Consider the following 57671-nt stretch of genomic DNA (forward strand, 5'->3'; position numbering starts at 1 on the left):
TTGCTTTGGCTTTGAGGTTGCCGGCCAGCGGCCGGCACTACCGTTTCTGCGGGTGCAGGGCGCAGCCCTGCAAAAGAACCCCCCTACCTTACGGCCACTGCATCTCGCCCTTGGCCACCTTCGCACTCAACTCCAGCGACGCCACGCCCGCCAGCTGCGGATAGCGCGCCTGCATCGCCTTCACCAACGCAGCGCTGTCCTTGGCCTTGGCGGTTTCAACATCGAAGGCACGGATGTAATCCGCGGTGAAGCGCAACGCACTGGCATCCAGTGCTGCACCCTCCGCGTAATGGCCGGGCACCACCACCTTCGGCTTCAGCGCCTGCAGCTGCTGCAGCGTGCGCAGCCAATCGGCATGCGACTGCGGCGTCTGCGTATCGGCCATCCACACGTGCTCGCCGGCCACCACCGGAATGCCACCGACGATCGCGCGCAGCGACGGCACCCACAGCACGCTGCGGTCCGGCGTCGGGCCATCCAGGCCGATCAACGGCAGGCGCTGGCCTTCCAGCTGCAGTGCATCGCCTTCCAGCACCGCGGGCACCACGATGCGTGCGGGAGCATCAGCGCCCATCTTCGGCCCCCAGTACGCCAGCTTGCCGGCCTGGGACTCACGGATGTGCGCCACGGTCTGCGCGGTGGCGACGATGCGCGCCTGCGGGAACGCATCCTGCACGGTGGCCAGGCCGAAGTAATAGTCCGGATCGCCATGGCTGATGTAGATGGTGGTCAGCCGCTTGCCGCTGGCACGGATCTGCTCGACCAGCCGGCGTGCATCGCCGGCAGCAAACTGCGCGTTGACCAGGATCGCGTCGTTGCGCCCTTCGATCAGCACCGAGGACACCGAGAACATTGCCTGCGGTCCGGGATGGAAGGTCTGCAGGCGCAGCTGGGATTTGGCAGCGCTGGCGGGTGCAGGCGCGGCCGGTGCGGCCAGCAGTGGGGCGCTGGTGAAGCTGGCAGCCAGCGCGAGAGGAAGCAGCAGGGCAGCAGTACGCATGGGAGGTGTCCTTGGAGTGTCGAGCCGAGCGTTGGCTATGCCGGGCGTCCTTGCCCGGCCCCCTACGGGCCGTCGCAAGCGACGTTGGCAACGGCTCCTGCCGTTGCCTTCGGCTTTACAGGTGGGTAGCGCCGGGCCATGCCCGGCGGGCGGTCAGGCCGGCGAGTGCGTGATCAGTACGCCGCCGTGATGATCTGCCTGGGGTGCTTGTGCGCTTCCAGTTCGGCGACGAACGCGGCGCCGTAGTCGGCGTAGCTGATGCGGCTGTGGCCGCTGGCATCGGCGAGGAAGGCCTTGGGCTGCACGCGGTACTGCCCACGCTCTTCACCTGGGCCGATTTCGGCGGCCGGCGAGAAGAAGGTCCAGTCCAGGTCATCCACCGCCTGCAGGCGGTTGAACGCTTCACGGTGGGCAAGCGCGTAGGGCTTGTAGGCCTCCGGGAAGGTGGGGGTGTCGACCAGCTGCACGCCGGGGGCGACTTCCAGGCTGCCGGCACCGCCGACCACGACCAGGCGCGGCACGTTGGCCTTGCGGGCGGCGTTGGCCAGTTGTGCGGCAACCTCGCCGACGCGACCGATGTCGTCGCCCGGGCGCGGGCCGTAGGCGCTGGCCAGCACATCGTGGCCGGTGATGGCGGCGACCAGGGCGTCCTGGTCATCCAGCGAGGCGATGACCGGATGGGCACCGGCCAGCTCGGCCGGCAGGTCCTGCGCGCTGCGCACGATGACGGTCAGTTGATGGCCGTTGGCCAGCGCGTGGCGGGCGATCTGGCGGCCGATGTTGCCGGTGGCACCGACGAGGGCGATCTTCATGGCAGGACTCCGTGGGGTGGTGGCTGGGAATGGGGCCACTGTAGGCCGCTGCAGTCGCTCGAAAAACAGCGTATAACGCGCTTGTTTGTTGCATGGATCGAGCAGATGGACCGATTGACCGCCATGACCGTATTCGTCGAAGTTGCCGAGCGCGGCAGCCTGACCGCCGCCGCCGAGGTGCTGGACATGTCGCGGGCGATGGTCAGCCGCTACCTGGCCGAGGTGGAGGGCTGGCTGGGCGCGCGGCTGCTGCACCGGACCACGCGGCGGGTCAGCCTGACCGGGGCCGGTGAAGCCGCGCTGGCGCGTTTCCGGCAGATGCTGGCGATCGGCGAAGAACTGCAGGGTGAGCTGGCCAGCGACGATCCCGAGCCACACGGCACGCTGCGCATCACCGCCAGCGTGTCGTTCGGGCAGAGCCATCTGGCGCGTGCGGTGGCCGCCTTCGTGCAGCGCCATCCGGCCGCACGCATCGAACTGCTGCTGGTCGACCGCATGGTCAACCTGGTGGAGGAGCGCGTCGACCTGGCCGTGCGCATCGCGCGGCAGATCGATCCCAGCCTGATCGCACGTCGTTTGGCGATCTGCCGTTCGGTGCTGTGCGCGACGCCGGCCTACCTGCAGGCGCGTGGCACGCCGACCGCGCCCGAACACCTCGCCGTGCACAACTGCCTGACCCATCACTACGTCGGCAAAAGCCTGTGGCAGCTGCATCGCGAAGGGCGCTCGCTGTCGGTGGCGGTGGGCGGCAACATCAGTGCCAATGAAGCATCGCTGTTGCTGGAGGCGGTGCGCGCCAATGCCGGTATTGCCATGTTGCCGACCTACCAGGTCGCACCGTTGCTGCGCAGTGGTGAGCTGATCGAACTGCTGCCCGAGTACAGCCTGGACGAGCTGGGCATTCATGCCGTGTACGCCTCGCGCCGGCAACAGCCCGTTATCATGCGGCGATTCCTGGATTTCCTCGCCGAGTGCTTCGCCAGCCCGGCCTTCCAGGATCTGGACTGGCGCCCTTCGGGCAAGGAGAACACATGAACCATGGACAGGCGTTGATCGACCACAACCGTGCTGCCTGGGACCGCCAGGCCAGCGAGGTGCGCGAGTGGTCGCGACCGGTGGATGCCGAAACGATTGCCGCCGCACGCGAGGGACGCTGGCAGGTACACCTGACGCCGCGTGCGTTGCCGCTGGATTGGCTGGGCGATGTGCGTGGCAGGCGCATCCTGTGCCTGGCCTCGGCCGGTGGCCAACAGGCACCCGTGCTTGCCGCGGCAGGCGCTGAGGTGACCGTGTTCGATCTTTCCGACGGGCAGCTGGCGCAGGACCGCGCCGTCGCCGACCGCGACGGTCTGTCGCTGCGCACCGTGCAGGGTGACATGCGTGATCTGCAGGCCTTTGCCAGCGACAGCTTCGACGTGGTGTTCCATCCCATATCGAACCTGTACGTGCCCGACGTGCGTCCGGTGTGGGCCGAGTGCCGCCGGGTGCTGGCACGCGATGGCCTGCTGATGGCCAGCTTCTACAATCCGGTGGTGTTCGTTGCTGCGCGTGATGCACAGCTGAGCGAGCAGGGCCTGATCCGCCCGCAGTACTCGATTCCCTATTCCGACCTGGAAGACCTGGAGCCCGCCGCGCGCGAGGCCAAGCTGGCCCGTGGCGAAGCGCTGACATTCGGCCACAGCCTGGGGGATCTGATAGCAGGGCAGCTGGATGCCGGGTTCGTCATCGACCGCTTCATGGAAGACTGGCAGCCGCAGCCGCGCTTCCTGATCGACCGTTACCTGCCGACCTTCCTGGCCACCCGCGCACGCCGGATCGGCTGAAGACGCGGGCGTACAATGGACGGCCCCACGTTGCACGAGTGAGCCGTCCCTTGTCGTATCCCTATCCGCTGGTCGTGTTCGACCTCGATGGCACGCTGGTCGACAGCGCCGCCGATATCGCCGAAGCACTGAACCGCACGCTGGAAGACATCGGCCTGGCGCGCGTACCCGAAGCCACCGTGCTGGGCTGGATCGGCGACGGCGTGCGCCGGCTGGTCGAACAGGCCGTGCAGGCCGCCGGGCGTCAGATCGATCTGGCAGCGGTGATGCCGACCTTCATGGTCCATTACCGCGAATGCCTGCTGCGCAGCCCGCAGCTGTTCGCTGGCGTGGTGGACGCGCTGGCGCAGTTGCGCGCGTTGAACGTGCCGCTGGCCATCTGCACCAACAAGCCGGCCGCGCTGGTGCCGCCGTTGCTGCAGCACCTGGGCATCGCCGATGCCTTTGCGCTGGTGCTGGGCGGTGATTCGCTGCCGCAGCGCAAGCCCAGTGGTGAGCCGTTGCGGCATATCGCCGCGCACTTCGAACTGCCCGTCGATGCGTGCCTGATGGTTGGCGATTCGCTCACCGACTATCGTGCTGCCGAGGACGCCGGCATGCCGATCGCGCTGGTGCGCTACGGCTATCCGCGAGGACTGGACCTGGAAAACGCGCAGGCCGTCGCGGTAATCGACGACCTGCGTGAACTGCCGGGATTGGCTGCGGTATCGGCGACCTGACCCGCCGGTAGCGCCGGGCCATGCCCGGCGGCCCTTCGATCTGGCGCCCCGACGCCGGGCATGGCCCGGCGCTACCGCTTACCTGGGCTGGTAACGCACGCTCAGCTGATACTCGCGGCCTGGCTGGTTGAACCACGCCACGGTTTCGTACTCGCGGTCGAACACATTGGCCACCCGCGCCAGCACCGACCATGCCGGGGTCAGCGCGTATTCGGCGCGCAGATCCAGCGTGCCGTAGCCGCCGACCTTCACCGCGTTGGCGGCATCGTCGTAGCGCTTGCCCGCGCCCTGCACGGTCAGGCCGGTGCGGAAATCACCGAAACGGCGGTCGATGTCCAGGCGCGCGGTCTGCTGCGCACGGCGTGCCAGCCAGTTGTCGAACTGCGCGCTGCCGTTGGTGCGGTTGCGCGGGTCGGTGAAACTCAGCTGCGCGTTGATGTCGAAGCCGGCCACGGTGGCGCCGCCGGTCAATTCCGCACCGCGGATGCGTGCCTTTTCGACCTGCTGCATGCGGAAGGTGGCCGCGTCGTAGGTGATCAGGTCATCGATGCGGGTTTCGTACACGTCCAGGCCCCAGCGCCAGCCCTGGCCCTGCTGCGAGATGCCGAGGTTGGCACTCTTGGACTTTTCCGGGTCCAGCGTCGGCACGCCGCTCCACGGGTCGTACAGGTCGCTGAAGGTCGGTGCCTTGAACGCGGTGCCGTAGCTGGCGTTGACGCGCAGGCCGTGGCCCAGCTCCATCGCCCAGCCGAGGCTGCCGGTGGCATGGTTGCCGAACTGCTGGTTGTCATCATTGCGTGCGCTGGCCTGCAGCTGGTGACGGCCGAAGCGCGCCTGGTACTGCAGGAACACGCCGGTGTTGCGACGGCTGTCGACCAGGTAACCGGCGCTGCTGCCATCCAGGTTGTCCTCGCTCCAGTCCACGCCGGCGCTGAGCAGCTGGCCTTCGGCAATACCGATGTCGGCCTGCAGCGAAGCGCTGTCGCGGTGCGTCTGTGCGCTGCCGCGTGCACCGAAATCACCGAAGTTGTCGGACTCGTTGTCGCTGCGGCCGACGTTGGCGGTCAGCGTCAACTGCTCGGACGGGGTGTAGCGCACCTTGCCGGCCAGCACCTGCTGGCGGGTCTCGGAGTAGTTGTAGTAGCCGTCGTAGTGGTTCTTGCCGTCGGCACGCAGGGCGCTGCCTTCCACGGTCCACTGGTCGCTCAGGTTGTAACCACCGCGCAGGCTCTTGGACAGGTTGCGGTAGCCATCGCGGTCGGGTTCATCGGCAAAGCAGCCGGTGAACAGCGTGGCCGAACCGCGGCAGGCATCGATGCCATCCGAATGCTGGTAGGCGATGTCGGCGCCGAACCAGCCGCGTTCGGTGCCGCCACCGATGCCGCCGCTGGCTTCACGCAGGCCATTGCTGCCGCCGCCCAGCTGGAAGTGCGGAGCGAAATCACCCTGGTTGCGGCGGGTGAAGATCTGGATCACGCCGCCGATGGCGTCGGCACCGTACAGGCTGGACTGCGGGCCGCGCACGATTTCCACGCGCTCGATCTGTGCCAGCGGCAGATCCTGGTACATCGCCAGGCCGAGGTCGGCGCTGTTGATGCGCACGCCATCGACCAGCACCACGGTATGCGAGGAATTGGTGCCACGCAGGAACAGCGAGCTCTGCTTGCCCAGGCCACCGGCATTGGTCAGGTTGATGCCGGCGCGGCCCTGCAGCAGTTCCTGCAGGGAGGTGGCCTGGCTGGATTCGATCTGCGCGCGGTCGATCACCTGCGCAGGCGCAATGCTGTCCTGCAGGGCGATCGGAGTACGGGTAGCGGTGACCAGCACCTGGTCGAGGTCGGCGGCGCCATCATCGGCCAGGGCCAATGCAGGAAGTGCGGCCAGCACGGCCAGGGACAGCATTCGGGACTGCAGTTTCATCGGGGGACTCCAGGTGCCGCGCACGCCCGCGCAGCGAAGGGGAGGAGTCACAACAGGCAGGCACGCGCCGATGCCGCGGCCATCGCCACAGACATCCAGCGCCATGCCCACCGCATCGCGACCTGAGGCTTCCGGGCCGGTCTCCGGGCTCGCCGCCGGGTGGCCCGAGGCCACCGTCCAGGCGCCTTCCCATGCCTGCGGCACAGTGGCGGGTTGCCTGGAATTGACGTGCTTACCGTTGCGGGGGCAGCGCCGGCATGGCGTGTTGTCACGCGTCACCGGCTTCCCGTTTCAACCTGCCGGCAGGGCCGCAGGTCACCTGGAAGTGCGCGCAGTCTACGGCATCGCGGCCGGCCCGTAGCGTCGAACCCGCACGACTGAGCAGGCGCGGATGCACCTGCACGGTGCAGCAGACCTGCGCCAGCGCCTAGAATGCAGCTCGAATTATCGTGGTGCCGTTGCCGATGTCCGTCTGTTTTCCGCTGTTCCCGCGCCGCCCTGACTGGGCACGCGCATGATCCTCGACCTGGTCCGCCATGCCGGCAACGGTCGCGATGAGTTCCTCGATGGCCGCAGCGATCCGCCGCAGCTGGCCCGCCTGCCGCAGGAGCTGGTCGATGCCTATGCCGGGCAGTCGTGGGAACGGGTGATCAGTTCGCCGCGCCTGCGCTCGCTGCATACGGCGATGGCACTGGCCACACCGCGCGCGCTGGATGTTGAGGCCGACGAGGAGTGGGAAGAGCTGGATTTCGGCGACTGGGATGGCCAGTCATTGTTCGATCTGCCGGAAGAGGCGTTGGCCGCGTTCCACGCCGATCCGCACGCGTTTCCGCCGCCGCATGGCGAAAGCTGGGGCCACTTCGAACGGCGCATCGCACGCGCGCTGGATCGCCTGCTGGATGACGACGACCCGCCGCCGACGGTCGTGGTCAGCCACGGCGGCCCGCTGCGCATGGTGCTGTCGCTGGTGTGCGGCCTGCCGATGTCGCTGTGCTGGGCGCTGCGCATCGACCACGGCACGCGCCTGCGCGTGTGGGTCGAGCGCGGAGAAGTGGGGCTGGTGGGCGAGCTGCTGGAGCTGCAGCAACCCTGATCGGACGGTAGTGCCGGCCGCTGGCCGGCAACTGCACGATCTTCGCAACGTTCCTGAGGTTGCCGGCCAGCGGCCGGCACTACCAAACAGTCAATCCTCGTCGGCGCTTTCGGCCGTGCTTTCTTCGCCGTCGTCCTCGGCGTCGAAGCGCTGCTCATGCACCGGGCCCGAGGCCGGACCTGCCGCCTTCAGCGGATGCACGGCAATCCGCGCTTCGTAGTCCTGCACCAGCGCCGTACGCTGCGGCTCGCTCAATTCCTGCCAGTGGCAGTCCAGCAGCGCACCTTCCAGCGAATACAGCAGGTTGAGGCTGGGCTTGAAGCCGGCACGCTTGACCTTGACGAAGGCACCAACGGCACCGATCGCAACCAGGTCCTCACGGCTGCGCAGGCCCACCTGGCGCAGCCATGCCGCACTCTTCGGGCCGATGTTGCGCAGCTTGACCGCGCTCACGCCAACGCCCCGACGAACACCTCGGCGATGGCTTCCAGACCGGCCTGGTCCTCGGCATCGAAGCGGCCGACGACCGGGCTGTCGATATCGAACACGCCGATCAGCTCCCCACCGCGGAGCAACGGCACCACCAGTTCCGAGCGCGATGCGGCGTCGCAGGCGATATGGCCGGGGAAGGCGTCCACATCTTCGATCCGCTGGGTAACGCGCTGGCTGGCGGCCGCACCACACACGCCCTTGTCCAGCGGAATGCGTACGCAGGCCGGCAGGCCCTGGAACGGACCGACCACCAGTTCCTTGCCGTCGTACAGGTAGAAGCCCACCCAGTTCAGGTCGGGCAGGGCGTGGTAGACCAGTGCAGCGAGGTTGGCCGCATTGGCGATGCGGTCGGACTCGCCGTAGACCAGGCCACGGGCCTGTTCCAGCAGCTGGGCGTATTGTTCCGGCTTGCTGCCGGTGAGCGAGGCGTTGGCGAACATGGCCGCAGTCTAGCAAGCGTGCCGGGCCAGCGATAATGGGGCTCTGTTGCCCCGCTGGAGCCTGTGATGTCCCTGCCTGCCACGTTGCCGACGGCCCTGTTCGTCACCGGCACCGATACCGAGATCGGCAAGACCGCCGCCAGTACCGCGCTGCTGCACGCGCTGCGCCGGCGCGGCCTGCGCGCGGTGGGCATGAAGCCGGTGGCCAGCGGCAGCCATGACGCGGGGCAGGGGCTGCGCAACGACGACGCGCTGGCATTGCAGGCCGCCAGCCTGCCGGTGCCTGACTACGCCGATCTGAACCCCTACGCATTGCGCCAGCCGTTGGCGCCCGAACTGGCGGCCGCAGAAGATGGCGTTCGCATCGAACTGGCCCCGATCGTGGCGGCCTTCGAACGCCTGCGCGCACAGGCCGACGTGGTGGTGGTCGAAGGCGTGGGCGGCTGGCTGGCGCCGTTGTCGGCGCAGCTGGACCAGCTTGACCTGGTACGTGCGCTGCGGCTGCCGGTGGTGCTGGTGGTCGGCATGCGCCTGGGCTGCGTCAACCATGCGCGGTTGACCGCACACTCGCTGCAGGCCAGTGGCGTGGAGTGCCTGGGCTGGATCGGTAACCACATCGATCCGTCGATGCAGCGCCAGGATGAGAATTTCGCGACCTTGCAGCAGCGTCTGACGATGCCCTGCTGGGGCCGGCTGCCGCATCTGCCGGGCGCCGATGGTGAAGCGTTGAGCGCGTATCTGCACGACGACCACGGGTAGTGCCGGCCGCTGGCCGGCAACTGCACGCACTCACTACCTCGAGGTTGCCGGCCAGCGGCCGGCACTACCGTGTTGCCGCCACCAGCTCCCGTGCGATCGCACCCAACCGTTCCACCGCAGCGATGAAGCGCGCGTCCAGGGTCTGGCAGCACGACAACCGCAGGCAATGCCGGTAGCGCGCGCCACGCGAATACACCTGGCCCGGCATGAACACGATGTTCTCTGCCAATGCGCGCTCGAACAGCTCCCGGGTGTCTACGCCAGGCAGCTCCAGCCACAGCAGGAATCCTCCCTGCGGCTCGGTGGCGCAGGTGCCGGCCGGGAAATGTTCGGCCACCAGCTGCCGCAGGCGACCGACCTGTTCGCGGTACAACCGGCGCATGCGATGCAGGTGGTGCTCGTAGCTGCCCGCTTCCAGGTAGGCAGCCACCGCATCACCGAGCAGCTGCGGTTCGCCGCCGGTGGACTGGAATTTGAGCAGCGCGATGCGTTCGGCGAAGCGGCCGCCATCGAGCCAGCCGATGCGGTAGTCCGGTGCCAGCGTCTTCGAGAATCCACCGACCACCATCACCCAACCGTCGCGGTCGAACGCCTTCAGCAAGGGCGCCGGCGGCTCGCTGAACTGCAGTTCGGCATACACCGCGTCTTCGATCAGCGGCAGCTGGCGTGCGTTGACCAGTTCGGCCAGGCGCTGCTTGTCGGCGATCGGCATCGTGCAGCCCAGCGGGTTGTGCACGGTCGGCATCACCACCAGCGCCGCAAGAGGGGTGTGCTCCAGCAGTGCTTCCAGCGCATCCACGTCCAGGCCGCGCTGCGGATGGGTGGGCAGTTCGATCGGCTGCAGGCCCAGCGTGGTCAGCAGGGGATACAGGTTGAAGTACGAGGGCGCTTCGATGCCGACTGCATCGCCGGGCTGGGTGACCGCGCGCAGTGCCAGTTGCAGTGCTTCCATCGCACCATGGGTCAGCAGCAGGCGTTCGGGGTGGGTATGCAGGCCCATCCGCGGGCCACGCCGCACGATCTGCGCCAGCAGGCGTGGCGAACCATTGGGACGGGCGTAGGTCTCCACGGTCTGCTGGCCATGGCGAAGCACCTGCGCGGTGTGCCGGGCCAGCTGCGCACCCGGGTAGAACTGGCGCCCACGCGGGCCGGCAAAGGCGAGGTCGATCACGCCGGGGCGCCGCTGCGCTTCCAGCACCCGCGCCATCAGCACCTGCTGCAGCGGGGCGGTGGGCGCCGACGGCGCATCGCGCAGCGAGCGCTGCGGAACCGACAGTCGCGGCGCGACTTCGAAGCCGGCCTTGGGCCGCGGAATGACCAGACCGGCGTCTTCCAGCTGACGGTAGGCCGCGATCACCGTGTTCAGGCTGAGCTGGCGCTGCGATGCCATCTGCCGCAGCGACGGCAGCCGGCTGCCGACCGGCAGGCGCCCGCCGTGGATGGCTTCAGCCAGCTCGTCCGACAGCCGCTGGTAGCGGGGAGGAATCATCGTGGTGGCGTCTTCTGTATCCATCGACCCGGCCCGCATCTGGTTCTGTACCCATGATGCTGACGAGCCTAGCATGTCGTTGTCGGCCGGGCCTGATCGGGGCCGGGTCGACACTTCCCAAGCGCACGGCCCTGTGGCCGTGCGTCTTTTTCATGCCGTGGTGGCGGCCAGCGGGCGGCCCCACCATGGGGTGTCAGCGCATCGGCACCAACGCGGGATCGCGGCGATACAACGCCGGGAACTGCTTGCCCAGCGCGGTCAGCTTGGGCGCGTCGTAGTAGCGGATGTACGCGGCCTGCGGGTAGTTGCTCATGTAGTTCTGGTGGTAACTCTCAGCCGGGTAGAAGCGCAGGCCGCTGCTCACCTGGGTCACGATCGGCGCGCGGTAGCTCCCCGCCTGGCCGAGCTGGCCGATGTACGCACGGCTTGCTGCCTGCTGGCGCGCGTCTTCGGCGAAGATCGCCGAGCGGTACTGGCTGCCATGATCGGGCCCCTGGCGGTTGAGCTGGGTCGGGTCGTGCACCACCGAGAAGAACACCTGCATCAACTGTCCATAGCTGACCTGGCGCGGGTCGTAGTCCACCTTCACCGCTTCGGCGTGGCCGGTGCGGCCGCCGCTGACGCGTTCATAGCGGGCGTCGGCGGCACTGCCTCCGATGTAACCGGACACCGCGTTGCTCACCCCTTTGACGTGCTGGAACACGCCCTGCACGCCCCAGAAACAACCGCCGGCGAAGACCACGCTGGCGTGACTGGCGTCATCGCGGAACGCCGCATCACCGCTGGGCGCAGGCAGGGCCTGCAGCTGTGCGGTGGGCTCGGCCGGGGCGGCGATCGCGCTGTGGTTCACCAGCAGCACACCCGCGACCAGCGCGGTGGCGACCAGGCCGGCGACGCCGGCGGCAATGCCCTGTTCGAAGGAGAGTTTCATCGTGTGCTCCCGGTTCAACCGAAGGTGAAGGCGTAGGCCTGCACGCCTGCGTCGAGGAATTCGATCTCGAAACGATGCGGACCGATCGTGCCGCGCTGGCGGATCAGCTGGTACAGGCGGTGCTCGTTGACGGTGCCGGTGCCATCGGCGGCCACGTCGGCGCCGGCATCGGCCGCGGGCAGTGGCTTGCCATCGAGCAGCACGCGGAAGCGCACCGGCTTGCCGTCCTCGCCCGGTGCCAGCACCAGATGCAGGTCGCGGGCGTGGAACTGGAACGCGATGCGGCCGCCGGCCTGCTGCAGTTGTGCAGCCTCATCGTTGACCCGCCACTGTCCGGACAGGCCCCATTGGTTCAGCGCCAGGGTGCACGGCAGCGTGTAGCCGAATGCTGCGTCGGCGCGCTGCCCGCCCGGCGAGGCGAACTGCTCGGCTCGTGCGTGGCCCAGGTAGGTTTCCGGCGAGCGCAGGTTGCCCATGTCGGCCTGCGTGGCCACGCCCTGCAGGTCAGCCGCGGCCGGATCAGCAGGCGGCGGCAGCTCGGTCTGCCCGGCTTCCACCAGCAGGCGGCGGATCACCTGTTCGGAGTGCGCGTAGTTGCCCTCGCCGAACTGATGCCCGCGGATGTTGCCCTGCGCATCGACGAAGTAGTGCGCCGGCCAGTAGCGGTTGTTGAACGCGCGCCAGATCGCATACTGGTTGTCGAGTGCGACCGGGTACTCGACCTTCAGCTGCTGCACGGCCTTCATCACGTTGCGCGGGTCGCGCTCGAACGCGAATTCCGGGGTGTGCACGCCGATCACCACCAGGCCATGGTCGCGGTAGCGCTGCGCCCATTCGTGCACGAACGGCATCGCACGCAGGCAGTTGATGCAGGAATAGGTCCAGAAGTCGATCAGCACGACCTTGCCATGCAGCTGCTCGCGGCTCAGCGGCGGGCTGTTGAGCCACCCGGTGGCGCCGTCCAGCGTGGGTAGCGTTCCTTCCACCGGCAGCGGCGCGCCTGCCTGGCCGGCTGCCATCATCATCATCGGTGGTGCTGCCGGCTGCGTGCCGGGCACGGCATCGAGCAGGCCCTGTTCGATGCGTGCGGTACTGACCGCGGACAGGCGGGTCAGCAGGCCGGTGTCCCAGCCCAGGCCGATCGCCACAACCGCCAGCAGCGCGGCCACGCCGAGCACCCGGCGCACCACATTGCCCAGGCCGAGCCGGGCCTGCAGTGCGCGGAACACACGGCCGCCCACCCACACCGCCAGCGCCAGTGCGGTGACGGCGCCCAGCGCGTAGGCCAGCAACAGCGAACTGGTGCCGACACTGGCGCCGTTCAGGGCGGCACCGGTCAGCACCAGGCCGAGAATCGGACCGGCGCAGGGGGCCCACAGCAGGCCAGTGGCGATGCCGATCAGCAGCGAGGTCCAGGCGCCGCCACGGCCAGCCGCATCCGCGGCGTCGGCACGTGCGCTCAGGCGCGCGCCGATGCGCTGGAACGGCGCCAGCAGGTGGTCGGCCAGGGTCGGCCACAGCAGCGCGATGGCGAACACCGCCATCAGTACCAATGCCACCCAGCGGCCGACCTGGTTGGCCTGCGCCACCCACTGGCTGCCGACCGCCGCCAGACTGGCGACCACGGTGAAGGTCAGTGCCATGCCCAGCAGCAGCGGCAGGGTACTGCGCAGGAAAGGACGATCAGCGCGTGCGAACACGAACGGCAGCACCGGCAGGATGCACGGGCTGAGCAGGGTCAGCACGCCGCCGAGATAGGCAAGGAGCAACAGCAGCATCATCAGACTCCAGAAGCAGGGGAAGAACCGACCGGCACGCGCCAGCCGCCAGCGGCGTCCTGTTGCGCAGTCCCGGGCATGAACGCCATCGCGGCGCCGTTCATGCAGTAGCGCAGTCCGGTCGGCCGCGGGCCGTCGTTGAACACATGGCCGAGATGGCCGCCACAGCGGCGGCAATGTGCTTCCACCCGCAACATGCCGAAGGTGGTGTCACGGTCCTCGCCGATGGCGTTGTGCAGCGGCGCCCAGAAGCTGGGCCAGCCGGTGTGGCTTTCGAACTTGGTGGACGAAGAGAACAGCGGCAACGCACAGCCGGCACAGGCGAACGTGCCCTGCCGATGTTCCTTGTTCAGCGGGCTACTCCAGGGGCGCTCGGTGGCCTGCTGGCGCAGCACGGCGTACTGCGCCGGGCTCAGCAGCCGGCGCCACTCGGCATCGCTGCGGACCACCTCGAACTGTCGCGCAGGCCGTGCCTCGGCAGCGGCCGGGGCCGCGCGGCTGCACGCGCCCAGGCCCAGCAGGCCGGCGGCGGTGACAGCACCGCCCAAGCCCAGCAGATGGCGGCGGGTGAGGGACATGGTGGACTCCGGGAAGGGGCGACGGGGCCATGCTGCGCCCCCTCCGGTCAACGAATCCTCACGCAGGATTCAATTTTTCGTGAGGTATCCACGTCGCTCCCGCGCCACAATGCGGGCAGCCTCCCCACTGGCCCGAAGCTGCCGATGTCCGCCAAACGTGTCCTGATCGTTGAAGACGATGCCCACATCGCCGACCTGCTGCGCATGCACCTGGGTGATGAGGGCTATGAAGTCGCACACGCCGCCAGCGGCGATGCTGGCCTGCGCCTGATCGAACAGGAAGGTCCGTGGGATGCACTGGTACTGGACGTGATGCTGCCGGGCGTGGACGGCCTGCAGGTCTGCCAGCGTGCACGCGCGATGGCGCGCTACGTGCCGATCATCATCATCAGCGCACGCGGCAGCGAAACCCAGCGCATCGTCGGCCTGGAACTGGGCGCGGACGACTACCTGGCCAAGCCGTTCTCGATGCCGGAGCTGGTGGCGCGCGTGCGTGCGCTGCTGCGCCGCGCCGAAGCCATGGCACAGAACGCGCGCATCGATGCCGGGGCGATCGAACTCGGGGGGCTGCGGCTGGACCCGGTCGCGCGTACTGCCGCCGTCGATGGCAATGCACTGGAACTGACCCCGCGTGAGTTCGAACTGCTGCTGTTCTTTGCCCGCCACCCGGACCAGGTGTTTGCGCGGATGGAACTGCTCAACCAGGTCTGGGGCTACCAGCACGATGGTTACGAGCACACGGTCAACACCCACATCAACCGCCTGCGCAGCAAGATCGAGACCGACCCGGGCAACCCGCGGCGCCTGCTGACGGTGTGGGGGCGCGGTTACAAACTGGTCGACCCGGCCGGGGTGGCCACATGATCAAGCCGAACCTGTGGCAGAAACTGGCGCTGGTGATGTCGGCGCTGATGCTGACGTGCTGCATGGCGCTGCTGGCCTGGCAGATGCGCACCAATACCCGGCATGAGCAGGAAGTGGTGCAGCGCCTGTCGCTTGGGTTGGCCGAGCACATCGCCCAGCGCAGCGAGCTGATGGACACCAGCGGCATGCGCGATGCGGCGGTGCGCGCATTGTTCGGCCAGCTGATGGCGGTCAACCCCAGTGTCGAGGTGTACCTGCTGGATGAGCAGGGTCGCATCCTCGGCCACGATGCGCCCAGCGGTCACCTGATGCGCAGCCGGGTGGACGTGGCACCGCTGCGACGCCTGCTGTCCGGTGCGCCGCTGCCGATCCTCGGTGACGATCCCCGCAGTGCCGATGGCCGCAAGGTGTTCAGTGTCGCGCCGCTGGTGGTGCAGGGGCGGCAGGCGGGTTACGTGTACGTGGTACTGGTGGGCGAACACCGGCAGATGCTGGCCGACGATCTGGCCGCCGGCAGCCAATGGCACACCACGCTCTGGTCGGTGCTGTTGATCGGCGGGCTGGGCCTGCTTGCCGGCCTGGTGGCCTTCTACTGGGTGACCCGGCCCCTGCGCCAGGTCACCCGGCGCATACAGGCCTTCGACATCGACGCTCCGACGCCACTGCCCGCGCCGGTACCGCTGCGCGCGGGTGAGCGCGATGAACTGAAGATCCTCGAACATGCCCATTCGCAGATGGCACAGCGGCTGGGCGAGCAGTGGCAGCAGCTTCGCCAGCAGGACCTGCAGCGCCGCGAACTGGTGGCCAACATCTCGCACGACCTGCGCACGCCGTTGTCCTCGCTGCACGGTTACCTGGAAACGCTGGCGCTGAAAGAAGCCACGCTGTCGCCGCAGGAGCGTCGTCGCTATCTCGGTATCGCGCTGGCGCAGAGCGCCAAGGTCGGCCGTCTGGCCCGGGCGTTGTTTGAACTGGCGCGGCTGGAGCACGGTGAAGTGCGGCTGGAGTGGGAAGTGTTCGCGCTGCCGGAACTGCTGCAGGACGTACTGCAGAAGTTCGAGCTGGCCGCGCAGGCACGTGGGCAGCGCCTGCACGCTGATTTCCCGCCGGGCCTGCCGCTGGTGCGCGCCGACCTGGGTCTTGTGGAGCGCGTGCTGACCAATCTGCTGGACAACGCGCTGCGGCATGCGCCGGACGGGGGCCGCGTGCAGGTGCAGCTGTCGGCGCTGCCCGACAGTGTGCAGGTGGCGGTACAGGACGATGGCCCTGGGGTGGCGCCAGCACTGCGTGGGCAACTGTTCCAGGCGCCGGCGGCACTGGGCGCGCGGCGTGGCGAGAACGGGGGGCTCGGCCTGCTGATCGTGCAGCGCATCGTGCAGTTGCATGGCCGCCGTATCGAACTGCGCGACAGCGAACAGGGCGCGCTGTTCGTGTTCGCCTTGCCGCGTGCCGATGCCGAGGCGAACTAGACGTTGTCTGCCGGTGGCGGGACACCGCTTTCCATCGGCAGCAGCAGCCGGATGCAGGCACCGCCGAGCACCGAATCGGCCACTTCCACGTGGCCGCGATGCTTGTCCGCCACCACCTGCACCAGCGCCAGGCCCAGCCCGAAGCCCGGGCTGGCCAGGTCCAGCCGCACGTAGGGCTGCAGCACCTGGCTGCGCAGTTCGACGGCGATGCCGGGGCCGTCGTCCTCCACCTGCAGGCACAGCCATCCCTCGTTGAGCGTGCTGACGATGCGGATCTGTCGGCGCGCATAGCGCAGCGCGTTGCCCAGCAGGTTGCGCAGCGCCAGTTCCAGCATGTGCCGGTTGACGTTGACCAGCCCTGCCGGTGACAGGTCCTGCTGCACCGGTATCGTCAGTGGTGCGAACTGCTCGACCACACCGCGTACCAGCGCGGCCAGTTGCAGGCGCTGGCGGGTGACCTGATGGCAGCGGCCGAGCGCGGCGTACTCGACACCCGCATCGGTCAGGTGCTGCAACCGGTCGATGTCGATGCGCAGGCCGGACAGCGCATCGCGCTGGGCGTCGTCCAGTCCGGTGTCTTCCAGGTCAGCCAGGCCGAAGCGCATGCGTGCCAGCGGCGTGCGTACTTCGTGCGCCACCGCCTGGGCCAGCACGCGCTGGCTGTCCAGCAGCAGCTGCAGCTGTTCGGCCATGTGGTTGAACGCCTTGGCCAATGGCCGCACCAGCGCGGTACCGGCGCGTGGCGCCCGGCTGTCGAGCTGGCCATCGCGCATCCGTCGTGCGGTCTGCGCCAGCTGCGAGACATCGCGCCACAACCGGTAGACCATCACGTACATCGGCAATGCCACCGCCACCATCAGGATCAGCAGGATGATGGCCACGCCGGAGGCTTCGCTGTCCTGCCAGCCTTCTTCGGGCAGGGCCTGGTCCAGCGGCCCCAGGATCAGCGCACTGCTGCTGTTGCCGACGCGCTGCAGGCTGCGCATGCTGTCCAGCTCGATCTGCACGTGTCCGTTGAGCAAGCCCTTGCGCTGTTTCGCCGGCAGTATCGCGGCAGCTTCGGTCAGCGGCATCAGCTGCAGCGGATAGGCGAAATCGCTGTCCAACTGTTGCGCCAGGGCTGGCCACTGCGCCGGCGGCGTTTCGGCGAAGCGATGTTGCAGCATGGCGTGCGGGCCGCGCATTTCCGCCTGCAGGCTGGCCTCGGTGCGGTCTTCCAGCAGCGCATCCCAGGCCCACAGCCCGAGCACGATCAGCAGCAGATGGGCGGTGAGGAAACCGATGCCGTAGCGCAGGAAGTGGAAGGCATGGCCACGCATGGCCGACGACGGATGCTTCATCCCCATGCCGATCGGCTGAACAGGTAACCACGGCCGCGCACGGTCTTGATCCGCTCGGGCTGCTCCGGGTTGTCGCCGAGCTTGCGCCGCAGGCGCGAGATGCGTGCGTCGATCGACCGATCCAGGCCATCGAAGGCGATGCCGCGCAGGCCACGCAGCAGCGCATCGCGGTCGAGGATCTGGCCCGCGTTGCCGGCCAGCAGGAACAGCAGGTCGAACTCGGCGGTGGTCAGCTCCAGCAGGCGGCCCTGCAGGTGCACGTTGCGGGTGGACGGGTCGATGCTCAGTTCACCGAAACGCAGGGCGCCATCGCGTGGCTCGACCCGGCGGTGGCGGCGCAGGTGGGCGCGCAGCCGGGCCAGCAGCACCCGTGGTTCGATCGGCTTGCCGATGTAGTCGTCGGCGCCCAGCTCCAGCCCCAGCACCTGGTCGATGTTGTCGGTGCGGGCGCTCAGCACGCAGATGATCCCGTCATAGTGGGGCCGGATCTGCCGACACACTTCGAAACCATCCTGGCCCGGCAGGCCGATGTCGAGCAGGACCAGCGCCGGCTTCTCGCTGAGGATCCGGGCGATCGCGCGCTGGCCGCAGCGTTCGTGGGCGACCTGGTAACCGTGGCGCTTCAGGTAGTCGCTGACCATCGTGCCCAGCCGAGCGTCGTCTTCAACCAGTACGATATCCAGCATCTACAAGGCCTCCGGGGTGCTTCCGTACCGCCGTGGCACGAGCGCGGCGATGCTATCCCAGCTGCCGGGCCGCTCGGGTCCAGGGAGCGGGCGCCATTCAGCCGGGGTTGCTGGCGCGCGGGCCGGGCCTCAGGCCGGGCAACGACTTGGCCGCACGGTAGCAATCGGGTTGTTACAAAACGTTACGCAAGCCGCGCCTGCGGTGACGGTCGCTGACAGCGCTACGACTGACGTGGCGCTCGGCGGGGCCGAGCATGGCAGCTCTCCCCATCCGCGTGCCGTCCTCATGCCGTCCGCCTCCTGTCCCGCGCTTTTCCTTGAATGCCCTTGCCATGGAGGCCAGCGATGAGCGGCGTGGTCGGGGCCTGGCTGCCGCCTGCCGACGATGAGCAGCTGCTGCAGCAGCTGGCGCCGATGCTGCGGGCGCTGCAGCAGCGCGGCCGCGGTCGCATCGGGTACTGGACCGATGCCGACGCAGGGCTGGCCCTCGGTCATTGCCGTGCGCCGACCGACATGCCGTTGCAGCCGCTCAGCTCCAGCTGCGGGCGCTACGTGCTGTGCCTGGATGGCCGCATCTACAACCGCGCGACCCTGCAGTCGCAGCTGCGCGACCTGCCACGCAGCTGCACCGATGCACGCCTGTTGCTGCAGGCCGTCGTCGAGTGGGGCGTGCAGCGTGCGCTGTCGCGCATCGAAGGGGCATTTGCGTTCAGCGTCTGGGACCGCCACGCACATGAGCTCTGGCTGGCGCGTGACCCGGTCGGCGAACGGCCGTTGTATTACGGCTGGTACCAGGGCCAGTTCCTGTTCGCTTCGGAGTTGAAGGCGCTGCAGGCCTTTGCCGGATTCGCTCCCAGCATCGACCAGGATGCATTGAGCCTGCTGCTGCGCCATGACTATGTGCCGGCGCCGCACACCATCTATCGCGGCATCCACAAGCTGGTGGCCGGGGCGATGCTGCGCGTGGACCTCAACGATCATGCCGCCGGCGGATCAACGCAGGCCACGCAGGGCGGCCATCGCTACTGGTGCGCGCGCGATGCGATGCAATCCGCGCTGCAGCAGCCGTTGCAGCCGGCGCCCAGCCTGGAGCAGGCCACCGACCAGTTGGAGGTGGTGCTGCAGCAGGCGATCGCCACGCGCATGCATTCACCCGTGGCCTGCGGTGCATTCCTGTCCGGTGGCACCGATTCGTCGCTGGTGGTGGCGATGATGCAGGCGCAGTCGGCGTTGCCGGTGGAAGCATGGACGGTGGGTTTCGACGACCCCGGTCACGACGAGAGCGACTGGGCCTCGCAGGTGGCCCGGCACCTGGGCGTGCATCACCACCTGCACAGGATGGACAGCCGGCAGGGCCTGGAACTGCTGCAACGCTTGCCGCAGGTCTGGTGCGAACCGTTCGCCGATGCCTCGCAGCTGCCCACCCTGCTGGCCAGCGAGCTGCTCGGCGCGCGCAAGCCGGTGGCGCTGACCGGCGACGGCGGCGACGAGCTGTTCTTCGGCCACCCCAGCTATGGCCGCGCGCTGCGCAATGCGCGCCTGTGCGGTGGCCTGCCGGACTGGGTACGTGATCTTGCACGGCGTGGCAGCAGCCGCTTGAACGTCGAGCGTGGTCGGCTTGGCGGTTGGCGCGCACTGGTGGCCGAGGTGGCCGCCAACGACGTGGAGGGGCATTACCTGCAGCGCGTCACCCGCTGGCGGCAACCGACCCAGGTGGTACTGGGGGCGCGCGAGCCGGCGACGATCTTCCACCAGCAGGACACCGCACTGCCGGCGGAAGCGCGCATCCAGCTGCTGGATTTCCGCATGGACCTGGCCGAGGGGATCCTTGCCAAGGTCGACCGTGCCGGCATGGCGGCCGGCGTGGAGACGCGCTCGCCGTTGCTGGACATGGAGGTCATACGCCTGGCCTGGCGCCTGCCGCAGCACTTGAAGTACCACGACGGTGAGCACAAGCGGATCCTCAAGCATCTGCTGGCGCGCTACCTGCCCGCGCCGCTGGTCTATCGCCCCAAGCGCGGTTTCGGCCCACCGATGGCACGCTGGCTGGCCGGCCCGCTGCGCGACTGGGCGGAAGCGTTGCTCGACCCGCAGCTGCTGCGCAACCAGGGATGCTTCGATGCGGTACGCGTGCGCGCGATCTGGGAGGCGTTCCTGCGCGGCGAGCGCAAATGGCATACGCACCTGTGGAACGTGTTGATGTTCCAGGCGTGGTACCAGCACTGGCACGGCAATCGCGGGCGCTGAGCGTGCCTTCGTGGCGCGCGGTCGATCCATTCTGCGCAGCGCAGGGCGGAGGCCCTTGCGTGCGAATGTCCTCCGGCGCCGGCCTGCGGCCACCGCCTCCCCCTTTACTTCGCACGCAAGGGCCTCCGCCCTGCGTGGGGAGATCTTCGGTGGCCTCAGGAAAGCAGCGATCTGCGCATCTGGTGCCGTAAGCCGAGCCTCGTCGGGGCAGGTAGGGGTCTGGGCAAAGTAAAGGAGGAGGTGACGGCCAATGGCCGGCGCCGGGGGACATTTGCCCAGACCTCTACCTGCCCCGGCGGGGCCCTTCAGATCGCAGAGACCCGGACGAAGACGCGCTCGAGAATCCAGACGTCAGACAAAAAAAGACCCGGCAGAGGGAGGGATCTGCCGGGTCCGGATTGCATGGGGGGAGGGACCCATGCAATGAGCGTGGGCGTCGCGCCGGTGCCTGTTGCCTGCCAGTCGCATCCGCCGTGCATTTGTATTGATGCAATGCAGCATACGCCGATCATGCGGCAATGCAACAAAAATCACGAAGGCGCCATCTCTGGCGCCTTGAGGCCTTTCAGATCAATGGGTTGATCAGGCGGCAGGGCCGCGGTAACGGCAGCCCGAGGTGCAGGTTTCGTGCACGGTGATCTCGCTCAATGCCGGCAGGGTGGGCTTGAGCTCGTTCCAGATCCACACGGCCAGGTTTTCGCTGGTCGGGTTCTCCAGGCCGGGGATGTCATTGAGGTAATGGTGGTCCAGGCGGTCGTAGATCGGCTGGAAAGCCGCCTTCACGTCACCGAAATCCATGATCCAGCCGGTCTGCGCGCCCGGCTCGCCCTCGACTTTCAGCTCCACCCGGAAGGAGTGGCCGTGCAGGCGCGCGCACTTGTGCCCCGGCGGCACGTTGGGGAGGCGGTGCGCCGCCTCGAGCATGAAGACTTTGAAGATTTCCATGGCGCGATTGTACGCCGCGGGCGGCCGATCAGCCCGGCTTTGCGTTGCCTTCCCGTGAAGAAATTCTTTCCATCCGGATGAAGAGATGATAGTTTCTCTTATATCCGTATGAAGAGATGTTATTGGCCGCACCCCGGCCAGGCATGGATTACTGCGGAACTTCCTTCGTCCTTCCACTACCTCCCCCACATCGTCATGCCCCAGCACACCCTGCTCGTGGCGGCCCTGGCCGTCGCTCTGGCCGCGCCTTTGTCTGCAGCCGCCGAAACCCCCGCCGACGCCAGCGGCGAAGCCAGCACCCTGGCTGCCGTGCGCGTCACCGGTTCCAACATCAAACGCGCCGATACCGAAGCCTCCAACCCGGTGCAGGTGATCGGACGCCAGCAGCTGGAACAGACCGGCAAGGCCACCGTGGCCGATGTGCTGCGCTCGATCTCGGCCAACACCGGCAATGCCAGCAACGAGACCACCAACAACGGTTGGGCCTCGGGCTCGGCCGGCATCGGCCTGCGCGGTCTTTCGCAGAAGAACACGCTGGTGCTGCTCAACGGCCGCCGCCTGGCCAACTACGGCTTCCCGGCCGGCGGCCTGTCGGACACTTTCGTCGATCTCAACGCGCTGCCGCTGGTGGCGGTCGAACGCATCGAAGTGCTCAAGGACGGTGCATCGGCGGTGTATGGCAGCGATGCGGTGGCCGGCGTGGTCAACATCATCACCCGGCAGAATTTCGAAGGCGCCGAGATCGGCGGCAGCTTCGGCGGCGCCGACCAGGGCGGCCTGCACGAGCAGAACCTGAAGTTCGTCGGTGGCCTGGGCGACATCGACAAGGACGGCTACAACATCCTCTTCAGCCTGCAGGGCTACAACCGCGAGCGACTGGACCAGGATGAGCGCAACCTGACCAAGAGCGGCATCTACAGCGACCAGCCCGGCGGCCGCTGGAACGGCTGGTCGGCCAAGGGTGCACGCTATCTGGTCAATGGCACCTCCGTGCCGATGCTCGATGCCAACGGCAACTGCCCCACCGGCACCACCCGCGTGGCCAGCGCGCCGATCGACGGCCTGGCCGGTGATACCTGCGGCTTCAACCAGGCCCCGTACACCACCCTGATTCCCTCCACCAAGCGCTACCAGGCCTACGCCAACGGCACGTTCCGCCTCGGCGACAACGTCGAAGCGTTCGGCGAAGTGCTGTACAGCCAGATCAAGAGTGCTGCCTGGTTCGGCAGCAGCCCGTTCTTCACCCTGGAAAGCGGTCGCTTCGCACTGAACGCGCAGACCGGCCTGGCCGAGCCGGTGTCGTCCAACCTGCCGGCCAGCAACCCGTACAACCCGTACGGCCGCGCGATCCCGATCGAATACACCTTCTTCGACCTCGGCGGCACCATCAAGACCAACCGGTCCACCGCCTATCGCGGTGTGTTCGGGCTGCGTGGCAACACCGAGAAGTGGGACTGGGAAGTGGCCGCGTTCGGCGCGCGCAGCAGCGAGCGCGAAACCGTCTCCGGCGGCTTCGCCAACCGCTGGGCACTGGCCAATGCACTGGCCACCGGCAGCTACAACCTGCTGAACCCTGCCGCGACGCCGCAGTCGGTGCGCGATTCGATCAACATCGCCACCCTGCGTCCGGCCGAGTCGGTGCTGCAGGGCATTGATGCGAAGATCTCCGGCAGTCTCGGCCACACCTGGGCCGGCGACATCGGGTTCGCCGCCGGTGCCGAATGGCGCCGCGAGAAGCTTGATTCGAACAACCCGTGGCAGATCGATGCCGGCCTGCAGGTGCGCCCGGCAATCGCCGAAGTGCATGGCGAGCGCAAGGTCAGCGCCGCCTACGCCGAGGTCAACGTGCCGCTGGCCTCGACCCTGGAACTGTCCGCCGCCGCCCGCGCCGATCATTACGATGATTTCGGCGACGCGTTCTCGCCCAAGCTCGGCCTGCGCTGGCAGCCGCTGGATTTCCTGCTGGTGCGTGCCTCCGCGTCGAAGGGCTTCCGTGCCCCGTCGCTGTCGGAGAACTCCAACAGCACCAGCATCGCCTACGGCAGCGTGGTCGACCCGCGTGATCCGGACGTGCCGGGCTCGCGGCAGAACCCGACCTTCTTCACCGTCGGCAACAGCGACCTGAAGCCGGAGCGCACCAAGAGCGTGAACTTCGGCGTGGTGCTGTCGCCATGGGCGAACACCAACCTGAGCATCGACTACTACCGTATCCAGCTGGACAACCTGGTCGGTACCAACAACACCCAGACCCTGGTCAACGACAACGTCGCCGATGCCGTGCAGCGCGATGAGCGCGGCAAGCTGCAGGCGGTCTACAACCGCTACCAGAACCTGAGCGAGCTGAAGACCTCGGGCATCGACGTCGAGCTGCGCCAGCGCATCCCGACCACCGCCTTCGGTGACTTCACCGTGACCTCGGCCTACACCCACGTTCGCGACTACCGGCGCCCGACCGTGGTCGGTGGCCCGCTGGTGGACTATGCCGGCAGCAATCTCGGCGCCACCCTGCCGAAGAACAAGGCCACCACCACCCTGGACTGGAAGTACAGCGACTACACCGCCGCGGTGACCTGGTACTACACCAGTGGCTACGACCAGAAGGCCAGCACCGCGGCCGCTGCGGTGCAGAGCCGCGTCGACGCCTACAACCAGTTCGATCTCTACCTGGGCTACACCGGCATCGAGAACCTGACCGTGTACGCCAAGGTGCAGAACCTGGGTGACAAGACGCCGCCGTACGACGCCTCGTTCCCGGGCATCCGCGCGCCGTACGACTTCAGCCAGTACGACCTGCGTGGCCGCTACTTCACGCTGGGCTTCGACTACCGCTTCTGATCCACCCGCCGCGGCCGGCCACCCTGTGTGGCCGGTCGTGTTGCCATGTTCCAGGGGAGTCACCGTGTCCTTCCACCGCCGTGCCGTTTTCCCGTTGTTGCTCGCCGTCGCCACCGCCGTATCGTTGCCGCCTGCGGTACATGCGCAGAGCGCCTATTTCTTCCCGCAGACCACCGATGCCGCGGCATTCGATACCGCCATTCCCACGCCGGAGCAGTTCCTCGGCTATCCGATCGGCAGCCGCTACACCCGCCATGACCAGCTGGTGGCTTACTTCCAGGAGCTGGCCAAGCACTCGGACAAGATCAGCGTGCGCGAGATCGGCCGCAGCTATGAGGGCCGACCGCTGCTGATCGCCACGGTCACTGCTGCAGGCAACCACGCGCGGCTGGAACAGATCCGCCAGCAGCACGCGACCCTGGCCGACCCGGCGCAGCCGCGCAGCGCTGCCGGTGACAGCCCGGTGGTGGTGTGGCTGGGCTACAGCGTGCACGGCAACGAGACCTCCAGTGGCGAAGCGGCGATGCTGACCGCCTACTACCTGGTGGCCAACCGCAGCGCGGAAACGCAGCAGTGGCTGCAGCAGGCAGTGGTGCTTTTCGACCCGGCGCAGAATCCCGACGGCCGCGATCGCGCCGCCAACTGGCACAACGCCTGGGCGTCCGACCCGGCCTCGGCCGATCCGGCCGACAAGGAGCACGTCGAACCGTTCCCGCAGGGCCGTACCAATCACTACTTCACCGATCTCAACCGCGATTGGCTGGCACTGACGCAGCAGGATTCGCGGCCGAAGGTGGCGCAGTTCCACCAGTGGTACCCGAACGTGCAGATCGACTTCCACGAAATGGGCAAGGACAGCACGTACTACTTCGAGCCATCGCCGAAGAGCATGCATAGTCCGTTGATCCCGGCAGCGTCGTACGAGTTCAACAAGACCCTGGCCAAGTACCACGCCCAGGCGCTCGATGCGCTGGGTTCGCTGTACTACACCGGTGAGAACTTCGACAATTTCTCGCCCGTGTACGGCTCGACCTATCCGGATTTCCACGGCGCGGTCGGCGTCACCGTGGAGCAGGCCAGCTCGCGCGGTCGCGTGCAGGAATCGGTGAATGGCCTGCTGACGTTCCCGTTCACCATCCGCAACCAGGTTGCCACCGGGTTGGGCACGGTGCGCGGTGCGGTGACCGAGCGCAGCGCGCTGTTCGATCTGCAGAAGAGTTTCTTCCAGAGCGCGCTGAAGCAGGCCGCACAACAGCCGGTGAAGAGCTTCGTGTTCGGCGACGCGCATGATCCAGCATTGACCCGACGCCTGCTGGAACTGCTGTTGCTGCACAGGATTGAAGTGCATGCACTGGACCGCGCCGTCAGCGTAGATGGCCAGCGTTTCGAAGCGGGCAGCGCCTACGTGGTGCCGGTGCAGCAGGCGCAGTTCCGCCTGGTCCATTCGATCTTCGCCGAGACCCCGCCGATCAAGGGCGACGTGTTCTACGGCAGCACCAGTTACGCGATCGCCCCGGCCTACGGCGTGGCTTTTGCCGGCAGCCGCAGCCGCATCGATGGCGGCGCCCGCGTGGCCGAGGTTCCCGCAGTGCAGGGCGGGCTGACCGGCGGTGAAGCGGGCTTCGCCTACGTGATCGACTGGCGCGACTACAACGCGGGCCGCGCACTGGCCGCCCTGCAGGCCAAGGGCTTGTCCACGCGTGCCACCTTCCAGCCGTTCACCGCGGCCACCGCACAAGGTGAGGTGGCCTTTGCCGGGGGCAGCATCGTGGTACCGGTGGCCGGGCAGCCGCTGCAGGGTGCGGCGTTGCAGGAGGCGGTCGCCGCCGCCGCGCGGGCCGCCGGTGTGCAGGTGCATGCGCTGGCCAGCGGTCGCAGCCGCGATGGCATCGACCTTGGCAGTGACGGCGTCAAGGCACTGCGCAAGCCCGCCGTCGCGCTGGTGATGGGCGAGGGCGTGGCAGCCACCGAAATCGGTTCGGCCTGGTTCCTGCTCGACCAGCAGCTGCGCCTGCCGGCCAGCAAGCTGGACCCGCAGCAGCTGGGCAAGGTATCTCTGGACCGCTACACCACGATCGTGCTGTCCGGCGGCACCTATGCCGGCATCGACGCGGCCGCGGTAGCGGCATTGAAGCGCTGGATCCAGGCCGGCGGGTCACTGGTCACCTATGGCAGCGCGTCGAAGTGGGCGATCGAACAGAAGCTTGCCGACGGCGAGAAGCTGGGCAAGGACGAGGAAGCAACAGACACCGCGCGCCGCGCCTTCGGTGACCAGCGCGATATCGCCGCGATCGAGCGTGTCAGCGGCAACATCCTCAGCGCCGACGTCGACCCCAGTCATCCTTTGGCGTTCGGCGTGCCGCGCCGGCAACTGGCGATCAACAAGGAGAACACGGTCATCCTGCAGCCGAGCACGAACGGGTTTTCCACGGTGGTGCGGATCGACGACACACCGCGGGTGAACGGGTATCTGTCCGAGCGCAACCGCAGTCGCGTGGCCGGCAGCGCATGGCTGCTGGTGTCAGCGCAGGGGCAGGGCAACGTGATCCTGTTTGCTGATGATCCGGCGCATCGCAAGTACTGGCATGGCACTGATCGGATGCTGATCAACGCGATCTTCTTCGGGAATCTGGTGAACCCGGCGAAAGCGCGAGGTTGAGGCGTTGCGCGCCGAGCTGACTCCGGAATTGGGAGCACGAATGGTTGCGCAGGACTGCGCACGCGAGCAAGGCGCCTACGTGCCTGCATGGATGTATTTGCAGCGTGCTTTGTACCGCCGCCGCCCCTCACCAACGGCTATGCACAACCATCCGCAAGCGCTGGAACCCACACGGTGGCCAACATCAAAAAGGGGACGACGCCTCGGCGTCGTCCCCGGTAAAACCCCTTGCGCAGCAGGAAAAGCCGCTAGAAGCTGGCGCGTACGCCGGCCCTGTACTCGGATGTGTCCTTGTCGAACTGGCCTTCCAGTACAACGCCCCAGGTATCGGTGATGTTCAACTGCCCACCCACCACGCCATACCAGCGGGCGTCCTGTCCGTCGCCGCCATTGGCGTAGCCGCCTTTGAGCCAGCCTTCGAGGTTGCCGGTCAACCTGCCGCGCACACCCACCATGCCCAGCACCTCATTGAACCGGGACGTCTGGCGGAACCTCTGATCGCCGACGCGATAGTCCGACTTCGCTGAACGGTGGTTCCAGGCGAACTCGCTTGTGAAGTCCACGCCGTCGCTGATCGGCGCGTGATATCCCAGGCCCAGGTACGGAACGTCGAGGGTGGTCTTCACCCGCGTAGCGCCTGCAGTGTCGCTTCCGCTGAGGTGTGACGCGCCGACGATCACATGGAACTGCGGTGTGACCGCGAACGAACCCCGCACATAGCCACCATCCATGGTGAAGTCACCTGCGCTGTCGGCATCCAGCTGCAGCCGGTTCCAGCCGCCCTCCACGTAGGTGTAGCTGAGCTCGTCGCCGGCCGACGCCAGCAGGGGCGTTGCAAGCAACAGGCTGGTTACCAGGAGCATATTGCGCATCGTTCAAGTCCTTATGGAGCGAGGGTGCGGAGCAACGCCGGCCCGTGCCACAGCAGGGGGCCGTGCAGGGGCCTGGAGGTCGCGGCATTCGATCAGAAGCTTGCGCGAACGCCGACGCGGTACTCGGCGAAGTCATCGTAGAACTGGCCTTCGGCAACCACGCCCCAGGTGCGGTTGAAGCTGACCTGGCCACCGATGGTGCCCGTCCAGGTGCCGTCAAAGTGGTTGTTGCCGTCGATGTAGCCCGCTTTGAGCCACGCTTCGGTCTTTGCCGACGGCTTGCCGCGCAGGCCGAAGTTACCCACGGCGGTGTTGACCGAGGTCTTGCTGGTGTAGCTCGCGCCGTCAGAGTGGACCTCACTTTTGCCCGAGCGGCGGTTCCACGCCAGGTCTGCGGTGAAGTCCAGCCGATCGCTTATCGGCATGTGGTAGCCGATGCCCAGATGGGGCTGGTCGAGTGTGGTCTTCACGCTGGAATAGGCGTAGCGGCTGGTGTCGGTCACGCGGGACCAGCCACCGAACACGTTGACCTGTTCGGCAATGGCGAACGAGCCACGAACATAGCCGCCATCGGCCTTTGGATCCTTGAGGGCGCTGGAGCTCATCTGCAGCTGGTTCCAGCCACCTTCCACGTAGGTGTAGCTCATGCCGTCGCCTGCGATGGCCGTCAGCGGAGCGCCGAGCAGCAACGTGGAGACCAGGAAAATCTTGCGCATCATGCGTGTCCTTTTGGTGTAGCGGTCCAGGCCGGGGCGTGCGTGGACGCGGACCGGCTGCGACATCATGTCGCCGCCCGAGTCTAGCCAAATTTCACGCGGCGAGAACGTTGCGCTGCGGCGCGGGAGTGGTGGGTATCGAGCCATTCAGGAAGCACGATGCACACGGAGCAAAAAAAAAGGGACGCAGCTTTCGCCGCGTCCCGCTGTGCATTGCAGGGCTCCGGCAATCAGCCGGCGCGACCGCCACCGCCACCCTGGCCGCGGCCACGACCGCCACCAGTATTGGCACCGCCACCGCGACGCTGGCCCTGACCGGCACCTGCGCCTGCGCGCTGCTGGCCGTTGCCGGCGCCCTCGCGGCGGCCACCGCCGGCCTTCTTCGGGCCTGCATGGGCATGACGCGGCGCATCGCCGTGCGGACGGCGCGCGTGGGTCTTGCGCGGCACGCGCTCGCCGGTATCGGCCTCGGCCTTGCCCGGAGCACTGTTGCCCCAGCGGATCGGCGTCTGCAGCTCGAAGCCCGGCACATCGCGGATGTCCATGTCGCGGCCGAGCAGGCGCACGATCGCGCGCAGCAGCTTCACTTCATCCTGCGCCACCAGCGAAATCGCTTCACCGGTCGCACCGTTGCGGCCGGTACGGCCAATACGGTGCACGTAGTCTTCGGCCACCATCGGCAGATCGAAGTTGATCACCTTCGGCAGCTCGTTGATGTCGATACCGCGCGCGGCGATATCGGTGGCCACCAGCACGGTGACACGGCCAGCCTTGAAGTCGCCGAGCGCACGCAGGCGCTGGCCCTGGCTCTTGTTGCCGTGGATCGCCGCGGTCTTGATGCCGGACTTTTCCAGGAACGCGGCCAGCTTGTCGCTGCCGTGCTTGGTGCGGGCAAACACCAGGGTCTGCTCGCGGCTGTCCTGCGCCAGCAGGTGCAGCAGCAGGTCGCGCTTGCGGCTGCCATCGACCGGATGCACCTTGTGGGTGATGGTCTCGGCGACGGTGTTCTTCGGCGTGACCTGGATCTGTTCCGGGTTGCGCATGAACTCCAGCGCCAACTGGCGGATGTTGTCCTCGAAGGTGGCCGAGAACAGCAGGGTCTGGCGGTTCTGCTTGGGCAGCTTGGCCAGGATGCGCTTGATCGAGGGCAGGAAGCCCATGTCCAGCATGCGGTCGGCTTCGTCCAGCACCAGCAGTTCAATGCCGGACAGGTCGATGCTGCGACGCTCCAGGTGGTCGATCAGGCGGCCCGGGCACGCCACCAGCAGGTCCACGCCGCGACGCAGGATGTCCAGCTGGTTGCCCATGCCGACACCGCCGTAGATGCAGGCGCTGGGGATGCGCAGGTACTTGCTGTAACCGCGCAGGCTGTCATGCACCTGGGTGGCCAGTTCGCGGGTCGGTGCCAGGATCAGCGCGCGCGGCTTGCGCGGGCCAGTGCGCACTTCCTGCGAAGCGGTGCCCAGGTGCTGCAGCAGCGGCAGGCCGAACGCAGCGGTCTTGCCGGTGCCGGTCTGTGCGCCGGCCAGCAGGTCGCGACCGGCCAGCACCAGCGGGATCGCCTGCTGCTGGATCGGGGTCGGGGTTTCGTAGCCCTGCTCGGCGAGCGCACGCAGCAGGAAGGGCGCAAGGCCCAGGGATTCAAAAGACATCGAGATTGCTCCAAGTACAGTTAACGCCTGTCCGAACGGACAGACGGGGGCAGATCAAACTGATCGGCTGACTCGGAGCGTTCCCGTGAACCGCGCTGCGAGAATTGGGTGCAGCCAACGCGAAGCGCAGGCTGGAATGCGTGACGAACGGCGTCGGAGTGGGGGCGGGCGATGGGGCGAACCCCGGTCGCCGGCGATCCCGGAGGGAAACGGACGGCCGCTGCAGACCCGCATAGTCTAACGGAAGGATGAGACCTGACGCAAAACAGGCTGTTCAGGTTGGGGGTTCGGCAGGGCTGCGCCCTGCACCCGCCGAAGCGGTAGTGCCGGCCGCTGGCCGGCAACCTCAACAGCAACAGCGGGCATACCGTGGGATGGCGGGGTGGGTCCGGTTGCGGGGGACGCCGTAAACCCGTCCTTGGGGGCTTGGCCGCGGCATCCATGCCGCGGACACCCCCGCAACCGGACCCACCCCGCCTTCGACAGTTTTCCGCGATCTGTCGGAATGGCATGGCCCGCTCCTGGTGGGTGACGACCTTGGTCGACACGGTAGATCCACGCCATGCGTGGATGCTCTTCGTTCAATTGTCGAAATATTCGATTTCGATGGAGATCAATCCACGCATGGCGTGGATCTACCGGAACGAATGCAACCGTCACCGGGAACCTGTCGAAGGCGGGGCGGTATGGGGCTGCAGGACCGTTGGCGCCATGGATGGCGCCATCGAGCCCCCATGGATGGGTTTACGGCGTGTCCTGCAGCCCCATACCGCCCCGCCCAACCCGCAGAAAACCCAGAGCCGGCTGTTGCAGTTGCTCCGGCCGCTGCTCTGGCTTGAAGCCGGTGCAGGGTGCAACCCTGCCGCCCCCCTCCTGCGGTAGGGTGAGGCGATGCCGCGCTGCAGCTTGGCTACGCTGCTTATTTGATTACACTTGAAACTTGTTTGCCCACGACTCCGGACACCCACCATGAAGCTTGGTTCCTTGAAGGAAGGCGGCCGCGACGGCACCCTGATCGTCGTCTCGCGTGACCTGCGCCACGGCGTGCGCGCCACCGGCATCGCCGCCACCCTGCAGTTGGCCCTGGAGGACTGGAGCCATCTGGCCCCGCGTCTGAATGCGCTGTATGAGTCGCTCAATGCCGGTGACGCCGATGGCGTGTTCGACCTGGACCCGCAGGCCCTGGCCGCGCCGATGCCGCGCGCCTATGAATTCGTTGATGGCAGCGCCTACCTGCCGCACGTCGAGCGCGTACGTCGCGCGCGCGGCGCCGAGGTCCCGGAGAGCTTCTACAGTGATCCGCTGATGTACCAGGCCACCAGCGCCGGTTTCCATGGCCCGCGCGATGCGGTCAAGGTGGTCAGCGAGGACTACGGCATCGACCTGGAAGCGGAGATCGTGGTGATCACCGACGACGTGCCGATGGCCGCCACCCCGGATCAGGCCGCCGGCCACATCCAGCTGATCGGCCTGGTCAACGACGTCTCGCTGCGCAACCTGATCCCGGGCGAACTGGCCAAGGGCTTCGGCTTCCTGCAGTCCAAGCCGCGCTCGGCGTTGTCGCCGGTGTTCGTCACTCCCGACGAACTGGGCGCTGCCTGGCAGGACAGCAAGGTGCACCTGCCGCTGCTGACCCACATCAACGGGACGTGGTTCGGTGCGCCGGAAGCGGGTGTCGACATGCAGTTCAACTTCGCCCAGCTGGTCGCGCACGCGGCGAAGACGCGCCCGCTCAGTGCCGGCACCATCGTCGGCTCGGGCACCATCGCCAACGAAGACACCAGCAAGGGTGCTTCGTGCTTCGCCGAACAGCGCGTGGTGGAAACCCTGCGCGACGGCAAGCCGAGCACGCCGTTCATGTCCTTCGGCGACGTGGTGCGCATCGAGATGCTCGATGCCGCCGGCAACAGCATCTTCGGTGCGATCGAGCAGCGCATCGAACAGGCGGCCAAGCCCTGAGCATGGAGGCGGCGATGGAGATTCCGGTCGACGACGGCATCGTGCTGTACACCTACTGGCGATCCAGCGCCGCCTACCGCGTGCGCATCGGCCTGGCCTTGAAAGGCCTGGCCTTCGAAGCACGACCGGTGCATCTGGTGCGCGAGGGCGGCGAGCAGCACCATGACGCCTATCGCGGGCTCAACCCGCAGCAGCTGGTGCCCACGCTGCTGCATGACGGCCACGTGCTGACCCAGTCGCTGGCGATCCTGGAGTATCTGGAAGAGCGGTTCCCGCAGGTGCCGCTGCTGCCGGCCGACGCCGCTGGCCGCGCACGGGTGCGGGCACTGGCGCAGCTGGTGGCCTGCGACATCCACCCGATCAACAACCTGCGGGTGATGCAGTACCTCGAGCGCGATCTGCAGTTGCCGGCCGATGCACGCACGCGGTGGACCCTGCACTGGATGGCCGAGGGCTTTGCCGCAATGGAAACGATGCTGGCCAACAGCGCTGACACCGGCACGTTCTGCCACGGTGACCGTCCGGGCCTGGCCGACATCTGCCTGTTGCCGCAGCTGTACAACGCCCATCGCTTCGGCCTGGACCTGGCGGAATACCCCACACTGCGCCGCATTGAAGCGGCCTGCCAGCAGCTGGATGCCTTCATCGCTGCACGCCCCGAAAACCAGGTCGACGCCGCCTGACGTCCCGCTGTGCTCGCCGGGCATGGCCTGGCGCTACCGGTCTCCGGCGCGCGGTAGCGCCGGGCCATGCCCGGTGGGCGCGGAATCGGCCGCCAGCAGTTGCCGCAGGTCATCGCGGAACAACCGGTAGGCGTCCTCGCGCCGCGTCTCATCCTTTTGCCGCAGTACCCAGGCAGGATGCACGGTGGCGTACCCCCGGGTGCCATCCTCGAGCGTGAGCCAGCGGCCACGGTCGCGCGTCAGGTTGAAGTCGCGACCAAATACGGACGAGGCCGCCGTGGCGCCGAGACAGACGATCACCTGCGGCTTCACCCGTGCGATCTCGCCCTGCAGCCACGGCCGGCAGGCATGCACATGGCGGCTCTCAGGGCGCTTATGCAGGCGCACCTTGCCTCGGCGCTCGTGATGGAAGTGCTTCACCGCGTTGGTCAGGTACAGGGCGCTGCGTTCGATGCCCAGCTCCTGCAGCGCACGGCCCAGCAGCTTGCCCGCCGGCCCGGCGAAGGGGCGCCCACTCAGGTCCTCGACATCACCGGGCTGTTCGCCCACCAGCATGATGCGTGCATCGGCACGACCTTCGCCGAACACGGTCTGGGTCGACGCTTCCCACAGCGGGCACTGCCGGCAGACGGCGGCCTGCTGGCGCAGCGCCTGCAGGCTGCCATTGTCCGCAGCGGCATCGGTTGCATCATTCGGCCGTGCGGGAATACGTCGCTGCGGTGCCTGTGCCGGTCGATCATGCATCTCCTGCACGCGGCCGGCTGCGTCGCGCACAAGGCCCGGCAACAGGTGCGCTTCGGGAAGATGCTTCCAGTAACGGGCGGGCATTTCCTGCTGCATCATCCGCGTGTTGAGCCGGGCCGGATTGAAGATGCTGGCGTAATAGGTCTGCCACAGCGTCTCACGGGCGTCTTCGGCGGGTGCATCGCGACGGCTGCCGCCATCACCGAACGAGAGTGCGCTGCCATCCCAGCGGACACTGCGCGCGGGGGTCAGGATCGCCCAGCGCATGCCGGCAAAACGGCGGGCGAAAAACGGCGCGACCCGGTCGACGATGTTGTGATCGGGCTCGAACCAGGCGATGAACGCATCGGTCTCGCCCGGCACCTCCCGGAAGCGCACGAAGGCCTTCATCTTGTGCATGTCGCGGCGCACCGCCTGCGCCAGCGCCATCAACCGCAGCACATCGGCGTCGGCCGGATTGGACAGCACCGTGCGTTCGCCATGCGCGATGCGCCACAGCAGGCGGTACAGCAGCGGCAGGCGCTGCGGATCGCGATGGCACAGGCAGGTAGCGGCCAGTTCGACGAAGTCGCGCGGCACGTTCGGGACGGTGGCGCCGTCGGGCAGTGGCGCCTGCTGCACCGCCGGCGCGTCCAGCAGCGACGCTTCGCTGCCCGTGATCCAGTCCAGCTGTTCCGGCAGCACGCGGCGCAGCAAGGCCTCACGCGCCGCACCGCGCCAGGCATCCAGCGACCACGGCGGGTCTACGCGCAGCGACCAGCGCTGCAGCTCAGGCAGCGGGCGTGGCATCGAACAGCGAGCCCTGGCGGGGTGGTGGCGCCAGCTTCGCGCGCAGCGCCGCCGGATCATCCAGCGCACTGCGCGGATGGTGGTCGGCCAGCTGCACGAACGGCAGCAGTTTGCTCATCGGCGCCTTCAGTCGTGCAACGTCGGCCACCCGCAGGCGACCGTGGCGGCGTGCCATCAGCACGCGCTTGACGTTGCGCACTCCCAGGCCCGGCACCCGCAGCAGCAGCTCCTTCGGCGCAAGGTTCAGGTCCACCGGGAAGCGTTCGGGATGGCGGATCGCCCAGGCCATCTTCGGATCGATGTCCAGATCCAGCATGCCGCCCTGGGTGGTGTCGGTGATCTCCTCCACGCCGTAGCCGTAGAAACGCAGCAGCCAGTCGGCCTGGTACAGACGGTGCTCGCGCTGCAGCGGAGGTGGCTGCAGCGGCAGCTGGCGGCTCGCATCGGGAATCGGGCTGAAGGCGGAGTAGTACACCCGGCGCATGCGGTAGTTGCCGTAGAGGCTGTCGGCACTGGTCAGGATCTGCTGGTCGCTGGCACCGTCGGCGCCGACGATCATCTGCGTGCTCTGCCCGGCGGGTGCAAAGCGGGGAGGGCGAGGACGCGCGCCGCGGCTGGAAACCGGTGCGATCACTGCCGGCGCCTTGCGGGCCTCCTTGGCTTCTTCGATGCGCCAGCGCAGTTCACCCATCGCGCCGCGGATCGATGTGCTGGTCTTTTCCGGGGCGAGGGTGGCCAGGCCCGCCTCGGTGGGCAGTTCGACATTGATCGACAGGCGATCGGCGTAACGACCCGCAGCGGCCAGAAGTTCTGGCGATGCCTCGGGGATCGTCTTCAGGTGGATGTAGCCGGCGTATCGGTGCTCCTCGCGCAGCCGGCGTGCCACCTCCACCATGCGCTCCATCGTGTAGTCCGCGTTGCGGATGATGCCGCTGGAAAGAAACAGCCCTTCGATGTAATTGCGCTTGTAGAAGTCCAGGGTGAGCGTGACCACCTCGTCCACGCTGAAACGCGCGCGCGGCACGTTGCTGGACACCCGGTTCACGCAATAGGCGCAGTCGTACACGCAGAAGTTGGTCAGCAGGATCTTCAGCAGCGACACGCAGCGGCCATCGGGCGTGTAGCTGTGGCAGATGCCCATGCCCTCGGTACTGCCGATGCCGCCGGAGGCGCGCGAATCGCGCTTGCCCGCACCACTGGAGGCGCAGGAGGCATCGTACTTGGCGGCATCTGCAAGGATAGCCAGCTTGCGTATGGTTTCCATTGAAGAAACCTACGCACGAGGGGTCTCATTGGATGAGACCGCCCCTTAACTCTTCAGGATTCCGCCGGGCATGGACCGGCGCTACCACCACGCGTCCGGTAGCGCCGGGCCATGCCTGGCGGGCGCGCCGTCAGAACCCGTGGGTAATGCTCGGCGCGCCGGCCGAGAAGTCCGCATACGGATCGTGCTCGCCGCTGCCGCCTTCTGACAGGCGGAACTTCAGCGCCAAGCCATCGCGCGAGTCGGCCGCGCGCAGTGCTTCTTCCTGATCGATGGTGCCGTTCTTGGCCAACCGGAACAGGCACTGGTCGAAGCTCTCCATGCCTTCTTCCAGCGAAGCCTCCATCGCCGCCTTGATCTCGTGTACCTGGCCGCGACGCAGCAGGTCGCGGATCATCGGCGTGTTGATCAGTACTTCGGTGGCCGGCAGGCGGCGCCCCTCCTTGTTCTTCACCAGACGCTGGCTGATCACCGCACGCAGGTTCAGCGCCAAGTTCATCAGCACGTTCTTGTGCGCGCTTTCCGGGAAGAAGTTGAGGATGCGCTCGATGGTCTGGTCGGCGTTGTTGGAGTGCAGGGTGGCCAAGCACAGGTGCCCGGTTTCGGCGAAGGCGATCGCCGCCTCCATCGTTTCGGCATCCAGGATCTCGCCGATCAGGATCACGTCCGGCGCTTCACGCATCGCGTTCTTCAGCGCATTGTGGAAGGCATGGGTATCGAGCCCGACCTCGCGCTGGTTGACGATGGACATCTTGTGCTTGTGCAGGTACTCGATCGGGTCCTCGATGGTGAGGATGTGACCGGTGGTGGTGCTGTTGCGATGGTCGATCATCGACGCCAGCGAGGTGGACTTGCCCGAGCCGGTGGACCCCACCACCAGCACCAGCCCACGCGGGGTCATGATGACGTCCTTCAGCACCTGCGGCAGGTTGAGCTCTTCGATGCTCGGAATCCGGCTGCGGATGGCGCGGATGACCATGCCCACTTCACCGCGCTGCTTGAACACGTTGACGCGGAAACGCCCGGCATCGGCCAGGGCGATGGCCATGTTGAGTTCCAGCTCGCGCTCGAACTGCGGCACCTGGCCCTCGTCCATCAGCGAGTAGGCGATCTTCTTCACCATTCCCGGCGGCAGGCCGGTATTGCCGAGCGGATACAGCTTGCCCTCGATCTTGATGTACACCGGCGCGCCGGTGGTCAAGAACATGTCCGAAGCGTTCTTTTCGGTCATCAGCTTCAGGAAGTAGCCGATATCCATTGCGAATTTTCCCCAACGAAGCTGCCGGTGCCCGTTGCAAGCACGGTACCGGCTTGACGACAATGGCCGCGAACCGACAACCGGTACGGCCTCCCCAATGAAACGACTTAGCTTCGCACGAATGCGCCACAGCCTGTATGTGATGGCGTTTGCATTCGCACTCTCTGCTCCCGCCTGGGCGCAGGATGGCGCGTTGGAACTGGCCCAGGCCCGGCAGGCGGTGGACAAGGCCACCCAGGCCGACGCCGACCAGTACGCCCCGGACCTGATCGGGTTGGCCCGCCAGGGGCTGGAGCAGGCCCAGCGTGCCGCCGGCGACCGCCGCGAGCGCAAGAACGCACCGGCGCTGGCCCTGCGTGCCACCGTTGACGCCGATCTGGCCCGTGCCCGCAGCGAGGAAGCCACGGCGACCGCACAGCTGCAGCTGCGCCGCAACGAGGTCAACCAGCTGCAGCGCCAGTTGTCGACCGGGGAGGACCGCCGATGAAGACGATTTCCGCGCTGACCCTGGCTACGCTGCTGGCCCTGCCGACGCTGGCACTGGCCGCTGACAACCCGATGGTGGGCCAGCTGAGCCAGCGCCTGATGGCGATCCAGGCCAATCCGGACACCGCCGAACTGGGCGCCTTCGAGCGCATGCAGGCGCAGCAGGCCATCGCCACCCTGGAGAAGGCCAAGCGCCGTGACCAGGAGCTGGCCACCTACCTGGCCGAGCGCCGGGTCGAGATCGCCGAGACCGCCGTGCGGGCTGCGCTGGCCGCGCGCGAGGTCGACCGCCTGGAGCGCACCCGCGGCGATCTGCTGATCGAGGCCAGCCGCCGCGATGCCGCCCGTGCCCGGCAGGAAGCCGAACAGCTGCGCATGCAGGCGCAGATGCAGGCAGAAGAGGCCGAACGCCTGCGCCAGGCGGCCGAGGCCGAGACCCTGGCCCGCCAGGATGCCGAGAACGCCCTGACCAGCGTGGCCGGCAAGCAGCAGCAGCGCCTCAGCTCGGCCCAGCAGAACGCGGCCAAGCTGGCCCGTGAGGAAGCCGAGCTGGTGTCCGGGCAGAAACTGCCGGGCTCGAAGTTCGATGGCCGCGGCGAGGTCTTCACCTTTGCCGGTGACGCGTTTGCGGCCGGGGCCTCGAGCCTGTCCGGTGGCGCCCGCAACCAGGCCAAGGCCCTGGCCGAGTACGTGAACATCGGCAAGAAGGGCAGGATCCGCATCGAAGCCTATGACAGCGCCAATGGCGTCGGCCAGAAGCGCGCCGAGGCACTGCGCGACGCGCTGGTGTCGGCCGGTGTCGCCAGCAGCCGGATCCAGGTGGCTGGGAAGAAGGCCGCCTCCACCCGGGCCCGCTCGGCCGAGGTCGTCATCGCGCCGTAATTGATTGATATTGTTTGTTTTTCGTTGTGTTGAGTATTCAGCCTGAACCCCGCCTCGGCGGGGTTCGGTCTTTTTGCCGCAGGGGCTTGAACCCCGTCCAGAGCAAGCGTAGGGTCAATTGTCCGGGACGCAATAACGCGGACCGGACGATGGGAGGGCCGGGCCGATGCAAGCAGGGCGCGAACCGCAGCAGATCGAAGTGCGCAGGCCAGTGCCGCACGTCGTTGTGGGCACCCATGTGGGCATCGACCGGCACTCCTCCATGAACAACGCCCCGTGCCTTGCGGCCGGGGCGTTCGTGTATCTGTCGAAGGAGGTCCATCATGTTTGAAGATCAGCCCCAGAGCGAGATCGACGCCCGTCGCGCGCGCGATCCGGAGTTCCGGGCACTCCATGACCAGCACCGCAAGTTGAACAAGAAGTGCATGGATGCGGAGTTGGGTGTACTCCCGATCGATGATGTCACCCTGGGTCGAATGAAGCGCGAGAAGCTGCTGGCCAAGCAACGCCTTCTGCGAATGTACGAAACACCGCTCGCAACCTCGTCCCCCACGCATTGACGCACCCCTGTCGTGCCCGGAATGGCATGACCTGGCCATCGATGGCCCTGCCAGGCTCTCCTGACCTGGCAACGCGGCGCCGCTGAACGCAGGCGTCGCGCCAAGGCACCACACGCGGTGGTGCCTTGGCCCCGCAGGCACGTCCCCCGATGCGGGCGGTACCGGTCTCCTCGTCGATCCGGGGCCGTCCGCATCCCCTTGGGCCGCCAGCCGAGCTGGTGGGTGCCGGAGGGGCCTGCGAGTGCCTGTGGGTGCCGACCGTTGGTCGGCACGCCCTACTCCTGACTTTCGTCGCCATCCATCGGATAATCACCGGTCCGGCCCTGTGTGGCGCGAACCGAAGTCCCCCGAATGCCCATCCATTCTTCCGTCCTCGAACTCATCGGCCAGACCCCTATCGTCAAGGCCCAGCGCCTGGATGCTGGCGTCTGCGAGCTCTACCTGAAGCTCGAAAGCGCCAACCCGGGCGGATCGATCAAGGATCGCATCGGCCTGTCGATGATCGAAGCGGCAGAGAAGCGCGGCGACCTCAAGCCCGGCGCCACCCTGGTGGAAGGCACCGCCGGCAATACCGGCCTGGGCCTGGCGCTGGTGGCCCAGCAGAAGGGCTACAAGCTGATCCTGGTGGTCCCGGACAAGATGAGCCGGGAAAAGATCTTCAACCTGAAGGCGATGGGTGCCGAAGTGCGCCTGACCCGCTCGGACGTGGCCAAGGGCCACCCGGAGTATTACCAGGACCTGGCCAAGACCATCGCCGAGCAGACCCCGGGCGCCTACTTCGTCAACCAGTTCGGCAACCCGGACAACCCGGCCGCGCATGAATTCGGCACCGGCCCGGAGATCCTCGAGCAGATGGATGGCGATCTGGATGCCATCGTGTTCGGCTGCGGCAGCTCCGGCACCATGACCGGCCTGTCGCGCGCCTTCGCCACGCTGTCGCCGAAGACCGAGCTGGTGCTGGCCGACCCGGTCGGCTCCATCCTGGCCGAGTACATCAACGACGGCGTGCTCAACGACAAGTCGGGCAGCTGGCTGGTGGAAGGCATCGGCGAGGATTTCCTGCCCTCGATCTCCGATTTCAGCCGTGTGAAGAAGGCCTACGCCATCACCGACGCGGAGAGCTTCCATACCGCGCGTGAGCTGCTGGGCAAGGAAGGCATCCTCGGTGGCTCCTCGACCGGCACCCTGCTGGCGGCGGCGCTGAAGTACTGCAAGGAGCAGACCACGCCGAAGAAAGTGCTGGTGCTGGTCTGCGACACCGGCAACAAGTACCTGTCGAAGATGTACAACGACTACTGGATGCTGGACAACGGCTTCCTTGAGCGCCCGCAGCACGGTGACCTGCGCGACCTGATCCTGCGCCCGTACGGCCAGCGCGACACCGTCGTGATCGGCCCGAACGACCTGCTGACCACCGCCTATCAGCGCATGAAGCTGTATGACGTGTCGCAGCTGCCGGTGCTGGACGGTGACCAGCTGGTCGGCATCGTCGACGAAAGCGACGTGCTGCTGCACGTCTACGGCGACGAAGCACGCTTCCGTGACCCGGTGGCCACCGCGATGGTCAGCAAGCTGGATCGCCTGGATGTGAAGTCGCCGATCGAGGCGCTGCTGCCGGTGTTCGACCGCGGCCAGGTGGCCATCGTGATGGACGGTGACACCTTCCTCGGCCTGATCACCCGCATCGACCTGCTGAATTACCTGCGTCGGCGCGTTCAGTAAGGCGTTTATCGCCGCAGATCGCTGCTGAATCCCGGTTTATCCGCGTCAAAGCTCGTTAAGGCCGCGCTGATAGACTCCCGCTCCTTCGACGGCGCCGGTCATCGGCGCCAATCAGGAAACGACATGTCCAACGCTTCTTCCCCGGACCGCGCGCTGGCGCTGGCCACCCTGGCCATCCATGGCGGCCAGTCGCCCGACCCGAGCACCGGCGCGGTGATGCCGCCGATCTACGCCACCTCGACCTATGCGCAGTCCAGCCCGGGCGAGCACCAGGGCTTCGAGTACTCGCGTACCCACAACCCGACCCGCTTCGCCTACGAGCGTTGCGTGGCCTCGCTGGAAGGCGGCACCCGTGGCTTCGCCTTCGCGTCGGGCATGGCTGCCAGCTCCACCGTGATCGAGCTGCTGGATGCTGGCAGCCACGTGGTGGCAATGGACGACATCTATGGCGGCAGCTTCCGCCTGTTCGAGCGCGTGCGCCGCCGCACCGCCGCACTGGACTTCAGCTTCGTCGACCTGACCGATCTGGCGGCCTTCGAAGCGGCAATCACCCCGAAGACCAAGATGGTGTGGATTGAAACTCCCACCAACCCGATGCTGAAGATCGTGGACATCGCCGCGGTCGCCGCCATCGCCAAGCGCCATGGCCTGATCGTAGTGGTCGACAACACCTTCGCCTCGCCGATGCTGCAGCGTCCGCTGGAGCTGGGCGCGGACCTGGTGCTGCATTCGGCCACCAAGTACCTCAACGGCCATTCGGACATGGTCGGTGGCATGGTCGTGGTCGGCGACAACGCCGAACTGGCCGAGCAGATGGCCTTCCTGCAGAACTCGGTGGGTGGCGTGCAGGGCCCGTTCGACAGCTTCCTCGCATTGCGTGGCCTGAAGACCCTGCCGCTGCGCATGAAGGCGCACTGCGCCAACGCGATGGCGCTTGCACAGTGGCTGGAAAAGCACCCGGCGGTGGAGAAGGTGATCTACCCGGGCCTGGCCTCGCACCCGCAGCATGAGCTGGCGGGCAAGCAGATGGCCGGCTACGGCGGCATCGTCTCGATCGTGCTGAAGGGTGGTTTCGAGGCGGCCAAGCGCTTCTGCGAGAAGACCGAACTGTTCACCCTGGCCGAGTCGCTGGGCGGGGTGGAAAGCCTGGTGAACCACCCGGCGGTGATGACGCATGCGTCGATCCCGGTGGCACGCCGCGAGCAGCTGGGCATCAGTGATGCACTGGTAAGGCTGAGCGTGGGTGTTGAGGACCTGGGGGATCTGCAGGTGGATCTTGAGCGGGCGCTGGCGAGTACTGCTGCGTGAATCCGATGACCGTGTCGTCCGCCAAGACCTCGGTTTCGCCGCTGGCGATGGTGCGCAGTTTTCTCGGCAACCGCGTCTTGATCTACCAGCTGGCCAAGCGCGAGGTCATCAGCCGCTACCGTGGCTCGTTGATGGGCCTGGCGTGGTCGTTCTTCAACCCGTTGCTGATGCTCGCCGTGTACACCTTCGTGTTCTCGGTGGTCTTCAATGCCCGATGGGGTGGTGATGTGGCACACAAGGGTGATTTCGCGATCATCCTGTTCGTTGGCATCCTCGTGCACGGCATCTTTGCGGAGTGCGTCAACCGCGCCCCCAGCCTGATTGTGGGCAATGCCAGCTACGTCAAACGCGTGGTGTTCCCCCTCGATACGCTGCCCTGGGTGGCGATGGGGGCGGCGTTGTTCCATGCGCTTGTGACCCTGGTGGTGCTGCTGCTTGCGCAGTTGCTGATCCGTGGCGTCCTGCCCTTGACCGCACTGTATTTCCCGTTGGTGGTGTTCCCGCTGGTGCTGTTTACGATGGGCCTGGCCTGGCTGTTGTCGGCGCTGGGCGTGTTCGTGCGCGACATCGGCCAGATGACCGGCATCTTCACCACTGTGCTGCTGTTCCTGGCGCCGGTGTTCTATCCAGTGAACGCACTGCCGGAAAACATGCGCAAGTGGATCTACTTGAATCCGCTGACGTTCATCATCGAACAGTCGCGGGAAGTGCTGATCTGGGGCAAGGCGCCCGATTTCATCGGCTTGGGCAAGTACGCCGTCTTCGCTGCTGTCGTCGCATGGCTTGGCTATGTCTGCTTCCACAAAATGCGCCGGGGGTTCGCCGATGTCATCTAATGGATCCACGCACGAACCGGACGATCTTGCGATCCGGGTGTCCGGTGTCACCAAGTGCTTCCAGGTGTACGCGCAGCCGCAGGACCGCCTCAAGCAGGCTGTCCTGCCGCGACTGTCGCGGCTGCTGGGACGCCCCGGCGGCATGTACTACCGCGAATTCTGGGCATTGAAGGGCGTCGATTTCGAGGTGCGCCGTGGTGACACGGTGGGTATCGTCGGCCGCAACGGCTCGGGCAAGTCGACGCTGCTGCAGATCATCTGCGGCACCCTGCAGCCAACCCACGGTGAAGTGACCGTGCGGGGCCGGGTGGCCGCACTGCTGGAGCTCGGTGCCGGCTTCAATCCGGAATTCACCGGGCGCGAGAATGTCTACATGAGCGCCTCGATCCTCGGCCTTTCGCGCGAGGAGATCGATCGCAAGTATGACGATATCGTGGCATTTGCCGATATCGGTGACTTCCTCGAACAGCCGGTCAAGACCTATTCCAGCGGCATGTACGTGCGCCTGGCATTCGCGGTGATCGCGCACGTCGATGCCGATATCCTGGTGATCGATGAGGCGCTGGCGGTTGGTGACGCGATCTTCGTGCAGAAATGCATGCGCTACCTGCGCAAGTTCCGCGAAAACGGCACGCTGCTGTTCGTCAGCCACGACACCTCTTCGGTGCTGAACTTCTGCCAGAGTGCCGTCTGGCTGGATCGCGGTGACATGCGCATGCATGGCACCGCGCAGGACACCTGCAACGCCTACATCGAATACTGCTCACAGGAAGTGTATGGCGACACCGTCAAGCTGCAGTCGCGCCAGGCCGCTGCCCGAGCCGCGGATGCACCTCCCGGCACGCCGGCGCCCGCACGCATCGAGAAGGACCTGAAGGTCGAGTTGTTCGACAACGTCGCCAATTCGGCCGGCTGGCAGTCCGGCGTGGCGAGCATCGATTCGGTCACCCTGTGCAACGAAGACGGTGAACCTTTCACTACCTTCGTCGGTGGCGAGCATGTGGTGCTGAAGATCCGCGCGACCGCACACGACCCGCTGACCAGCCCGCTGATCGGATTCTTCGTCAAGGATCGCCTGGGGCAATCGCTGTTCGGCGAACATACCTACACCTACATCCAACCGCCGATGGAAGTGGAGGGGGGGACCGGGTTGGAGGCGTCGTTCCGGTTCACCCTGCCACTGCTGCCCAACGGCGAGTACTCGATGACTGTCTCGATCGCCGAAGGCGACCCGTACACCAACACGCAGCATGCCTGGCTGCACGATGCTGTGTTGATCCGGGTGGCGTCGCCCACGCTCCGCTATGGTCTGGTCGGTATCCCGTTCGAGGAAGTGACCATGGTCCGTACCGGGGAGCCGCAGCGGATGGGAGAAGAGCCGTGACCGCCCCGCACACGCCGACAGTAACCGAGGCCCATGGTTTCATCCCCCCATTGACCAGTGATGACCCTCGAATCAGCGTCGGTCGATACACCTACGGTTCTCCGCAGCTGAAGGTGTGGTCGGAAGGTGAGCGCATCGAGATCGGTGCGTTCTGTTCGATCGCTGATGATGTAGTGATCTTTGGCGGGGGCGAGCACCGCCTGGATTGGGTGACCACCTATCCGTTGCGCATCGCGTTGAATTCCCCTGGCGCGGGCCACGACGGCCACCCGCATACCAAGGGCCCCACCCGCATCGGCAACGATGTCTGGATCGGGCATGGCGCGATGATCGTTTCCGGCGTCACCGTGGGCGATGGTGCATGCATTGGCGCAGGCGCCGTGGTTTCGCGTGATGTGCCTGCGTACGCGGTTGTCGCTGGCAATCCGGCGATGGTGGTGCGCAAGCGTCATGACGAGAAGACGATCGCCCGTTTGCAGGCGCTTGCCTGGTGGAACTGGCCGATCGACCGTATACGGTCCTTCGAGTCACTGCTCTGCAGTAGTGATGTTGAAGCGTTCATTGTCGCCGCCAGTGCATCCTGATTCCTTCAACCATTTCAAAGAACCCGGCTGTCCCATGAATGATTTTCCGCTGTCGAACAGCATGCTGATCTCCCCACGCGAGCTTTCGCTGAGCGCGTGGCTGGGTCACATTCCCTTTGCCTCATGGCTGGTCGAGCAGCTGCAGCCACAGTCGATCGTCGAACTTGGCACTCATCGTGGCTCCTCGTTCCTCGCGCTCTGCCAGGCGGTGCAGGAGCAGGGGCTGACCTCGCGGGTGTTTGCTGTCGATACCTGGGAGGGCGATGAGCACGCTGGCTACTATGGCGACGAGATCTACAACGAACTGCGCGAGTACCAGCAGCGCAACTATGCCGGCATTTCGGAAATGCTGCGGATGCGGTTCAACGAAGCCCTTCCTTACTTCGCAGAGGGCTCGATCGATCTGCTGCATGTCGATGGCCTGCACACCTACGATGCAGTTCGTGAGGACTTTGAAACCTGGTTGCCCAAGCTCTCCGACCGGGCGGTGGTGATCTTCCACGACACCTGTGTCCGCGAGCGCGGTTTCGGTGTCTGGCAGTACTGGAGCGAGATCAGCCAGCAGTACCCGGCGTTCGAGTTCACCCATACCCATGGCCTGGGTGTGCTGCTGGTCGGCAAGCAGCGTGTTCCTGCGTTGGCTGACCTGGCGGCGCGCGCCGCCACGGGCGCGTTTTCTCCCATCAATCGCCTTTTCGATACGCTGGGCAGCAATATCAAGCGCGCCGAAGAAGTGGAGCGGGTCAATGCCGGCTTGGTGGATGCACGCAACGAGGTCAATCGCCTCGGAACGCTGGGGCACGAGTTGCAGCAGCGTTGCCTGCAGCTGGAACAGGAAGTGCGCGACGGCCGGGAGCAGGTGCGACAGGCTGAGCAGCAGCTACAGCAGGTGCGGGAGCGGGCCGAGCAGAGTGCGGTGACGGCAGAGGACCTGAGCCGGATCGTTGCCGAGGAGCGTGCCAGGACGGTTGAGGACGTGCAGGCTGCACTGGGCCCACGACTGGATTCGCAGGCACGGTCGTTGGACAGGCTGCTGCAACCGTGGTGGCGCCGCTGATCGACATCCTGCCAACGGCCAGGATGTTACGTTGCAAATGCAGGGTGCTTGGTCTGTCAGGGGCAAGTAGAGGGCAAGCGCTCCGGCAATGAATTTTTTCCAGACCCATCAGCAGATTGGGTTGAACCGTTTTCTAGGGATGAACATGTCTACCGTCAAGCCGATCTGCTTCTATCTGCCGCAATACCATCCCGTCGCGGAAAACTCGGAGTGGTGGGGACCTGGCTTCACCGAGTGGACCAATGTTGCCAAGGGAAAGCCGAACTTCGTCGGCCACTACCAGCCCCATATTCCGCGCGAGCTGGGCTTCTATGACCTGCGGCTGATCGACAACATGCGGGCGCAGGCTGAGCTGGCCTCGCTGTATGGGATCCATGGGTTCTGCTTCTACTACTACTGGTTCGATGGTCGGCGCATCCTCGAGCTGCCGCTGGACAACTATCTCAAGAGTGACATCGAGTTCCCGTTCTGCGTGTGCTGGGCCAATGAGAACTGGACCCGCACCTGGGATGGCCTCGAGAAGGACGTACTGCTCGAGCAGAAGCATGGCGCCGATGAGGATCGGCGGTTCATGGAGGATATCCTGCCGCTGCTGAAGGATCGCCGCGCGATCAAGGTGGATGGCAAGCCCATGCTGCTGGTCTACCGCGCTGACCTGTTCCCGGATGCGAAGGAAACGGTCGCGCGCTGGCGCGAGGTGGCCCGCGAAAACGGTGTGGGCGAGATCCATCTGGTGGCAGTGCAGTTCTATGGCATCGTCGATCCGCGGGATTGGGGCTATGACGCAGCGGCCGAGTTCCCGCCGCATACGTTCATCGGTGCAGAGAACCGGCTGACGCGGCCGATCGACATCACCAACCCGGAGTTCCGTGGTGGTCTTGTTGACTACCGCAAGGTGGTCGCCCAGTCGATCAGCCGGCCCAAGCCCGACTTCCGCTGGTATCGAGGCATCGTGCCGGCTTGGGACAATACGGCGCGGCGCCAGCACACCTCGCACACGCTGGTTGACGCCTCTCCGTCGATCTATCAGTACTGGCTGCATCGTCTGGTCGAGTACACCCGCGTCAACAACGCGCCGGAAGACCAGATCCTGTTCATCAATGCCTGGAACGAATGGGGCGAGGGCTGCCACCTGGAGCCGGACCTCAAGCACGGGCTGGCCTACCTGGAAGCGACCCATGCGGCGCTGAACGGCGTGGGCAGTGACGAGGCACTGATGAAGGACGAGGCGCTGCTGCGCGCACTCGGTGGCGAGCGCATGAAGGCGCTCCTGGACGATCGCGAACGCCTGGTCAACGATGTGGTTCTGCTCTCTGCCGAGGTGCGCCGTACCAATCCACAGGGAATTTCCTCGGTTCCGAAGCCGGGCCTGCGGGCCTTCATCGGCCGGTGCCTGCGGCCTTTCCCCCGCCTGCGTTCCTTCGCGGTGCGCGCCTATCACGCGTGGCACGCATGAGTTCCATCCGTCGCGTTGCAGTTGTTGCCCACTTCGACGCCGAAGGCCGGTTGACTGACTTCACGCGCCGGTTGCTCGAAAACCTGCTGCGGCACGCAGAGCGTGTAGTGCTGGTGTCGACACGTCTCGACGCAGACCAGGCCGTGGGCCTGGACGAGCGCATCACGGTCATCGTCCGCGAGAACGTTGGATACGATTTCTACTCGTTCCGGACCGGTGTGCTGGCGGTAGAGGCATTGTATGCCTACGACGAGTTGATCATCGCCAATGACAGTGTGCTGATGATCGATCCCGAGGGCATGGATCGTGCCTTCGCGAAGATGCAGGGCGTGGAATGCGGTGCGTGGTCCATGACCGAGTCGCAGCAGGTCAGCCGACACCTGCAATCGTATTTCATGGTATTCCGCAAGGACGTTTTCTTCAGCCAGTACTTTCATCAGTTCTGGCGCGATGTGCGCGTGCTCGATGACAAGTGGGAGATCATTCTTTCCTATGAGATCGGGCTGACACAGTGGCTGCTGCATCATGGGGTGCGAATTGCCTCGGCTTTCCACGCCGATGCGGAAGGCATGCGCAAGTTGACCTCGCGGTTGAAGCGCAAGCGCGAGCAGGAGGCCGCGCCGAACAGCGTTGCGGCCCCGGGAGCCTTCGAAATCCAGCAGGCCAATCTTGTCCACTATCTGTGGGATGACCTGTACCGGCAGTTTGGATTCATCAAGACCGAAGTGCTGCGAGATGACCCCAACGGAGTGCAGGACGTTGGCCTGTCCAGCCTGATTGCCGACCCGGTGCGCCTGGCGCAGGTCGAGGACGAAGTGGCCAGGATGCGGGCCACCCGGATCAATTCGATGCCCCTGGTCACCCAGGCTCGCGAAGGGCTTTCGCAGGAAGAGCTGCAGCGCTATGGCGTTGGGGCCATTCCCGCGGACAGGCTGAAGGCTCGATTTGCCATCGTGCTCCACCTCTATCACCTGGATCTGGTCGAATCGATCCAGGGCTACATGAAGAACGTGATCGTCGATCATGATCTGTTCGTGTCCGTGAAGTCGGTGGCTGACCGCCGCGTCGCGGTGCGATTCTTCGAGGAGCGCGGGGTGCGTGCTTTCGTCTTCGTGCACCCGAACATCGGGCGGGACGTTGGTCCGTTCATCAGCCTGCTCAACAGCGGCCTGCTCGACCGTTACGACGCGGTCTGCAAGATCCATTCCAAGAAGAGCGTGTACCACGACGGTGGTGGGCAGTGGCGGGACGAGTTGATGAAGTCCCTGCTGGGCTCATCGCACACGGTGTTGAAGATCCTGCGCGCCTTCAAGCATGAGTCCAGCTGCGGCATCGTGGGTCCGGAGCACGCCTATGTCAGCAATGCCCGCTTCTGGGGAGGCAATGAGGAGCGACTTCGTCGGCTTGCTGCAGAAACCGGAATCGACGATGCCCGGATTCGGCTGGGATTCTTCGCCGGAACGATGTTCTGGTTCCGACCCGCGGCCCTGGATGCCTTGCGGGAGCGGGCATTGGCCTTGAGCGAATTCGACCCCGAAGCGGGGCAGTTGGATGCCACTCTGGCGCACGTGATCGAGCGCCTGTTCGTGCTCTGGGTGGAGCAGGCGGGCTATTTCGCAGCGACCACCCGGAAGCCGGATGCTGCGCTGTGTCATGAAAATTACGCAAAGCAAGGTATATCTGTCCTTCCGACCTGAGCGTGCTACCGGACCTGAAGATGGATGACCAGCAGTGGTATGAGCGTCTCGTCCGTTCGATCCACGAGCCTACGGAGGGGTTGCCGGGGTTCCCGTCGGCCTACCAGCAGGAGGTCTTTGTTGGAAAGTCCAACGAGGCCGCGCTGGCCGAGGCCTTCCATTTCTATCAACAGGTGAAGGCCGGCAGCTATCCGTTGCGTCGAAACTCGCCGGTGCTGGACTTCGGTGTCGGTTGGGGGCGGATCCTGCGCTTCTTTCTTAATGATGTCGACTCGGCTTACCTGTACGGAGTGGACGTGGACCCCGAGATCCTCGAGGTGGCGCGCTCCACCGGCGTGGCAGGCAATCTCAGCTGTATCGGTCCCAATGCACCGCTGCCGCACAAGGATGGCCGCTTCGAGGTCATCTATGCATTCTCGGTGTTCTCACATCTTTCCGAGGCTTCGGCGAAGTTCTGGCTGGCCGAGTTGATGCGCGTCCTCAAGCCGGGCGGATCGTTGGTGATGACCACCACGACCGATCACTTCCTGGAACTCTGCGAGGCGTGCACGCACAAGCAAAGCGACCGCAACCAGTATGAAGAGGACTATGCGCAGATGTTCGCCGATCCGGCGGCTGCACGACGCCGCTACGCGGCGGGTGAGCATGTGTACGCCGCTGTAGCAGGTAATGCGGAAGTTCTGGAAGCGTCAAACTACGGGTGGGCCGCAATGCCGCCAGCGTTTGTGCAGAGGGAGATCGGGCACCTGGCCCTGTCGATCGACTTCGTCGACGATCCCAACGTGCTGCCGCAGGGCGTCTTCACCGTGCGCAAGCGCGCGTCAGTGGTGCAGCGCGCAGTGCGTAGACTGCGGGCCGTGGCCTCATCCTGACCTGCACAAGTCCGTGCCCCTGACAAGGGGGCGGTAGCGTCGTCGAACCGTGCCGAAGGCATGGCGGCACTCAATGGCTGCACGTGGCTGCAGGCGTCGCTCGTTTCCGAGCCACCCGCACACCTCATCGGCGCAATCGGCACTCAACCGTCGGAAGCGCCTCATTGCCCCCGCCGACCTGCCGTGGCGTCGTGCCGCCGGTTTGGGGGGAGAAGCCAATCCCCCCCGAGATGGCCAAGCTGAGCCGCAGCCTGACGATCAGCGCGGCGTGGCTGCCGTGGTCACTTGCTGCGGGCGGTTGAACCAGCGGGCGTATACGGTCTTACCCAGCCGGATGAAGGGCACCTCGATTAGGCGGTACGTGACATACGCGATCGCGACGGAGACCAGCATCGTGCCCGATACGGCAATCAGATAGGTCTTGGTGGTTGACCAGTCTTCGTGCCGCGCGAGCCTGTCATACCACGGGCGAAGCGCGTTGATCACCGGACCGTGGGCCAGGTAAAGCGAGTAGCTGACGGTGCCCAGGAACCGGGTCACGCGGTTGACCAGCAGTTTGATCGGATTGAGCGCCAGGCCGATGATCAGTGCCGAGTACCAGATGGCGGGCCACATGTAGGGGTGACCGGCGAAGATCCTGTCGTCGATCCATGAATTGCTGCGCGCAACGAAGATGCAGGCCGACACCAGAAGCAACAGCGTTCCCACCGACCTGTCCTCCGGCACCGGGTCGTTGGCAAGCCGGTTGACCAGCAGGAAATAGCACACCGCCCCCATCGCGAACACCGGCATGTCCTTGATGAACAACCACTGGTGATGGCTGCCTGCGGTTTCCGGATCCAGCGGCAGCAACGGCAGGACGAAGATCATCGCGAAGTACGCCAGCAGCGTGCCCAGCACCAGCGACCAGGCCTCCACGATGTTGCGGGTCTTGAAGTAAATCAGCGGGAAAATCGCGTAGAACAGCATCTCAACACCGATTGTCCAGCTCGCCATGACGATGCCGCTCTGGTTTCCAGGCACTAGGTTGAAGACAAAGAAGATGCTCTGGAGTACGGCTGCCGTTGTGATCGGCAGGTGGTAGACGTAGGTCATAAGCAGGCAGCTGATCACCAGCCAGACATAGAACAGCGGCGCGATGCGGAAGAAACGGTGGGTGAAGAAGGACACCATGGGCCGGGCTTCCTTCAGCCTGGCAGGCATGGTGAAAAACAGCGAGAAGCAGCTCACCACGAAGAACAGCATCACGCCGGTGCCACCCTGTGCCGTCACCCCCGCCAGCCATGCGGGCGCAGGTACACCGCCGACGTAGACCAAGTGGAAGAACACCACATAGGCAGCGGCAATGCCGCGCAGAGCGTCGAGGAAGTGAAGCCGACCGCCGGTGCGCGCGGCCTTGGCGGCCGGCGGGCGGGTAATCGCCTGCCGGGTGTCGGTGGTGGGCTGGCGCATCTAGGGTTCCCCTGGGGCAGGTCGTCGGTTTGACGCATCAGGGCCAAAGCCACCTGTGCGCCCGTGCCAAGTGGACAGAGGCACGGGACGCTACGGATGGCAGGTGTGCCTGGCGCAAGCGGTGGACTAGAAAAAACGGTGGACTACAAAAATCGGTGAATCTACGTGGGCACCGTCCTGGTGCGACCCAGGACGTTCATCGATACTCCGACGACGCCGGACGGCGATGTACGGCACTGGGGGATCGAATTGCCAGAGCGATTGTCTACGGTGGCCTGAGCGTGTCAATGCCCAAGGCACACGCGACGCGGGTCAAAGCGCCCACGCTGTCCATCCGCGTTTGCTCCGAGCCGGCCGCCTGGATCCACTTGGCCGCGACCACGGAGGCATTGCCACGAAGGGAAGCGGTGTGCAGGTGCCGCCGCGGGGTGCGCGTGTCGTCTGCAGGTGGGCGTGGTGCTCGCGGGCCGATCCCCAGCGGCCCAGGCGCAGGGAATGCTGGTCCGGGGCACCCCGATTAGCGAGAATGGCGGCGCTGATCAGGCGCAGACTCTTCCGGACACCAGGACACCATGGAAAACACGAACCCAGCGGGCCAGGCGGCCACTACCATGTGGGGGTGGGCCGCGAGCATCATCGCCTGCGTGCTTACCGTTCTGGTGCTGACCCCCTTCATGCCCGAAATGCCGATCGCCGGCGTCGACGGTTCATGGGCGTACGCCATGAACATCGCCACGGCCGAGCAGATGCGGTTCGGGAAAGACATCATCTTCACCTTCGGGCCGCTGGCGTCGGTATACACCAACGTCTACCACCCTGCTACCGATGGCTTGATGATCGGCGGGTCGTTGCTGATTTCCATCGCGATGTTCGCCGGGCTGTTCACCGCGGTGGCTCCGGGTCGCCGGGTCCTGTTACCACTGGTCCCGCTGTGCATCGGACTGGCCTGGCTGCCTGACTGGGACGGATGGCGTGACGCGGTGATGATGCTGCTTCCATTGCTGCTTCCCTTTGTCGTGGTTCGTGGCCGTGAGACTGGCCGCCTGTCGACCGGCACGATCTGCCTGCTTGCCATGGCGATCGGCATCCTGCCACTGGTGAAGGGCAACTTCGGCCTGATCGCCGCGGTGACGAGCCTGGTTGCGGTGATTCTGTGCTGGCCGGTCTCGCGGCGCTTGAGCATCGGCATCGTAGTGATCGAGATCGTGGCCTTGATCGCAGCCTGGTTGATCGCCGGACAGGCGCTTATCGACCTGCCGGGATACTTCATCGCGCAGTTGCCGATCATTTCCGGTTATACCGATGGCATGTCGACCTCCGCCGACGGCCGTCTGTGGGATCTGGCCGTCTTCATCACCGCCGGTGCGGTGATGGTAGGCGTTTCCGCGCTGGGCGGCCTGCGCGCACGCTGGTATGTCCCAGTTATAGTTGCGCTCTACCTGTTTGTGACCTTCAAGTCCGGCTTCGTACGACATGATCCACCGCACGCCTTCATTGCGTCCTCAGCACTGCTGCTGATTGGGCTGCTGCTGTACCTCATGCCGGGCAGCGAACATGGGCGGGGCGCCATGGCGCTTGGCGCAGGGATGCTTGGCTGGGTGTTGATCGCTTTTGCGATCCTGCCACCGGATCCGCTGGCGTCCCTGGCGCGTGTCGGTGAGGCGATCAGGATTCCCGCACAGGGTGTCTGGCTGCGGCTGACCGACGCTGACGCGCTTGAACAGCAGTACCAGCGCAGGCTCGCCGAGTTGGCCAATCGGCCTCCGTTTGCCGATCAGCAGGGGCAGGCCGACGTCTACCCGTGGGATCTCTCGCCTCTGCTTGCGTCCGGCATGACCTGGAAACCGCGTCCGATCCTGCAGAGCTATGCAGCATTTACGCCGTCCTTGATCACGGCCAATGCAGATCACCTGAAATCCACCCCGCCTTCCCGCGTCTACTTTGCCGTCTATCCGATCGATCAGCGCTATCCTGCGATGGAGGACGGCGCCAGTTGGCTTGATTTGCTGGGGAGCTACAGACCGAAAGCACTGGACGGCGGCTACGCGGTGCTTGAACAGCGAACGCCCGCAGCTGCGGCCTTGCAGCCCCGGCCGGCGGTGCAGGTCGCGGCGCGGCTTGGCGAGCGGATTGCCGTATCGGGCTGGGAGAACCCTGTTTGGGCGTCCATGGACATCAAGCCCACCTTGCTCGGCAAGATCTACGCCACGCTATACAAGGCACCGGAGTTGTCGCTGGAGGTGGTTTACGAGGACGGCAGTACGTCGGTCTATCGCATGATCGCTGCCATGGGCAGGCCGGGCTTCCTGCTCTCGCCGACCGTGACCGACGCCAACCAGTTCGTGGCACTGGGCTCGCACAGCCGTGGCGATTTGCTGAGCAAGCGCCGCGTGGTTGCGTTCGGTGTTCGTGGTCAACGCGGAACGCGGCTGATGTGGCGACCTGACTACCAGGTCACGTTCGCACGCCTGGACATTCCCGCTTCGGTGGAAACCGACGCCGTGCTGTCCGGATCCTGGAAGGAGGGCCTCCCTGCGGCCTCATATCCGGTCGGTGGCAACTGCAACATCGAAGATGTCGATGGTATCGGGGTCACGGGTGCGGCAATGGAGCGTCCTGGCCGCATGCTGTTCATTCGCGGCTGGGCAGCGCTGGATGGGGAGAAGGGCAAGCTCAGCCAGCGCACTTCGCTGCTGGCTGAAGGGCGCGATGGACGCGCCGTCGTGCTGCCGGTGCATCGTGTGTCCCGGCCTGACGTATCGAACTACTTCCACCAGCCCAGCCTTGAGTACGCCGGCTTCCACGCCTTCGTGGACCTGCGCCGGCTGCCGGAGGATGCCCAGATACGCGTCCTGCAGGACGATGGCAGCCGTTCGCTGGTCTGCCAGGCAGTGCTGACCCTGCATCGAATCGATGCGGACGCCCCGCTGCCGACGCAGTAGCGCGGCAGCTCGGGACGCTGCCGTTACGGTTGGCTGGCGGAGGGTGTGAACAGGGGCATGAGCTGCCCCAATACCAAGGCATGGCCTTCGCGGTTGGGGTGGTTGAATTGCGCCATCAGCTGGTGGCGGTCGCCACGGTAGTTCTGGAAGGCCGCAAGACTGTCGGCGACCGGAACATCGGTCAGCTCACCCAGGCGCCGGATCATCGCTGCCTGCGCCCCGAGCGGATCGCCGGCGCGGTCGGGCGCGGCCTGTTCGTCCCAGGTGGGCGTCAGCAGCACCGGGCATGCACCCGCCGCGCGTGCCTCCACGATCATCGCCGCCAGGTTCCGGGCCGAGGCCTGCAACGCCAGCCCCCGATCGTTCAGGCCGTAATCAATCAGCACCACGCGCGGCGCATGCGCCAGCGCATCCCGTGCAAACCGTTCGCGTCCCTGCTGGGAGTTCTCGCCCCCTGCGGCGGCGGTGATGACATTGAGGACCGCATGCGGATAGGCGTCGGCCAAGGCGTCTTCGAGCAGGCGGGGGTAGGCGTCGCGCTTGTGTACGGCAGGCGTGATGCCGAATCCGGCCGGTACGCTGTGTCCAAAGGCGATGATGTTCACAATCTTGTTGTCCGGCCAGGCCACCTGCAGGTCATGGACCACCGCTGCCAGGCAGTGTTTTCCGACGGGGGCAGTCGCCGTGACCGGCAAGGGTGCCGCCGTGGGCGCGGCAACTGGTTGGCAGCCGGTTGCCAGCAGGGTCAGCAGAAGCAGGGGACTGTATCGTTTCATTGGGGGCGCCGAGGCTGTTTATCGCCAATGTAGCCGGTGCCAGTGCAAAGCACCACGCTCCTCCTCGTCGCGCGCCGGCGCCCTCGCACCGTACAGTTCCGACGGATGCTCCGGTGGGATTACGGCTACAATTTGCCCCGAACCAAGTAGTGGTCTGCTGCCCGTCGCGCGCCTGCGCGGTATTGCCCAGGCCGTGCCGCAACGGTCAGAGGCAAGTGATGAACCAGACAGTGAAGGAAATCGTCGGCAAGCCCGATCGTGGTGAAGCAACAATGCCCCTCTGGGTGGTGTTGGGTTGCCTGGTGAGCTTCCTGCTTGTGGTCCTGATGATCACTCCGTTCAATCCGGCCATGCCGTTCGAGAGCCTCGACGGATCCTGGATCTACGCGATGAACCACGCCACGGCCGAGCATCTGCGCTTTGGCAGGGACATCATCTTCACCTTCGGGCCGCTGGCGTCGGTCTACACGACCATGTACCACCCCGCCACCGATGGTTTGATGTTGGCGGGATCCCTGCTCATCGCCGTAGCGTTCTTTGCCGGCATGTACGCCAGTACCCCACCCGGGCGGCGCATGTGGTTGCTGCTGCTGCCGGTGGTGCTTAGCCTGGGCGTGAGCCGCGACGTGGCATTCCTGTTCCTTCCGGTCCTGCTTTGCTGCGTCGTGGCGCGAGGGATCGAGCGCGGCAGGCCGTTCACCGCGACGGTCTGCCTGCTGGCAGCTGCCATGGCCGTCCTGCCGCTGGTGAAGGGAAACTTCAGCGTCATGGTCGGGCTGGCCACCGCGATGACGGTCCTGATGGGTTGGCGGGCGCATCGACGGACTGTATTGCTTGCCGTCGCCGTCCAGCTGCTGGTGATGCCGCTGGCATGGATGGCTTCGGGGCAGTCACTGCCTGACCTGCCGCGCTACTTCATCGCGCAGGCGCCGATCGTTTCCGGCTACACCGACGGCATGTCTGTCGTCGGCAACATGCATGAAATTCTCTATTTCCTGATGGCTGCTGCGTTGCTCCTGTGCCTGTCGCTGGTCGGCGGCATCCGCCGGTACTGGCACGTTACGGTACTGATCGCGGCCTATCTTTTCGTCACCTTCAAATCCGGATTCGTGCGCCACGACCTGCATGCGTTGACTGCAGCCGTGGCGCTGGCGATGGCGGGCGCTTTCCTGTGCCTGAGCCGCGCTGGCCGATGGAGTGTCCTTGCGCTGGTCATCGGTCTGGCCGGATGGGGGATGATCACCCGTCCCTACGCGTCCGTGTCCTGGGATGCCTCGACCACGCGCTTTGCACAGATGGTCCGCCAGCCGGTACTGGGACTGGTGACGCGCCTCCGCGATCCCGCTGCCCTGGATAATCAGTTCAAGGCGATTTCGGCAGCGTTCGGCTCGCGGCCGCCCTTTGCCGGGTACACAGGCACGGCCGATGTCTATCCGGTGGAGATCGCGCCGGTGATCGCGGCAGGGTCGATCTGGAAGCCGCGTCCGATCCTGCAGAGCTACTCGGCCTACACGCCCGTCCTCGCTCAGGCGAATGCCGATCACCTGCTCAAGGATCCGCCTTCGCGCATCTACTTCAAGCTGGATCCGATCGACCACCGCTACCCTTCGCTGGATGACGGCGCCAGTTGGCTGCCGATGCTCGGAAGCTATACGCCGGCTTCGCTGGAGAGCGGTTATGCCGTGCTGGAGCGTTCCAGGCAGCCGGCCGCAGCCCTGCAGCCGCGTGACGTGGAGCGGACCAGCGCCAAGGTGGGCCAGGAAGTTGTGGTGCCCGAAGGGAATGACCCGGTGTGGGTGACCATGGATATCCGGCCCACGTTTGCAGGCCGGCTCATGTCCACTTTGTACAAGTTGCCCAAGCTGTCGATCAAGATGCGTTATGAGAACGGTGATACCGCTGACTTCCGTCTGATAGCTGGCGCCACCCAGACGGGCTTCCTGTTGTCGCCGACGGTGGCAGATGCAAGGGACTTCATTGCGCTCGCCTCCAGCCAGCAGCAGGACATGCTGCACAAGCGAAAGGTAGTCGCATTCACGGTTTACGGTGACAGTGGAACACGGCGGCTGTGGAACGCGAGTTATCCTGTCACCTTCGGGCGGCTGGTGATTCCCGCCTCTGCCGAGGCGGACCGGATCCTCGCTGCCACGCCGGATCAGTCTCCCTAGCCGCTGGCGGGGAGGAGGGGCCTGACAGCCGGTTCACGACCGGAACGAGAGCCGCTTGTGGCCGATGTAGCTGGTGATGACCGGAACCATGACGCCGACTGCATGCCCGATGGTTTCGTTGTGGAAATCCACACGCAGCAGCGGCAACAGCCAACGCGCGACCAGCAGGCTGATCAGGATGGTCTGCACCAGGGCCGCCAGGTTGATTACGATGAACCACAGGACTTGATGGCGGAGCCGGTTGTTGGCCTGTTTGAACACGAAGGTCTTGTTGAGCGTGAACGCGGTGACGATGCCCAGCAGGTAGGCGATCAGGATGGATGGGACATAGCCCATCCAATGGCCCAGCGCGATTCGCGAACCGAAGTTGACGCCGGCGGCAAGGCCGCCCGCCAGCAGGAACGTCACGAACTGACGGGATGCAGCAGAAGACATCACCGGCCTGCAGCTCCCCGCGCGGCCAGCTTGGCCAGCGTGCTGCCCACCGCGATGCTTTCGTTGATGGAGCGGTCTTCGGGATAGTAGTACGCCGTATCGGCCATGTAGAAACCTTCCAGCGGCGTCTTCATCGGCGGCAGCATGTCCTGGAACCCGGGCGGGCAGATGGTCTGCGCGTACTCGTAGCGATGGCAGTGTGTTGCCTTGATCCACTCCGGCTTGAACGCCGGGTTGA

48 protein-coding genes and 1 riboswitch (1 of these 49 running past the window's edge) are annotated in these 57671 nt (G+C 66.1%); of the genes, 26 read left to right on the top strand and 22 right to left on the bottom strand.

Annotated elements, in window-relative coordinates; all coding sequences use genetic code 11:
• Nucleotides 1-88: 88 nt before the first annotated feature.
• Nucleotides 89-1000: an MBL fold metallo-hydrolase gene (locus CLM74_RS02465; RefSeq protein ID WP_105163358.1), complete on the bottom strand. Its 912-nt coding sequence runs from the start codon at nt 998-1000 to the stop codon at nt 89-91.
• A 173-nt stretch (nt 1001-1173) separates the two neighbouring features.
• Nucleotides 1174-1812, bottom strand: a complete 639-nt coding sequence (locus CLM74_RS02470) for an NAD(P)H-binding protein (protein ID WP_033830261.1) — start codon at nt 1810-1812, stop codon at nt 1174-1176.
• Nucleotides 1813-1917: 105 nt separating this feature from the next.
• On the opposite strand from CLM74_RS02470, the gene CLM74_RS02475 reads away from it, so the two are divergent.
• Genes CLM74_RS02475 through gph form a run of 3 tightly spaced genes read left to right on the top strand, consistent with a single transcriptional unit; the run spans nt 1918 to nt 4354 of the window.
• Nucleotides 1918-2847 (top strand): LysR family transcriptional regulator, encoded by a 930-nt coding sequence (locus CLM74_RS02475; protein ID WP_025878424.1) that lies wholly within the window; start codon nt 1918-1920, stop codon nt 2845-2847.
• Entirely contained in the window at nt 2844-3635 is a 792-nt protein-coding gene (locus tag CLM74_RS02480; protein WP_105163359.1) for a class I SAM-dependent methyltransferase, read from the top strand. The genes CLM74_RS02475 and CLM74_RS02480 overlap by 4 nt, the downstream gene beginning before the upstream one ends.
• 50 nt (nt 3636-3685) lie before the next feature.
• On the top strand, nt 3686-4354 hold the full coding sequence (gene gph / locus CLM74_RS02485; RefSeq protein WP_080150129.1) for a phosphoglycolate phosphatase: 669 nt from the start codon (nt 3686-3688) through the stop codon (nt 4352-4354).
• Nucleotides 4355-4432: 78 nt separating this feature from the next.
• Here gph and btuB read toward each other — a convergent pair whose 3' ends face one another.
• On the bottom strand, nt 4433-6274 hold the full coding sequence (gene btuB, locus CLM74_RS02490) for a TonB-dependent vitamin B12 receptor (protein ID WP_025878427.1): 1842 nt from the start codon (nt 6272-6274) through the stop codon (nt 4433-4435).
• 116 nt (nt 6275-6390) lie between these two features.
• Nucleotides 6391-6612, bottom strand: a riboswitch (cobalamin riboswitch).
• A gap of 176 nt (nt 6613-6788) precedes the next feature.
• Between btuB and CLM74_RS02495 the strand changes: the two genes are divergently transcribed.
• Nucleotides 6789-7367, top strand: a complete 579-nt coding sequence (locus CLM74_RS02495) for a histidine phosphatase family protein (protein ID WP_025878428.1) — start codon at nt 6789-6791, stop codon at nt 7365-7367.
• Nucleotides 7368-7457: 90 nt separating this feature from the next.
• On the opposite strand, the gene CLM74_RS02500 is transcribed toward CLM74_RS02495, so the two are convergent.
• Nucleotides 7458-7820: a TfoX/Sxy family protein gene (locus tag CLM74_RS02500; RefSeq protein WP_025878429.1), complete on the bottom strand. Its 363-nt coding sequence runs from the start codon at nt 7818-7820 to the stop codon at nt 7458-7460.
• The gene (locus CLM74_RS02505; RefSeq protein WP_025878430.1) at nt 7817-8299 is read right to left on the bottom strand and encodes a GAF domain-containing protein; all 483 of its coding nucleotides are present in this window, start codon (nt 8297-8299) and stop codon (nt 7817-7819) included. The genes CLM74_RS02500 and CLM74_RS02505 overlap by 4 nt, the downstream gene beginning before the upstream one ends.
• Nucleotides 8300-8365: 66 nt before the next feature.
• On the opposite strand from CLM74_RS02505, the gene bioD reads away from it, so the two are divergent.
• The gene (gene bioD, locus CLM74_RS02510) at nt 8366-9058 is read left to right on the top strand and encodes a dethiobiotin synthase (RefSeq protein ID WP_105163360.1); all 693 of its coding nucleotides are present in this window, start codon (nt 8366-8368) and stop codon (nt 9056-9058) included.
• 64 nt (nt 9059-9122) lie between these two features.
• Here the strand turns inward: bioD and CLM74_RS02515 are convergent, their stop codons facing one another.
• From CLM74_RS02515 to msrB, 4 genes are all read right to left on the bottom strand, one after another.
• Nucleotides 9123-10571: a PLP-dependent aminotransferase family protein gene (locus CLM74_RS02515; RefSeq protein WP_105163361.1), complete on the bottom strand. Its 1449-nt coding sequence runs from the start codon at nt 10569-10571 to the stop codon at nt 9123-9125.
• Between the two features lie 169 nt (nt 10572-10740).
• Complete coding sequence (gene msrA / locus CLM74_RS02520) at nt 10741-11478, bottom strand: peptide-methionine (S)-S-oxide reductase MsrA (protein WP_105163362.1); 738 nt, start codon at nt 11476-11478, stop codon at nt 10741-10743.
• 14 nt (nt 11479-11492) lie between these two features.
• Complete coding sequence (locus CLM74_RS02525) at nt 11493-13256, bottom strand: cytochrome c biogenesis protein DipZ (protein WP_105163363.1); 1764 nt, start codon at nt 13254-13256, stop codon at nt 11493-11495.
• A gap of 2 nt (nt 13257-13258) precedes the next feature.
• Nucleotides 13259-13834: a peptide-methionine (R)-S-oxide reductase MsrB gene (gene msrB, locus CLM74_RS02530; protein WP_105163364.1), complete on the bottom strand. Its 576-nt coding sequence runs from the start codon at nt 13832-13834 to the stop codon at nt 13259-13261.
• 144 nt (nt 13835-13978) lie between these two features.
• Here msrB and CLM74_RS02535 point away from each other — a divergent pair, with 144 nt between their 5' ends.
• The gene (locus tag CLM74_RS02535; protein ID WP_105163365.1) at nt 13979-14698 is read left to right on the top strand and encodes a response regulator transcription factor; all 720 of its coding nucleotides are present in this window, start codon (nt 13979-13981) and stop codon (nt 14696-14698) included.
• Nucleotides 14695-16167, top strand: a complete 1473-nt coding sequence (locus CLM74_RS02540; RefSeq protein ID WP_105163366.1) for a HAMP domain-containing sensor histidine kinase — start codon at nt 14695-14697, stop codon at nt 16165-16167. The genes CLM74_RS02535 and CLM74_RS02540 overlap by 4 nt, the downstream gene beginning before the upstream one ends.
• Here CLM74_RS02540 and CLM74_RS02545 read toward each other — a convergent pair.
• Nucleotides 16164-17507 (bottom strand): ATP-binding protein, encoded by a 1344-nt coding sequence (locus tag CLM74_RS02545; RefSeq protein ID WP_099841841.1) that lies wholly within the window; start codon nt 17505-17507, stop codon nt 16164-16166. The genes CLM74_RS02540 and CLM74_RS02545 overlap by 4 nt on opposite strands.
• Nucleotides 17504-18193 (bottom strand): winged helix-turn-helix domain-containing protein, encoded by a 690-nt coding sequence (locus CLM74_RS02550; protein WP_025878439.1) that lies wholly within the window; start codon nt 18191-18193, stop codon nt 17504-17506. Before CLM74_RS02550 ends, CLM74_RS02545 begins: the two co-directional genes overlap by 4 nt.
• A 345-nt stretch (nt 18194-18538) precedes the next feature.
• Between CLM74_RS02550 and asnB the strand changes: the two genes are divergently transcribed.
• Nucleotides 18539-20440 (top strand): asparagine synthase (glutamine-hydrolyzing), encoded by a 1902-nt coding sequence (gene asnB, locus CLM74_RS02555; RefSeq protein ID WP_105163367.1) that lies wholly within the window; start codon nt 18539-18541, stop codon nt 20438-20440.
• Between the two features lie 582 nt (nt 20441-21022).
• Here asnB and queD read toward each other — a convergent pair.
• Nucleotides 21023-21385, bottom strand: coding sequence for a 6-carboxytetrahydropterin synthase QueD (gene queD, locus CLM74_RS02560; protein WP_025878441.1), 363 nt, complete (start codon nt 21383-21385; stop codon nt 21023-21025).
• A gap of 195 nt (nt 21386-21580) precedes the next feature.
• Between queD and CLM74_RS02565 the strand changes: the two genes are divergently transcribed.
• On the top strand, nt 21581-24220 hold the full coding sequence (locus CLM74_RS02565) for a TonB-dependent receptor (protein WP_105163368.1): 2640 nt from the start codon (nt 21581-21583) through the stop codon (nt 24218-24220).
• 64 nt (nt 24221-24284) lie between these two features.
• Nucleotides 24285-26879: a M14 family zinc carboxypeptidase gene (locus tag CLM74_RS02570; protein WP_105163369.1), complete on the top strand. Its 2595-nt coding sequence runs from the start codon at nt 24285-24287 to the stop codon at nt 26877-26879.
• Between the two features lie 248 nt (nt 26880-27127).
• Here CLM74_RS02570 and CLM74_RS02575 read toward each other — a convergent pair whose 3' ends face one another.
• From CLM74_RS02575 to CLM74_RS02585, 3 genes are all read right to left on the bottom strand, one after another.
• On the bottom strand, nt 27128-27751 hold the full coding sequence (locus CLM74_RS02575) for an outer membrane beta-barrel protein (protein ID WP_080150107.1): 624 nt from the start codon (nt 27749-27751) through the stop codon (nt 27128-27130).
• A 92-nt stretch (nt 27752-27843) separates the two neighbouring features.
• Entirely contained in the window at nt 27844-28467 is a 624-nt protein-coding gene (locus CLM74_RS02580) for a hypothetical protein (protein ID WP_059065899.1), read from the bottom strand.
• A gap of 230 nt (nt 28468-28697) precedes the next feature.
• On the bottom strand, nt 28698-30119 hold the full coding sequence (locus CLM74_RS02585; RefSeq protein WP_059065901.1) for a DEAD/DEAH box helicase: 1422 nt from the start codon (nt 30117-30119) through the stop codon (nt 28698-28700).
• Nucleotides 30120-31088: 969 nt separating this feature from the next.
• Here CLM74_RS02585 and CLM74_RS02595 point away from each other — a divergent pair.
• Together CLM74_RS02595 and maiA are read left to right on the top strand one after the other, a co-directional pair.
• Nucleotides 31089-32078, top strand: a complete 990-nt coding sequence (locus tag CLM74_RS02595) for a fumarylacetoacetate hydrolase family protein (RefSeq protein ID WP_080150104.1) — start codon at nt 31089-31091, stop codon at nt 32076-32078.
• Between the two features lie 14 nt (nt 32079-32092).
• Entirely contained in the window at nt 32093-32761 is a 669-nt protein-coding gene (gene maiA / locus CLM74_RS02600; RefSeq protein ID WP_105163371.1) for a maleylacetoacetate isomerase, read from the top strand.
• 33 nt (nt 32762-32794) lie between these two features.
• Here maiA and CLM74_RS02605 read toward each other — a convergent pair whose 3' ends face one another.
• From CLM74_RS02605 to CLM74_RS02615, 3 genes are all read right to left on the bottom strand, one after another.
• Nucleotides 32795-34294 carry a UdgX family uracil-DNA binding protein gene (locus CLM74_RS02605; protein ID WP_105163372.1) on the bottom strand — a complete coding sequence of 500 codons (1500 nt, stop codon included), beginning with the start codon at nt 34292-34294 and terminating at the stop codon, nt 32795-32797.
• Nucleotides 34275-35558 (bottom strand): putative DNA modification/repair radical SAM protein, encoded by a 1284-nt coding sequence (locus CLM74_RS02610; RefSeq protein ID WP_105163373.1) that lies wholly within the window; start codon nt 35556-35558, stop codon nt 34275-34277. The genes CLM74_RS02605 and CLM74_RS02610 overlap by 20 nt, the downstream gene beginning before the upstream one ends.
• Nucleotides 35559-35688: 130 nt before the next feature.
• Nucleotides 35689-36816, bottom strand: coding sequence for a PilT/PilU family type 4a pilus ATPase (locus tag CLM74_RS02615; protein WP_025878450.1), 1128 nt, complete (start codon nt 36814-36816; stop codon nt 35689-35691).
• Nucleotides 36817-36937: 121 nt separating this feature from the next.
• Between CLM74_RS02615 and CLM74_RS02620 the strand changes: the two genes are divergently transcribed.
• The 12 genes from CLM74_RS02620 (at nt 36938) to CLM74_RS02675 (ending at nt 49660) form a co-directional block, all read left to right on the top strand.
• The gene (locus CLM74_RS02620; protein WP_025878451.1) at nt 36938-37303 is read left to right on the top strand and encodes a DUF4398 domain-containing protein; all 366 of its coding nucleotides are present in this window, start codon (nt 36938-36940) and stop codon (nt 37301-37303) included.
• Nucleotides 37300-38184: an OmpA family protein gene (locus tag CLM74_RS02625; protein ID WP_025878452.1), complete on the top strand. Its 885-nt coding sequence runs from the start codon at nt 37300-37302 to the stop codon at nt 38182-38184. The genes CLM74_RS02620 and CLM74_RS02625 overlap by 4 nt, the downstream gene beginning before the upstream one ends.
• A gap of 323 nt (nt 38185-38507) precedes the next feature.
• A complete protein-coding gene (locus tag CLM74_RS02630) occupies nt 38508-38744 on the top strand; it encodes a YdcH family protein (protein ID WP_025878453.1) in 237 nt (78 codons plus the stop codon).
• A gap of 351 nt (nt 38745-39095) precedes the next feature.
• Nucleotides 39096-40466, top strand: a complete 1371-nt coding sequence (locus CLM74_RS02635; RefSeq protein ID WP_025878454.1) for a pyridoxal-phosphate dependent enzyme — start codon at nt 39096-39098, stop codon at nt 40464-40466.
• Nucleotides 40467-40589: 123 nt separating this feature from the next.
• Entirely contained in the window at nt 40590-41774 is a 1185-nt protein-coding gene (locus CLM74_RS02640) for a cystathionine gamma-synthase (RefSeq protein ID WP_105163374.1), read from the top strand.
• Nucleotides 41775-41779: 5 nt separating this feature from the next.
• Nucleotides 41780-42610, top strand: coding sequence for an ABC transporter permease (locus tag CLM74_RS02645; protein WP_105163375.1), 831 nt, complete (start codon nt 41780-41782; stop codon nt 42608-42610).
• On the top strand, nt 42600-43994 hold the full coding sequence (locus CLM74_RS02650; RefSeq protein ID WP_105163376.1) for an ABC transporter ATP-binding protein: 1395 nt from the start codon (nt 42600-42602) through the stop codon (nt 43992-43994). The genes CLM74_RS02645 and CLM74_RS02650 overlap by 11 nt, the downstream gene beginning before the upstream one ends.
• Nucleotides 43991-44578: a CatB-related O-acetyltransferase gene (locus CLM74_RS02655; RefSeq protein WP_199776068.1), complete on the top strand. Its 588-nt coding sequence runs from the start codon at nt 43991-43993 to the stop codon at nt 44576-44578. Before CLM74_RS02650 ends, CLM74_RS02655 begins: the two co-directional genes overlap by 4 nt.
• 34 nt (nt 44579-44612) lie before the next feature.
• On the top strand, nt 44613-45635 hold the full coding sequence (locus tag CLM74_RS02660; protein WP_105163377.1) for a class I SAM-dependent methyltransferase: 1023 nt from the start codon (nt 44613-44615) through the stop codon (nt 45633-45635).
• Nucleotides 45636-45780: 145 nt separating this feature from the next.
• Entirely contained in the window at nt 45781-47091 is a 1311-nt protein-coding gene (locus CLM74_RS02665) for a glycoside hydrolase family 99-like domain-containing protein (RefSeq protein ID WP_105164922.1), read from the top strand.
• Entirely contained in the window at nt 47088-48788 is a 1701-nt protein-coding gene (locus CLM74_RS02670; protein WP_105163378.1) for a rhamnan synthesis F family protein, read from the top strand. Before CLM74_RS02665 ends, CLM74_RS02670 begins: the two co-directional genes overlap by 4 nt.
• A gap of 20 nt (nt 48789-48808) precedes the next feature.
• The gene (locus CLM74_RS02675; RefSeq protein ID WP_234003411.1) at nt 48809-49660 is read left to right on the top strand and encodes a class I SAM-dependent methyltransferase; all 852 of its coding nucleotides are present in this window, start codon (nt 48809-48811) and stop codon (nt 49658-49660) included.
• 258 nt (nt 49661-49918) lie between these two features.
• Here CLM74_RS02675 and CLM74_RS02680 read toward each other — a convergent pair whose 3' ends face one another.
• Complete coding sequence (locus CLM74_RS02680) at nt 49919-51112, bottom strand: acyltransferase (RefSeq protein WP_105163379.1); 1194 nt, start codon at nt 51110-51112, stop codon at nt 49919-49921.
• A gap of 572 nt (nt 51113-51684) precedes the next feature.
• On the opposite strand from CLM74_RS02680, the gene CLM74_RS02685 reads away from it, so the two are divergent.
• Entirely contained in the window at nt 51685-54054 is a 2370-nt protein-coding gene (locus CLM74_RS02685) for a hypothetical protein (protein WP_158684095.1), read from the top strand.
• Nucleotides 54055-54077: 23 nt separating this feature from the next.
• Here CLM74_RS02685 and CLM74_RS02690 read toward each other — a convergent pair whose 3' ends face one another.
• Nucleotides 54078-54749 (bottom strand): GDSL-type esterase/lipase family protein, encoded by a 672-nt coding sequence (locus CLM74_RS02690; protein WP_158684096.1) that lies wholly within the window; start codon nt 54747-54749, stop codon nt 54078-54080.
• Nucleotides 54750-55048: 299 nt separating this feature from the next.
• Between CLM74_RS02690 and CLM74_RS02695 the strand changes: the two genes are divergently transcribed.
• Nucleotides 55049-56998, top strand: a complete 1950-nt coding sequence (locus CLM74_RS02695; RefSeq protein WP_105163382.1) for a hypothetical protein — start codon at nt 55049-55051, stop codon at nt 56996-56998.
• 33 nt (nt 56999-57031) lie between these two features.
• Here CLM74_RS02695 and CLM74_RS02700 read toward each other — a convergent pair whose 3' ends face one another.
• Complete coding sequence (locus CLM74_RS02700) at nt 57032-57433, bottom strand: GtrA family protein (protein ID WP_105163383.1); 402 nt, start codon at nt 57431-57433, stop codon at nt 57032-57034.
• A protein-coding gene (locus tag CLM74_RS02705) for an NAD(P)/FAD-dependent oxidoreductase (protein WP_105163384.1) crosses the window boundary here: on the bottom strand, nt 57433-57671 show its end. 1069 nt of this gene lie beyond the right edge of the window; only the last 239 of its 1308 coding nucleotides appear in the window; the start codon falls outside the window, past its right edge; the stop codon is at nt 57433-57435. Before CLM74_RS02705 ends, CLM74_RS02700 begins: the two co-directional genes overlap by 1 nt.

This window comes from Stenotrophomonas sp. MYb57 (assembly GCF_002966815.1).
Lineage (GTDB): Bacteria > Pseudomonadota > Gammaproteobacteria > Xanthomonadales > Xanthomonadaceae > Stenotrophomonas > Stenotrophomonas indicatrix.

Bases quoted from the DNA above. Each gene is read 5' to 3' on its own strand.
- CLM74_RS02535 (WP_105163365.1), top strand. From the start codon at position 13,979: ATGTCCGCCAAACGTGTCCTGATCGTTGAAGACGATGCCCACATCGCC.
- CLM74_RS02495 (WP_025878428.1), top strand. From the start codon at position 6,789: ATGATCCTCGACCTGGTCCGCCATGCCGGCAACGGTCGCGATGAGTTC.
- CLM74_RS02640 (WP_105163374.1), top strand. From the start codon at position 40,590: ATGTCCAACGCTTCTTCCCCGGACCGCGCGCTGGCGCTGGCCACCCTG.
- CLM74_RS02695 (WP_105163382.1), top strand. From the start codon at position 55,049: ATGAACCAGACAGTGAAGGAAATCGTCGGCAAGCCCGATCGTGGTGAA.
- CLM74_RS02465 (WP_105163358.1), bottom strand. From the start codon at position 1,000: ATGCGTACTGCTGCCCTGCTGCTTCCTCTCGCGCTGGCTGCCAGCTTC.
- CLM74_RS02660 (WP_105163377.1), top strand. From the start codon at position 44,613: ATGAATGATTTTCCGCTGTCGAACAGCATGCTGATCTCCCCACGCGAG.
- CLM74_RS02515 (WP_105163361.1), bottom strand. From the start codon at position 10,571: ATGGATACAGAAGACGCCACCACGATGATTCCTCCCCGCTACCAGCGG.
- CLM74_RS02585 (WP_059065901.1), bottom strand. From the start codon at position 30,119: ATGTCTTTTGAATCCCTGGGCCTTGCGCCCTTCCTGCTGCGTGCGCTC.
- CLM74_RS02595 (WP_080150104.1), top strand. From the start codon at position 31,089: ATGAAGCTTGGTTCCTTGAAGGAAGGCGGCCGCGACGGCACCCTGATC.
- CLM74_RS02480 (WP_105163359.1), top strand. From the start codon at position 2,844: ATGAACCATGGACAGGCGTTGATCGACCACAACCGTGCTGCCTGGGAC.
- CLM74_RS02675 (WP_234003411.1), top strand. From the start codon at position 48,809: ATGGATGACCAGCAGTGGTATGAGCGTCTCGTCCGTTCGATCCACGAG.
- CLM74_RS02620 (WP_025878451.1), top strand. From the start codon at position 36,938: ATGCGCCACAGCCTGTATGTGATGGCGTTTGCATTCGCACTCTCTGCT.
- CLM74_RS02580 (WP_059065899.1), bottom strand. From the start codon at position 28,467: ATGCGCAAGATTTTCCTGGTCTCCACGTTGCTGCTCGGCGCTCCGCTG.
- maiA (WP_105163371.1), top strand. From the start codon at position 32,093: ATGGAGATTCCGGTCGACGACGGCATCGTGCTGTACACCTACTGGCGA.
- CLM74_RS02545 (WP_099841841.1), bottom strand. From the start codon at position 17,507: ATGAAGCATCCGTCGTCGGCCATGCGTGGCCATGCCTTCCACTTCCTG.
- CLM74_RS02635 (WP_025878454.1), top strand. From the start codon at position 39,096: ATGCCCATCCATTCTTCCGTCCTCGAACTCATCGGCCAGACCCCTATC.
- CLM74_RS02605 (WP_105163372.1), bottom strand. From the start codon at position 34,294: ATGCCACGCCCGCTGCCTGAGCTGCAGCGCTGGTCGCTGCGCGTAGAC.
- CLM74_RS02550 (WP_025878439.1), bottom strand. From the start codon at position 18,193: ATGCTGGATATCGTACTGGTTGAAGACGACGCTCGGCTGGGCACGATG.
- CLM74_RS02505 (WP_025878430.1), bottom strand. From the start codon at position 8,299: ATGTTCGCCAACGCCTCGCTCACCGGCAGCAAGCCGGAACAATACGCC.
- asnB (WP_105163367.1), top strand. From the start codon at position 18,539: ATGAGCGGCGTGGTCGGGGCCTGGCTGCCGCCTGCCGACGATGAGCAG.
- CLM74_RS02470 (WP_033830261.1), bottom strand. From the start codon at position 1,812: ATGAAGATCGCCCTCGTCGGTGCCACCGGCAACATCGGCCGCCAGATC.
- CLM74_RS02645 (WP_105163375.1), top strand. From the start codon at position 41,780: ATGACCGTGTCGTCCGCCAAGACCTCGGTTTCGCCGCTGGCGATGGTG.
- CLM74_RS02680 (WP_105163379.1), bottom strand. From the start codon at position 51,112: ATGCGCCAGCCCACCACCGACACCCGGCAGGCGATTACCCGCCCGCCG.
- CLM74_RS02625 (WP_025878452.1), top strand. From the start codon at position 37,300: ATGAAGACGATTTCCGCGCTGACCCTGGCTACGCTGCTGGCCCTGCCG.
- CLM74_RS02575 (WP_080150107.1), bottom strand. From the start codon at position 27,751: ATGCGCAATATGCTCCTGGTAACCAGCCTGTTGCTTGCAACGCCCCTG.
- CLM74_RS02670 (WP_105163378.1), top strand. From the start codon at position 47,088: ATGAGTTCCATCCGTCGCGTTGCAGTTGTTGCCCACTTCGACGCCGAA.
- bioD (WP_105163360.1), top strand. From the start codon at position 8,366: ATGTCCCTGCCTGCCACGTTGCCGACGGCCCTGTTCGTCACCGGCACC.
- CLM74_RS02630 (WP_025878453.1), top strand. From the start codon at position 38,508: ATGTTTGAAGATCAGCCCCAGAGCGAGATCGACGCCCGTCGCGCGCGC.
- queD (WP_025878441.1), bottom strand. From the start codon at position 21,385: ATGGAAATCTTCAAAGTCTTCATGCTCGAGGCGGCGCACCGCCTCCCC.
- CLM74_RS02700 (WP_105163383.1), bottom strand. From the start codon at position 57,433: ATGTCTTCTGCTGCATCCCGTCAGTTCGTGACGTTCCTGCTGGCGGGC.
- msrB (WP_105163364.1), bottom strand. From the start codon at position 13,834: ATGTCCCTCACCCGCCGCCATCTGCTGGGCTTGGGCGGTGCTGTCACC.
- CLM74_RS02610 (WP_105163373.1), bottom strand. From the start codon at position 35,558: ATGGAAACCATACGCAAGCTGGCTATCCTTGCAGATGCCGCCAAGTAC.
- CLM74_RS02665 (WP_105164922.1), top strand. From the start codon at position 45,781: ATGTCTACCGTCAAGCCGATCTGCTTCTATCTGCCGCAATACCATCCC.
- msrA (WP_105163362.1), bottom strand. From the start codon at position 11,478: ATGAAACTCTCCTTCGAACAGGGCATTGCCGCCGGCGTCGCCGGCCTG.
- CLM74_RS02525 (WP_105163363.1), bottom strand. From the start codon at position 13,256: ATGCTGCTGTTGCTCCTTGCCTATCTCGGCGGCGTGCTGACCCTGCTC.
- CLM74_RS02650 (WP_105163376.1), top strand. From the start codon at position 42,600: ATGTCATCTAATGGATCCACGCACGAACCGGACGATCTTGCGATCCGG.
- CLM74_RS02540 (WP_105163366.1), top strand. From the start codon at position 14,695: ATGATCAAGCCGAACCTGTGGCAGAAACTGGCGCTGGTGATGTCGGCG.
- btuB (WP_025878427.1), bottom strand. From the start codon at position 6,274: ATGAAACTGCAGTCCCGAATGCTGTCCCTGGCCGTGCTGGCCGCACTT.
- CLM74_RS02615 (WP_025878450.1), bottom strand. From the start codon at position 36,816: ATGGATATCGGCTACTTCCTGAAGCTGATGACCGAAAAGAACGCTTCG.
- CLM74_RS02565 (WP_105163368.1), top strand. From the start codon at position 21,581: ATGCCCCAGCACACCCTGCTCGTGGCGGCCCTGGCCGTCGCTCTGGCC.
- CLM74_RS02685 (WP_158684095.1), top strand. From the start codon at position 51,685: ATGGAAAACACGAACCCAGCGGGCCAGGCGGCCACTACCATGTGGGGG.
- CLM74_RS02475 (WP_025878424.1), top strand. From the start codon at position 1,918: ATGGACCGATTGACCGCCATGACCGTATTCGTCGAAGTTGCCGAGCGC.